Genomic DNA, 57,671 nt, shown 5'->3' on the forward strand with positions numbered 1-57,671 from the left:
GGAACGGCCCGTTCATAGCATCGGGCTAGCTGCTGAGCAGGGCCTCGACGAACGCGCCCGGCTCGAACGGCGCCAGATCGTCCGGCCCCTCACCGAGGCCGACCAGCTTCACCGGCACCCCGAGTTCCCGCTGCACCTGGAAGACGATGCCGCCCTTCGCGGTGCCGTCCAGTTTGGTCAGCACGATGCCGGTGACGTCGATGACCTCCGAGAACACGCGGGCCTGCATCAGCCCGTTCTGCCCGGTGGTGGCGTCGAGCACCAGCAACACCTCGTCGACCTTCGCCTGCTTCTCGACGACTCGCTTGACCTTGCCCAGCTCGTCCATCAGGCCGGTCTTGGTGTGCAGGCGGCCGGCGGTGTCGACCAGGACCGTGTCCACGCCCGCCTCGGTGCCGCGTTTGACGGCGTCGAAGGCGACCGCCGCCGGGTCCGCGCCTTCCTTGCCGCGCACGACCTCGGCGCCCACACGCTCGGCCCACGTCTGGAGCTGGTCCGCCGCGGCGGCGCGGAAGGTGTCGGCCGCGCCGAGCACCACGGTGCTGCCCTGCGCGACGAGCACGCGGGCGAGTTTGCCGGTGGTGGTGGTCTTGCCGGTGCCGTTGACCCCGGCGACCAGCACGACGGCGGGCTGCTTCTTCCCGTCGACGGTGTGCGGCAGCGCGCGGACGGCCCGCACGGCGTCGGTCGAGAGTGCGGCGGTCAGCACCTCCTGCAAGACCGCGCGTGCCTCCTCCGAGGTCCGCACGGCGCGGCGCTTCAGCTCGTCGCGAAGACGCTCGACGATCTCGGTGGTCGTCGCGGCGCCCAGGTCCGCCATGAGCAGCGTGTCCTCGACGTCCTGCCAAGAGTCCTCATCGAGGTCGCCGGCACCCAGCAGGCCCAGCAGGCTCTGCCCGAACACCGAGCGGGACTTGCCCAGCCTGCCGCGCAGCCGCTCCAGGCGTCCGGCGGCCGGGGCGATCTCCTCGGCGGGCGCGGGTGCCGCATCCTCAGGAGCCTCGGTGGGTTCGGGAAGTTCGACGTCGCGCACCGTGCGCTGCGCGGAATCCCGCGGCACCGCCGCGTCGTCGCCGACGGCGGGCTGGCCGTCGGTCTCCGGGCGATCCTCGACCGGGTGTTCCGGTTCCTCGGTCTTCTCCTCGCCGCCGGGGGCGAGCGCGATCCCGCCTGTCGCGGTATAACCGCCGCCCTTCGGCTTCTCGACGACGTCGGCAGCCTTGGACTCGTCCAGGCTGATCCGGCGGCGGCGCGCGATGAGCAGCCCGGCCACCAGAACGGCGACCAGGACCACGACGGCAACGACAACGATCCAGAACCAGGGGGTACTCGACACGGCGCCATCCTCGCATCCGTACCCCGCCGCGCTCAGACGCCCCACGGGAAGCAAGCCGATCTTGTCAAGCACCCACTGGATAGGACTCATTTCGGACAAGAAGAAACGGTCGCGCTTGCGCGGTCTCCGGAACGAGGGCTAGACCACTTCGAATGACGGTTCTCTCCGGCACTGGGGTCCGGATCATCGGGCTCATCTCCGGCACTTCGATCGACGGGATCGACGTGGCGGCAGCCGAACTGCGCGCCGACGGGGACACGGTGGTGCTCACCCCGTTCGGGCAGCTCGAAATCCCTTATCCCGAACCACTCCGCGAAGCCTTGCTCGCCGCCCTCCCGCCGAATCCCTGTGACGCCGAGCAGCTCACGAAACTCGACACCCTGGTGGGCCAGGCCTTCGCCGAGGCGGCCGCGCGTGGCGTCGAGGAGCTGGCGGGCGGCGAAGCGGACGTCGTCGCTTCGCTGGGCCAGACGGTGTTCCACTGGGTCGAAGACGGCACCGCGCGTGGCACGTTGCAACTGGGGAACCCGGCGTGGATCGCCGAACGCACCGGACTGCCGGTGGTGGCCGACCTCCGTGTCCGCGACGTCGCCGCCGGCGGGCACGGCGCCCCGCTCGCCAGCACGATGGACGCGTTGTGGCTACGGGAAATGGCCACGCTCGGCCCGGTCGCGGCACTGAACATCGGCGGGATCGCGAACATCACGGTCGTCCCCGCCGATGGTGCCGTCATGGCCTACGACACCGGCCCCGGCAACGCCCTCATGGACATCGCCGCGCACCGCGCCACCGGCCGTCGTGCCGACATCGACGGCGCGCTCGCCCTTCGCGGCACTGTCCGGCCCGACCTGCTGGCGAAGCTCCTGCTAGACCCGTACTACGCGGCCACGCCACCGAAGTCGACCGGCAAAGAGCTCTTCCACGGCGCGTACCTCGACGCGGCGCTCGACGGGCTCCCACCGGTCGGCGCGGAAGATCTCGTGGCGACGCTGACCGAACTGACCGCGGTGACGATCGCCGCGGAATGCCGCCGCCACGGCATCGCCACGCTGATCGTCTCCGGCGGCGGCGCCGACAACCCGGCGCTGATGGCCGCCCTCACCAGGAACCTGCCGGGCACGGCGCTGAAGACCAGCGACGACCACGGGCTGCCGCGCGCGGGCAAAGAGGCATACCTGACCATTCTGCTCGGCTGGCTGACGTGGTCCGGCGTCCCGGGGAACCTCCCGTCGGCGACCGGCGCCCGCGGCCACCGGTTGCTCGGCAGCATCACCCCGGGCGCGGACCCCCTGCGGCTCCCCGCCCCGCATACCTCAACCGTGACCCGGCTACGGGTAGCGGCGAAGACCGGCGAGCGATAGGAGATACGGATGCGCGCACTTGACCTCGCGATCATCGGGCTTTTTCTGGTCGGCATGCCCTTGCTGGGTGTCTGGATCGGCGGCAAACAGAAATCCGGCTCCGACTACTTCGTCGGTGAAGGCAAGATCTCCTGGTGGGTGGCCTGCCTTTCGGTCGTCTCCGCGGAGACGTCCACTCTCACCGTGCTCTCCGTGCCGACGGTGGCCTACATCGCCACCCCCGGCGACGGCGGGATGACCTACCTCGCACTCGCCATCGGCTACATCGCCGGCCGGATCGTGGTGTCGATGGTGCTGTTGCCGCGTTACGTGGCGGGCAACCTGGTCACCGCGTACGCCTTCCTCGGCAAGCGTTTCGGCAGCGGACTGCAGGGCACCGCGTCGGTGACCTTCCTGCTCACCCGCACGCTGGCCGACGGGATCCGGCTGTTCGCCACCGCGATCCCGATCAAGGTGGTGATGGCGGCCTACGGGCTGAACGTCTCGTACTGGACCATCGTGGTCGGACTCGGTATCGCGATGGTGCTCTACAGCTTCTTCGGCGGCGTCCGCGCGGTCGTCTGGGTCGACGCGATCCAGATGCTCTGGTACATCCTCGGCGCGGTCGTGGTGATCTGGGCGATCTCCGGCAGGCTGCCGGACGGCTGGTTCGGCAAGGCCGTCGACGCGAACAAGTTCCAGATCTTCGACTTCTCCTCGAACATGCTCACCGGGCAGTACGCGTTCTTCACCGCGCTGATCGGCGGCGCGGTGCTCTCGATGGCCTCGCACGGCTCCGACCAGCTGATCGTGCAGCGCCTTCAGTCCACCAACGACCTGCGTGCCGCGCGGAAGGCGCTGGTCGCCAGCGGTTTCGTGGTGTTCCTGCAGTTCGCGCTGTTCCTGTTCATCGGTGTGCTGCTGTGGGCGCTCTACAACGGCCTCAACCCGACCAAGCCGAAGCCGGAAGGCCTCGGGCTGGCCAACAAGGACGAACTGTTCGCCAACTTCATCGTGAACGACCTGCCGAGCGGCCTGTCCGGGTTCGTCATCGCCGGGATCCTCGCCGCCGCACTGAGTTCGTCGCTCGGCGCGCTGGCGTCGTCGACGGTGACCGACGTCTACGAACGGGTGATCGGCCGGGAACTCCCGGAAGCCGAACGGCTGAAGCACGGCCGGATCTGGACGATCGTCTGGGCGGGCGCGCTGATCCTGTGCGCGGGTTTCTTCGCCTCCTCCAACAAGACCTCGGCCGATCCGATCGTGGTGCAGGCGCTCGGCATCACCGGGTACACCTACGGCGCGCTGCTCGGCGCGTTCCTCCTCGGCCTGCTGTTCAAGCGGGCGAGGCAGGCGGACGCGATCGTGGCGTTCGTGTCGACGGTGATCGTGATGGCGTTCATCATCCTGGGCGTCAAGTTCAACAAACCGGACGGCAGCCTGATCGGCGTCGACTTCAGCAAGTCGTCCGGGAACACGGTGGCGCTGGCGTGGCCGTGGTACACGCTGTGCGGTGTGGTGATCACGCTCGTGGTGGGCGGGCTGCTTTCGCTGCGGCACGGGAGTGTGGACCCGCTGGCGGAGCCGGACGTGAAGGAGTCCACTCCGGCCTAGCCCCCTCCCGTAAATGTCATGAAAGGGTCGTTCAGGACATTTTTTGTCCTGAACGACCCTTTCATGACATCGGGGATCAGGCGGTGACCGGGTCCTCTTCGGAGGTCCGCAACCGCTGCGAGATCACCTTCGTGATGCCGTCGCCCTGCATCGAAACGCCGTACAGCGCGTCGGCGATCTCCATGGTCGGCTTCTGGTGGGTGATGATGATCAGCTGCGACGAGTCCCGCAGCTGCTCCAGCAGCCCGATCAGCCGTCGCATGTTGGTGTCGTCGAGCGCGGCCTCGACCTCGTCCATGACGTAGAAGGGCGAAGGCCGGGCGCGGAAGATCGCCACCAGCATGCCGACGGCGACAAGCGACTTCTCGCCACCGGACAGCAGCGAGAGCCGCTTGACCTTCTTGCCCGGCGGGCGCGCTTCGACGTCGACGCCGGTGGCGAGCAGGTCGTTGGGCTGGGTGAGCACCATGCGCCCCTCGCCACCCGGGAACAGCACACCGAACACGGTCTCGAACTCGCGCGCGACGTCCTCGTACGCCGACGCGAAGACCTCGAGGATCTTCTCGTCGACCTGCTTGATGACGGCTTCGAGGTCCTTGCGGGTGTCCTTGAGGTCTTCGAGCTGGGTCGAGAGGAACTTGTAGCGCTCCTCCAGCGCCGCGAACTCCTCCAGCGCCAACGGGTTGACCTTGCCCAGCAGGCTCAGGTCCTTCTCCGCGCGCTTCGCCCGGCGAGCCTGGGTGTCGCGGTCGAACGGCATGGGCGGCGGCGGGGTGACGTCCTCGCCGCGTTCCTTGGCCGCCTCGTACTCGGCCATCTCCCCCGCGCTCGGCGGCACGGGGACGTCCGGGCCGTACTCGGAGACGAGATCCTCGAGGCCGATGCCGAAGTCTTCGGCGATCTTGGTTTCGAGCTGTTCGAGCCGCAGCCGCTGCTCGGCGCGCAGCACCTCGTCGCGGTGGACGGCGTCGGTGAGCTTCTCCAGTTCACCGGTCAGCTCACGGACCTTGCTGCGGACCTGCGTCAGCGCGGTCTCCCGCGACTGCCGCTGCGCCTGCGCCTCGTCCCGCTCGTGCGCGGCGCGCTGCACGGAGACCTCGATGCGCTCCAACGCGATCTCGCCGCCGTTGACCACCGCGTTGGCGATCTCGGCGCCGCGTTTCCGCGCGGCCCTGGACTTTTCGGCCCGTTCGCGGGCCTGGCGCTCGGCGTGCGCGGCCCGGCGGAGCGATTCGGCCTTGCCCTGGATGCTCCGCGCCCGCTCCTCGGCGGTGCGCAGCGCGAGCCGGGACTCCATCTCCTCCTGGCGGACCGTGCCGAGGTCTTCGGCGGCCTGGTCTCGCTCGGCGGTGTCCGGATCCTCGTCGACTTCCTGCTCGGCGACGGCGGCCAGCCGCTCTTCGAGTTCGGCGAGCTGCTGCAGCGCCTGCTCGCGGCTCTGCTCGACCTTGGCACGCTGGTTGCTCAGGCGGTCCATTTCGGCCTGTGCGGCACGCGCGGCCTGCTGCAGCCTGTTCAGCCGCTCGGACGAGCGGGCCTTGCGGACCTTCGCGTCCCCGAGCGCGTCCTTGGCCCTGCTGACCTCTTCGCGCCGGGCGGCCTGGCCGGCGCGGGCACCTTCGAGCTCCGCGGCGGTGCGTTCCAGCGCGCGCTCGGCGGCGTTCAGCCGGTCACCCGCCTCGTCGACCGCGGCCTGCACCTCGATGACGCTTTCGCTGCGCGCGGAACCACCGACCGCCCAGCGCGCACCGAAGACATCGCCCTCGGGCGTGACCGTACTGACCTCGGGGTACACCTCGACGAGACGGCGCGCGGACTCCAGACCGTCCACAATGGCCACCCGGTCGAGCGCGTGCTCGACCGCGGAGCGCAGCGCGGGCGGCGCCGTGACCACTTCACGCGCCCAGCGCGCGCCCTCGGGCAACGACGGCCAGGCGCTGGTGTCCACAGTGGATTCCAGCCCGCCGAGCAGAATGCCGGCGCGGCCGGAATCGTTGTCCTTCAAGAACTTCAGTGCGGCGAGCGCGTCGGCGCCGCCGTTGACCGCGACCGCGTCGGCGACCGGGCCGAGCGCCGCGGCCAGCGCGACCTCGTGTCCGGCCTCGACGGTCAGCAGCGCGGCCACCGAACCGAGAAGACCCGGCAGCTCGTGCTGCGCGCCGAGCAGCGCGCCCGCGCCGTCCTTGCGCCGCAAGCCCATCGACAGCGCCTCGACGCGCGCCTTCTCCGACGCGATCTCGCGCTCGGCGGCCCGCTCGGCCTTGACCAGCTCCTCGACCCTGGCCTTGGCGGCGTTGTTGGCCTCCACCGCGCGGTCGTGGTGGGCCTGGAGGTCGAGGTCGTCGGACTCCTCGACACCACCTTCGGCCTTGGCCTCTTCGAGCTCTTCGACGGCGATCTCCGCGCGCTCGGCGGCCTCTTCGAGCGACACCGTGAGCCGGTCGATCTCGTCGGAGGTCGCGCCGTTCTTGCTGCGCAGCGCCTCGACCTGCCCGGTGAGCTTCGCGAGCCCTTCCCGGCGGTCGGCGATCGCGCGGACGGCGGCCATATGCGCGCGCTCGGCCGCCTGGACGAGGTGTTCGAGCTGCTCGCGCCGCTGAACGGTCTCCGAAAGCACCATCCGGGCTTCGGCGACGGCCTCGTTGAGCTCCTGCTCCCGCTCGGCGACCTGCTCGGCCTCGGCCAGCAGCTCGTCGGGGTCGCGGCCGGTGCTCGCCTGCTGCACGTCGGACGACAGATGCCGCTGACGCTCCAGCGCGAGCCGCACCGTGCCGCGCAGCCGCTCCGTCAACGCGGACAGCTTGTACCAAGTCTCCTGAGCCGCGGCCAGCTTCGGCGCGTCCTCGGCGAGCGACGCTTCGAGCTCGGCCTCCTCGGCGGCGACGATCTCCAGCGCCTGCTCGACCTCGGCGCGACGCTGGCGGGCGACGCGCTCGTCGGCCTCTTCCTTGGCGATGCCCGCGCGCTGGGTGACGAGGTCGTGGGCGAACAGCCGCAGCCGGGCGTCACGCAGTTCGGACTGCACCCACTGCGCCTTGCGGGCGATCTCGGCCTGCTTGCCCAGCGGTTTGAGCTGGCGGCGGAGCTCGGTGGTGAGGTCGCCGAGGCGGTCGAGGTTGCCCTGCATGTTCGCGAGCTTGCGCAGGGTCTGTTCCTTGCGCTTGCGGTGCTTGAGGACACCGGCCGCCTCTTCGATGAAGGCGCGGCGCTCCTCGGGCTTGGATTCGAGGATCGCCGAAAGCTGCCCCTGCCCGACGATGACGTGCATCTCACGGCCGATACCGGAGTCCGACAGAAGTTCCTGCACGTCCATCAGGCGGCAGCGGTCGCCGTTGATCTCGTATTCGCTCGCGCCGTCACGGAACATCCGGCGGGTGATGGAGACTTCGGAGTACTCGATGGGCAGCGCGCCGTCGGCGTTGTCGATGGTCAGGGTGACCTCGGCGCGCCCGAGCGGGGCACGGCCGGCGGTCCCGGCGAAGATGACGTCCTCCATCTTGCCGCCGCGAAGGTCCTTCGCGCCCTGGGTGCCCATGACCCAGCGGAGCGCGTCGAGGACGTTCGACTTGCCGGACCCGTTCGGTCCGACCACGCAGGTGATGCCCGGCTCGAAACGCAACGTCGTCGCCGAGGCGAAGGACTTGAAGCCCTTGAGCGTCAGGCTCTTCAGGTGCACGTCGTGCTGACCCCTCTGGCTGCGGGAACCGGTCGTTCAATCGGCCCAGGCTACCTGTGTGCTCACGGTGATCGTGGGACGCGGGGCCTCAGCGCTCCACGAACCCGCGGAGCCCGCCCTTCGCGGGCGACCAGCGTTCGACGACGTGGTCCACACTTCCGGGTGATTCCCCGGAGCGCAAAGCCGCCAAAAGCCGCTCACAGTGTTCACGATCACCCTCCGCCACCACCTCGACACGTCCGTCGGCCAGATTGCCCGCGCTGCCGACCAACCCCAGCTCAAGTGCCCTGCTGCGGGTCCACCAGCGGAAACCGACACCCTGCACCCGCCCGTGCACCCACGCGGTCAGCCTGATGTGCGTTACTTCTTCACTCACGACCCCTATCGTGCACCATGTGGATGAACGCGGAGGGTGAACACGACGTTCGCTGTAGTTCGCAGACGGTGAAGCGGCGGTGATAATCTCCGCGCCGGGTCCCCACTTCGGGCTACCTCGCCCGGGTAGCCGAACTCCCCGAAGCCCCCCATCCGAGGAGCCAGCACATGCCCCGTCCCGACGGGTCTGATTCGAGCGCACGCGTGTCCGTGGCACCGCCGCGCGGCGCCACCGGCAAGCTCAACCGCGCAGGCTACGCCGTACTCGGCGTCAGCGGCCTCGTGGTGGCCACGGCCTTCGCCGCGATCGCCGAACTCGCGGGTCCCGGCGTTTCCGCCACCGCGGGCGGTACCGGCATCCCCGGCGGCGGACAGGGTGTCGCCCCCGCCGGCGTCCAGCTGGTGCCGGGCAACGCCGTCCCCGGCGGCCCGATGACCGTCAGCGGTTCACCGACCCCCGGCGCGCCGTCCAGCTCGACGGCGCCGCCGACCACGGTGACGTCGGTCGGCCCGGACGGGAAGGAGACGACGAGCGTCGTCGCCCCGCCTCCGCCGCCTGTGACGCCCCCTGGCGGCGGACCGGGCCCGAACCCGAATCCTTCGCCGACGAAACTGCCGCCCACCTCGACGAAGTCCACCCCGCCCACAACGCCGCCGAGCACTCCGCCGGAGACCTCGACGGGGAGCCCGACGACCACGACCACCACGGGTGGCGGCTCCAGCACCAGCGGCGCCCCCAGCGAGTCGACTCCGGGCCGGTCCAGCACCTCCGGCACCGACACTTCGACGAGCAGCGCCCAGTAAGACTTTCGGTCCGTGAAGGCCTCCTTGCCTACCTTGAGGGTAGGGAAGGAGGCCCTCACTACTTCACGGCGTGGCGCTGGAGCGGCAGGCTCACGGCAAGGAGTTGCGAAAGCCACTTTCGCAACGTTGAAGGTTGCGAAAGTGGCTTTCGCAACGCGCCCCTCCCCAAGCGGATGTCATGAAAGGGTCGTTCAGGACGAAAAACGTCAGGAACGACCCTTTCATGACACTCGGGACCGAACGGCATCACATTTCGAAGCGGTACCCCATCCCGGGTTCCGTCAGCAGGTGCCGCGGCCGCGACGGTTCCGGCTCCAGCTTCCGCCGCAACTGCGCCAGGTACACCCGCAGGTAGTGCGACTCCGTCTCGTACGTCGGCCCCCACACCTCGTGCAGCAACTGCTTCTGCGCCACCAGACGGCCGCGGTTGCGCACCAGCAGTTCCAGCACACCCCATTCGGTCTTGGTGAGGTGCACCTCCTTGCCGTCCCGGCGCACCTTCTTCGCCGCGAGGTCGATCCGGAAGGATCCCGTGTCCACCACCGCGTCCGCACCGTCCACACTGGACGTCGCCGACCGGCGGACGGCGGCGCGGAGCCGCGCGAGCAGTTCGTCCATGCCGAAGGGTTTGGTGACGTAGTCGTCGGCGCCGGCGTCGAGGGCCTGCACCTTGTCGGCCGAATCGCCGCGCGCGGACAGCACGATGATCGGCACCGTCGTCCAGCCGCGCAGCCCGGCGATCACCTCGGTGCCGTCGAGGTCGGGCAGGCCGAGGTCGAGCACGACGACGTCGGGTTTGGTCTCGGCGACGGCCTTCAGCGCGGCCGTCCCGTCGTGCGCGGTGATCACCTTGTAGCCGCGGGCGGACAGGTTGATCCGCAGGGCTCGCACGATCTGCGGTTCGTCGTCGACGACCAGCACGGTCGCCGACGCGTTGTCTGCGCTCATCGCACTCGCTCCTCCTCTTCGTTCTCGAGGCCCTCGTCGTCGAAAGCGAGGAGGCTCTTTTCCGGATCCTGACCAACATATGCGGGCAGCGAGATGACGACGGTGAGCCCGCCGCCGGGCGTGTCCTCCGCCCGGATCCGCCCGCCCATCGCCTCGGTGAACCCCTTGGCGACCGACAGCCCCAGTCCCACGCCGGGCACGCTGTCCCGGTCTCCCCCGAGCCGCTGGAACGGCGCGAACGCCGAGTCCGCGGTGCCCTTCTTCAGCCCGCGCCCGTGGTCGATGATGCGCAGTTCGACGTGTTCGGAATGCGTGCTGGCGCGGGCCGAGACCGGCTCGCCGGACGCGCCGTGCCGCAAGGCGTTGTCGATCACGTTCGCCACCACCCGCTCCAGCAGGCCGGGGTCGGCGCACACCGACGGCAGCCGTGAGTCGATCGCGACCACGACCGAAGCCGAGTTGTCCACATTGGACAACGCGTGCGAGACGACCTCGTCGTAGCCCACCGGGCGCAGGTGCGGGCGCACGGCACCGGTGGCCAGCCGCGACGAGTCGAGCAGGTTGTCGATCAGTCCGGCCAGCCGGTCGGCCGATTCCTCGATCGCTTCGAGCAGTTCGTCGGTGTCCTCTTCGGACAGTGAGATGTCGGTGGCGCGCAGGCTGCCGATGGACGCCTTGATCGACGTCAGCGGGGTGCGGAGGTCGTGTCCCACGGCGGACAGCAACGCCGTGCGCAGTTCGGTCGCCTCGGCTTTGCGTTCGGCCCGGATGGCCGCCTTCGCCGTCCGCTGCTGCCGCAACGCCAGCAACGCCTGCCCTGCCACGGCTTCCAGCACTCCCCGGTCCGACGCGGGCAGCGCGCGCCCGCGCAGCGTCAGGTGGACGTCGGCGGTGACGGCGATGTCGGCGTCGGCCTGGTCCGGGTCCGCGCACGGATCCGTGCCGGCGTTCGCCACCCGCTTCCACTTCCCGTCCCGTTTTTCCAGCAGGGTCACCGAAGTCATCCCGAAGTTCTCGCGGACCTTCTCCAGCAGCCGCTCGATCGGGTTGGTGTGGGTGAGCACGGTCCGCGCGTACGACGCCAGCAGCGCCGCCTCGGTCCGCGCCCGCGCGGCCTGCGTCGCGCGCCGGGCCGCGGTGTCGACGACCGCCGCGACGAGGATCGCCACCAGCACCATCGCGACCAGCGTGATCACGTTGCGGGGCTCGTGGACGGTCAGGGTGTACAGCGGCGGGGTGAAGAAGAAGTTCAGCAACCCGGCCGAGACCACCGCCGCGAGCAGCGCGGGGCCGAGCCCGCCCGCGAGCGCGACCAGCACCGTCGCGAGGACGTAGTCGACGACGTCGGTGGAGAAGTCGAGGTGGTCGCGCAGCAGGACGCCGAGCAGCGTCGCCAACGCGGGCAGCACCAGCGACAGCACCCATCCGGTCAGGCGGCGGGATGGCGTCAAAGGGCTGCGGTTGAACCGGGCACGCAGCCGTCCGCCCGCTTGGGCGTGCGTGACCATGTGGACGTCGATCGGGCCGGACCGCTGGACCACGGCCGCGCCGATGCCTTCGTCGAACAGCCGCGCCACCCGTGACCGGCGCGAGGTCCCGACGACGAGCTGCGTGGCGTTCACCCCCTGCGCGAAGTCGAGCAGCGCCGTCGGCACGTCGTCGCCGACGACGGTGTGGAAGGTCGCGCCGACCTCTTCGGCCAGCTTCCGGTACTTGCCGACCGCCGTCGGCCCCATTCCGGCGAGCCCGTCGCCGCGCAGGATGTGCAGCACCTGCAGTTCGGCGCCCGCGCGGTTCGCGATACGGCTCGCGCGACGGATCAGCGTCTCGCTCTCCGGGCCGCCGGTGATGGACACGACCACCCGTTCGCGGGCTTCCCACGTGTCGGTGATCTTCTGCTCCGCCCGGTACCGCTGCAGCGCGACGTCGACCTGGTCGGCGACCCACAGCAGCGCGAGCTCCCGCAACGCCGTGAGGTTGCCGGGCCGGAAGTAGTTGCCCAGCGCCGCGTCGATCCGCTCGGCCGGGTACACGTTGCCGTGCGCCAGGCGCCGCCGAAGTGCCTCGGGCGTGATGTCGACCAGCTCCAGCTGTTCGGCCCGCCGCACGACCTCGTCGGGCACCGTCTCCTGCTGGGTGACGCCGGTGATCCGCTCGACGACGTCGTTGAGGCTCTGCAGATGCTGCACGTTGACCGTGGAGAGGACGTCGATCCCGGCGTCGAGCAGTTCGTCGATGTCCTGCCATCGCTTCTCGTTGCGCGACCCCGGCACGTTGGTGTGCGCGAGTTCGTCGACCACGGCGACCTCGGGCGCGCGGGCGAGCAGCGCGTCGAGGTCCATCTCCTCGAACTCGTGCTCCCGGTGCGCGGACCGGCGGCGCGGCACGGTCTCCAGACCCTCGACGAGCTCCGCGGTCTTCTTCCGCCCGTGTGTCTCGACCAGGCCGATGACCACGTCGGTGCCGCGGTCGAGGCGGCGGCGCGCCTCGCCGAGCATCGCGTAGGTCTTGCCGACGCCCGGGGCCGCGCCGAGGTAGATCCTCAGCTCACCCCGGCGCGGCTTGGTCGTGTTCTCGTCCACGTCTGTCAGTGTGCTCCTCCGGCCGCGTCGCGCACGGCCAAGTTGACCTTCAGCACATTGACGCCCGGCACACCGATCCCGGCACCGCTCGTGTTCTCCGCGACGAGCTGCCGGACCTTCTCCTCGGACAGGCCCGTGTTCCTCGCCACTCGCGGGATCTGCAGGTCGGCGTAGGCGACGCTGATCGCCGGGTCCATCCCCGATCCCGACGCCGTCACCGCGTCGGCGGGCACCTGCGACTCCTGGACACCTTCGCGGGCGGCGATGAGCTTCTTGCGTTCGCCGATCGCGGCGACCAGGTCCTCGTTGTACGGGCCCTTGTTCGACGGTCCGGACGACGACGGGTCGCCGGGGCCGAGGACGTCCTTCGAGCCCGCGGACGGGCGGTTGTGAAACCACGGGTCCTTAGCGGGGTCTGCCGCGACCGGGTCGACGCCGATCCGGGCCGAGCCGACGGCTTGCCCGTTCTGGGTGATGATCGAGCCCTCGGCGTTGCCTTCGAGGCCGGGGATGCGGGAGACCGCCCACACGCCGAGCGGGTAGACGACCCCCAGCAGGACGGTGAAGACGAGCAGGACACGCAGCCCGGCGAGGGTCTGCTTGAACAACGGTTTCACGAGGTCACCCGATTCCAGGGATGAGACGGACGAGCAGGTCGATCAGCCAGATCCCGAGGAACGGGCTGACGATCCCGCCGAGGCCGTAGACCAGCAGGTTCCGGCGCAGCAGCGTCGAGGCCGAGGACGGTTTGTACCGGACGCCGCGCAGGGCGAGCGGGATCAGCCCGACGATGATCAGGGCGTTGAAGATGACCGCCGACAGGATCGCCGACTTCGGCGTCGCCAGGTTCATGATGTTGAGCGCGCCGAGCTGGGCGAAGATGCCGGTGAACATCGCGGGCAGGATGGCGAAGTACTTCGCGAGGTCGTTGGCGACGCTGAAGGTGGTCAGCGCGCCGCGGGTGATCAGCAGCTGTTTGCCGATCTCCACGATCTCGATCAGCTTCGTCGGGTCGGAGTCGAGGTCCACCATGTTCCCCGCCTCCTTGGCGGCGGAGGTCCCGGTGTTCATCGCGACGCCGACGTCGGACTGCGCGAGCGCGGGGGCGTCGTTGGTGCCGTCGCCGGTCATCGCGACCAGCCGCCCGCCTTCCTGCTCCTTCTTGATCAGCGCCATCTTGTCTTCGGGCTTGGCCTCGGCGAGGTAGTCGTCGACGCCCGCGTCCTGCGCGATGGCCTTGGCGGTGAGCGGGTTGTCCCCGGTGATCATGACGGTCTTGATCCCCATCGAGCGGAGCTGGACGAACCGCTCCTTCATCCCGGGTTTGACCACATCGGACAGCCGGATCACACCGCGCACGAACGCCTTCGCGCCGTCGTACTCCGCGACCACCAGCGGGGTGCCACCCTGCTGGCTGATCTCGTCGACGACGCTTTCGGTCTCGTCCGGCATGTCGCCACCGCGCTCGCGGACCCACTCGCGCACCGCGGCGGTGGCGCCCTTGCGGACCTGACGTTCATGGATGTCGATGCCGCTCATCCGGGTCTGCGCGGTGAACTCGACGAAGTCCGCGAGCTTCTCCTCGGCGGACACGGTCTCCGCGAGCCCGTGCTCCCGCGCGACGAGTTCGACGATGCTGCGGCCTTCCGGCGTGCCGTCGGCGAGGCTGGACAGCCGGGCCGCCTTGGCGATGTCGTCCATTGTGGACTCGCCGACCGGGATCAGCTCGGTGGCCTTGCGGTTGCCGAAGGTGATCGTGCCGGTCTTGTCCAGCAGTAGCGTCGAGACGTCGCCGGCGGCCTCGACCGCGCGACCGCTCGTGGCGAGGACGTTGCGCTGTACCAGCCGGTCCATCCCCGCGATACCGATCGCGGACAGCAGCGCGCCGATCGTCGTCGGGATCAGGCAGACCAGCAACGCGGTCAGCACGATCACCGACTGCTGGCTGCCCGAGTAGCCCGCCATAGGCTGCAGCGCCACGACGGCGAGCAGGAAGATGATCGTGAGCGTGGAGAGCAGGATCGTCAGCGCGATCTCGTTCGGCGTCTTCTGCCGGGAAGCGCCCTCCACCAAGGCGATCATGCGGTCCACAAAGGACTCGCCGGGTTTGGTGGTGATCTTCACGACGACGCGGTCACTGAGCACCGTGGTGCCGCCGGTGACCGCGCACCGGTCACCGCCCGATTCGCGGATGACCGGGGCCGATTCGCCGGTGATGGCCGATTCGTCGACGGTCGCGATGCCCTCGACGACGTCGCCGTCACCCGGGATGACCTGTCCGGCCTCGACGACCACCAGGTCGCCGACACGCAGGTCGGTTCCCGGCACGGTCTCCTCGTCGCCGTCCTCGGTGAGACGGCGCGCGACGGTCTCCTTCTTGCTGCGGCGCAGGGTTTCCGCCTGCGCCTTGCCCCGGCCCTCCGCGACCGCCTCGGCGAGGTTCGCGAACAGGACGGTGAACCACAGCCAGATCGTGATGAGGATGGTGAACACGCTCGGGTCGGTGATCGCGAAGACCGTGGTCAGCGCCGAGCCGATCCACACCACGAACATGACCGGGTTGCCGAGCTGGTGCCTGGGGTTGAGCTTGCGCAACGCCTCCGGGAGCGAGGTCAGCAGCTGGCGCGGGCTGAAGATCCCCGCGCCGACCCGGCCGGTGTTTTCGACGTGGTGCTGGGAGATCTCCTCCGGGGTGCGTTCTTGAGTCATGGTCATGCGAGTGCCTCTGCTATGGGCCCGAGCGCGAGCGCCGGGATGAAGGTGAGGGCCGCGACGAGCACGATCGTGCCCGCGAGCATCGTGCCGAAGAGCGGCCCGGTGGTGGGCAGCGTGCCGGCGGTCTCCGGAACCTTCCGCTGGGAGGCGAGGGATCCGGCCAGGCACAGCACGGCGAGGATCGGGATGAACCGGCCGAGCAGCATCGCCACCGACAGCGAAGACTGGAACCAGTCGTTCGTCACGGTGAGCCCGCCGAACGCGCTGCCGTTGTTGTTGCCCGCCGAGGCGTAGGCGTAGAGGACTTCGGAAAGGCCGTGCGCGCCGGAGTTCGTCATGGCGGCCGGGGTGTCGGCCAGCATCAGCGCGACACCGGAGCCGAGCAGGACCACGGTCGGCATCGCCAGCATGGAGACGGCGGCGCAGGTGACCTCGCGTTTGCCGAGCTTCTTCCCCAGGTATTCCGGCGTCCGGCCGACCATCAGCCCGGCGAGGAACATCGCGATCACGGCCATCACGAGGATGCCGTACAGACCGGTGCCCACCCCGCCCGGCGAGATCTCGCCCAGCAGCATGTTGAGCAGCGCGCCTCCGCCGCCGAGCCCGCTGTAGCTGTCGTGCGCGCCGTTGACCGCGCCGGTCGACGTGCCGGTGGTGGCGTTGGCGAACAGCGAACTCAGGCCTATGCCGAACCGCTGTTCCTTGCCCTCCAGATTCGCCCCGGCGGCCAGCGACGCGGGGCCGCTCGCGTTGGCTTCGGACAGCCAGGTGACCGTGAGCATCGCGGTGAACAGCCCGGCCATCACCGAAAGCAGGACGTACCCCTGCCGCGTGTTGCCGACGAGTTTGCCGAACGTGCGGGTCAGCGACACCGGGATGACCAGGATCAGGAAGATCTCGATCAGGTTGGTCCAGGCGTTCGGGTTCTCGAAAGGGTGCGCGGAGTTGGCGTTGAAGATGCCGCCGCCGTTGGTGCCGAGTTCCTTGATGGCTTCCTGGCTCGCGGCGGGCGCGAGGGCGATCTTGCTCGTGCTGCCGTCCGGGTTGAGGACGTCGACGCCGCTCTTGAGGCTCTGGACGACGCCGAGCGCGATCAGCGCGATCGCCGCCACGAACGCGATCGGCAGCAGGATCCGGATCGTGCCGCGCGTCAGGTCCACCCAGAAGTTGCCGAGGCGGTCGGTCTTCGACCGGACGAAGCCGCGGACGACCGCGATGGCGACCGAAAGGCCGACGGCGGCGGACAGGAAGTTCTGCACGGTCAGGCCGGCCATCTGCACGAAGTGACCCATGGTCGCTTCGGGGCTGTAGGACTGCCAGTTCGTGTTCGTCACGAAGCTGACGGCGGTGTTGAAGGCGACCGCCGGCGAGACCGGCTCCTTGCCGAGGCTCCACGGCAGGATCGTCTGAAGCCGTTGAAGCAGGTACAAGAAGATGACGGAGACGAACGAGAAGCCGATCACGGCGGACGCGTAGGTCTTCCAGTGCTGTTCCGATCCGGGGTTCACCCGGAAGAGGCGGTACAGGCCGCGTTCGGCCTTGGTGTGCTTCTCGGTCGAGAAGACGCGCGCCATGTAATCGCCCAGTGGCCGGTGGACCACGGCGAGCGCGACGAGGAGAAGGCCGGCCTGCAGGAGGCCGGCCGAGGTGTCTGACATCAGAATTTCTCCGGCCTGACCAGTGCGATGAACAAATAGACGATCAGCCCCAGCGCCAGCAGTCCGCCGACGACGTTGGCCACGGCTCCCGTGCCGGTCACAGCTTTTCCAGACCGCGAAGGGTCAGGGCGAGAACCACGAATACGCCGATCAGGAGCACGGCGTAGAGCAAGTCGGCCACTAAGCACCTCTCAGGACAGGTCACCCCATCGGTGACCAGGACCCCGCAACACTGCGCCAGGTCACGGCGCTTCCGGCGCGGGACTGACGGCCTCTTGATGCCCCGATCGGGTGCCTTTACGACTTCTTGATGCCCGGTGACGTGCCCCACAGACCGTGACGCACTGCGGACGGAGCGTGCAATTCGGGCAGACAAGCCGCGCGAACCGTGTTACACCAGTGTTACGGATAGTTGTATGTGCTAACTAATCACCAGGAGGTAGCGATGTGCGGAATCGCCGGGTGGGTCTCCTATGACACGGATCTGACCCAGCGTCGCGAGGTCGTCGACGCGATGACCGGGACGATGGCGTGCCGCGGACCGGACGACTCGGGCACCTGGGTCCGGCCGAACGTGGCACTGGGTCACCGGCGGCTGGCGATCATCGACCTGCCGGGCGGCAGGCAGCCGATGGCCGAGGCCGGGCTGGCCGCGATGGTCTACAGCGGTGAGGCGTACAACTTCACCGAGCTGCGCGAGGAACTTCTCAAGCGTGGCCACAAGTTCGAGACCGACAGCGACACCGAGGTCGTGCTCCACGGCTACCTGGAGTGGGGCGACGAGGTCGTCGACCACCTCAACGGCATGTACGCCTTCGCGATCTGGGACGAGCGCGACGAGAAGCTCGTGATGATCCGCGACCGCATGGGCATCAAGCCGTTCTACTACTACCCGACCCCGGACGGCGTCCTCTTCGGTTCCGAGCCGAAGGCGATCCTGGCGAATCCCTTGGCACGCAAGGTGGTCGACACCGACGGCCTGCGCGAACTGATGGCCATGACCAAGACCCCCGGCTGGTCGCTGTGGAAGGGCATGCACGAGGTCGGCCCTGGCACGATCGTCACGGTCGACCGCTCCGGGATCCGCACGCGGACGTACTGGAAGCTCGACGCGAAGCAGCACACGGACGACCAGGAGACCACGGTCGAGCGGGTCCGCGAGCTGATGACGGACATCGTGCACCGGCAGCTGATCGCCGACGTGCCCCGCTGCGTCCTGCTCTCGGGCGGGCTCGACTCCAGCGCCGTCACCGGTCTCGCCGCGGCGCGGCTGGCCGAACAGGGCGAACGGCTGCGCACGTTCTCCGTCGATTTCCAGGGCCAGGAGGAGAACTTCAAACCGGACGAGGTGCGCGACACCCCGGACTCGCCCTTCATCCGCGACGTCGCGCAGCTGGTCGGCTCCGACCACAAGGACGTCGTGCTGAACCCGGCCGAGCTCAGCGATCCGGAGGTCCGCCGCAAGGTGCTGGCCGCGCGGGACATCCCGGCCGGGCTCGGGGACATGGACACGTCGCTGTACCTGCTGTTCAAGGCGATCCGCGCGGAGTCGACGGTGGCGCTGTCCGGTGAATCCGCCGACGAGGTCTTCGGCGGTTACCGGTGGTTCCACGACGAGGCCTCGGTGAACTCGGGGACGTTCCCCTGGCTCGCCTTCCGGATGGGGCTCACCAGTGAGCGGGGCGCCCTCCTGCGCGGCGAGGTCCAGGACAAGCTGGATCTGCCCGGTTACATCGCCGACCAGTACGCCACCGCCGTCGCCCAGGTCGAGCACCTCGACGGCGAAAGCGAGCAGGACCGCAAGATGCGCACGGTCTGCAACCTGCACCTGAGCCGGTTCGTGCGGATGCTGCTGGACCGCAAGGACCGGGCGTCGATGGCGGTCGGGCTCGAAGTGCGTGTGCCGTTCTGCGACCACCGCCTCGTCGAGTACGTCTACAACACGCCTTGGTCGCTGAAGACGTTCGACGGCAGGGAGAAGAGCCTGCTGCGGCACGCGACCGAACACGTGCTCCCGACGTCCGTGCGGGATCGGGTCAAGAGCCCGTATCCGTCCACTCAGGACCCCGGCTACGCGGCCGCGTTGCAGCAGCAGGCCAAGGAGGCCCTGACCGAACGGGACAACCCGGTGTTCGAGCTGGTCGACCGCGACTGGCTGCACCGGGTGTCCGAAGTGGACCCGGTGACGATGTCCTCGGCCCAGCGCTCCGGGATCGACCGGGCGCTGGACCTCTACCACTGGTTCGACCTGTACCGGCCCGAACTGCAGCTGGACTGAGGAAACCGGTCCGCCGCCGCACTCAGCGGCGGCGGACCGTGCCCCCTGCCGCGATACCCCCGAGCACCACGGTCGCGGCGAGCAGGATGCCCGCCTCGGTCCATTGGAACCGCCAGAACCGGCCGGCGGGCTGGTAGACGGTGAAGTCCCGGTAGCCCGCCGCTTCGACGCAAGCGTTCATCCCCTTGCCGCGAGGGCATTCGGGCACCTCGTCGAGCAGGCTCAGCTCCCGGCCGTCCGGCGCGACCCGGCCCGCCCGCACGATCAACCCGTCCTTTGTGGAGGGATCGACGCCGACCGTCCGGACCGGCTCGGCGTAGTGCGGCCGCAAGAGCATCAGGGTGATCGAGGCCGCGACGAACACCGCGGCCGTGATCGCGATGGCGGGCACGGTCTTGCGCACGATCACCCCGGCCGCGGCACCGAGGACGAACGCGAACAGCCACCACGCGGCGGGCGCGATGCCGACGGCACCGAAGTACGACGTCTCGTTCAGCGTCTCCGCCTTGCCGGGGAAGATCTCCAGCCACCGGCCGAACATCTGTCCCGAAGCGAGCCCGGCGAGCGCCGCGGCCACCGCGAGGACGCCGAACTTGGCGGCCAGCCAGCGGCCGCGGCTCACCGACTGCGTCCAGACGAGCTGATACGTGCCGCGTTCGTATTCCCTGGTGAGCAACGGCGCGCCCCAGAAGACACCGGCCAGCAACGGGACGAACGGCAGGATCACGATCAGCGGGTAGATCTTCTGGTAGAGGTCTTCCAGCCCCGCGTCGTACTCGCGGCAGGGCACGCCGCCGCCGTAGCAGTACGAGGCGATCTCGCCGCTCGCGGCGCCGAGGGCGGTTTGGCCGGACACGAGCAGGATCCCGCCGAGCACGGCCAGGAACCCCAGGGTGACGAGCAGCTGGGTGCGGTGCTGCCGCCAGGTGAGCCAAAGCAACTAGCTGTGCCTTTCTCTTGGTCTGATGTGCCGGGTTGCGAAAGCCACTCTCGCAACCTTCAACGTTGCGAAAGTGGCTTTCGCAACATGAACGCCGGGTCCCGGCCGCGACACCTGTGCCCTTCTAAGAGCGGCGCCGCACGGCGAAGGTCGCGGCGACGGCGAGCAGCAGCGAGAACCCCGTCAGGATCGCGGCTTCGGTCCACTGGAAGCGCCAGTACCAGTCCTGTGGCAGGACCTTGAGCGCGGTGATCTCCCCGGCGGCGTCCCTGATCATTTCCACGACCCGGCCGACGGGCTCCTTTCCGAGCGGGACGAGGTCGGGTTCCGCGTAGCCGTCACGAACGTTGCTCAGGCCGATCATCAGGCCGACGGCCACCGCGATGGTGACGGCGATGGCGGGCAGGGTCTTGCGGATGAGCGCGCCCGCGGCGGTGCCGAGCACGAACCCGAAGAGCCACCACGCGCCGGGTGCGACGCCGGTCATCGTGAACAGGACCGGGTTGTCGAACCGGCTGGTGAAAGCGGTGTCGCCGCGGTCGGCGGGGAAGGCCGCCACCCAGCGCTGCATCATCGCGCCGAACGCGAGCCCGCCGAGGGTGGCGAGAACGGCGAGGAACCCCAGCTTCACGCCGAGCCAGCGGAACCGCGAGATCGACTGGGTCCAGGCGAGTTTCGTCGTGCCGCGCTCGTATTCGGCCGCGACCAGCGGGGCGCCCCAGAACACGCCGATCGCCACCGGGACGACCTGGAGCCAGGAGAGATAGGTGTACAGATCCTTGAAGAGCTTCGCCGGATCCGGGCTGTCCGCGGCGGCGTTCCCGTTGACCAGCAACAGGATCCCGACGGCGACGAGCAGGCCCGCCGTGATCAGCAGCTGCATCCGGTGCTGGCGGTAGGTGACCCAGAACATCGTTCCCCCTTACGCCGAAGCCAGTGTCGGGCGAGGCAGGCTCGCGGATTCGGGGCGCCGCAGGTACGCCAGCACCAGTTCTTCGAGGTTCGCCGGCCGCTCGCTCCACTGTGGACCCAGCGGAACCGGTTCGGTGCGGGCGAAGACGGTCGCTTGCCTCCCCGCACGGGCCTCGTCCACGACGGTGACCCTCCTGGCCAGCGCGTCGGCCTCCTCCACCGGACCGGTGAGGGTGCGGTGCCCGGCGACGAGTTCGTCGATGTCGCCGCTGACCTGGACGCGGCCGCCGTTGAGGACGATCAGCCAGTCGCAGGTGTTCTCCAGATCGGAGACGACGTGGGACGAGAGCAGCACGGTCATGCCGGTTTCGGCGACCGCCTCCATCAGCCCGCGCATGACCTCGTGACGGGCCAGCGGGTCGAGGTTCGCGAGCGGCTCGTCGAGCACCAGCAGGTCCGGGCGTTTCGCGAGCGCGAGGGTGAGCGCGACCTGCGCGCGCTGCCCGCCGGACAGCTTGCCGACCTTGTGGTTCAAAGCGAGCCCGAGCGAATCGACGCGCTTGAGCGCGAACTCGTCGTCCCAGCCGGGGTTGAGGCGCCTGCCGAACTTGAGCATCTCGGCGATGCTGAAGCCCGGGTACAACGGCTTGTCCTGGGCGAGGAAGGCGGACGTTCCCTGGATCGAGACCGAGCCGAGGGTCGCGTCGAGCAGCCCGACGGCCAGGTGGATGAAGGTCGTCTTGCCGGCGCCGTTGGGCCCGACCAGCGCGACGACGCGTCCTTTCGGGACGGAGAGGGAGCAGTCGCGCAGCGCCCACTTGCGGCGATAGCGCTTGGCGAGGCCGGTCGCCTCGAGGACGGGTTTCTCAGTCACGCGGTTCGCTCCCCTCGAAAGCCGTCGACCACCACTGAGGTGAACAGCGCCTCGACGTCTTCCTGATCCAGCCCCGATTCCCGCGCGTCGCGGACCCAAGCCCCCAGGCTTTTCCGCAACCGCGTGCGCTCCGCGAACGAAGCGCCTCCGAGCGTCTTCTGAACGAAGGTGCCGAGGCCCGGCTTCCCTTCGACGAGCCCTTCGCGTTCCAGCTCGCGATAGGCCTTGAGGACGGTGTTGGGGTTGATCGCCAGCTCGGCGACCACCTCCTTCGCCGTCGGCAGCCGGTCCCCCGGCTCCAGCAACCCCAGGCGCAGGGCGTTCTTGACCTGCTGGACGAGCTGGACGTACGTCGCGACGCCCGAGCCCTTGTCCAGGTGGAAGGTGACCACTGGCAACACCCTTTCACTAATTAAGTAGTGAAAGGGTGCAGGCAGACGTCCTCGCCTGTCAAGTGATCACGTGGGAAAAGACGTGAAGGCCCCCTTGAGGGACTCTGGATCCCTCAAGGGGGCCTTCACGGAAAACCCCAGCCCCAGTCAAGAAGAAGTGCCAGTTCGACGACACGGGGGAAGACGTCGAGCTGGCACTACCCCCAACCCCCACCGCCGTCAGATGGCGGTGCCTGTGCAAGTTGAAGGTGCCCACCGTCGTACCGGAACCGAATGGGGGGGTCCTGCCCGTCTGGTTGGTTGGGCACGGTTCCGGCGACGGGTCCTCGGTGGACACCCGGCAAGGATCACGCCGTCCGGATGCAGGGCGCTTGCACTACGCTTGCAGGCTCTGACGAGGGTGAGCGGAGGTGGCCGGGTGGAGTTCCGCGTCCTCGGCGCCGTCGAGGCGTGGGCCGGTGGCGTTCCGGTCGATCTCGGCTCGCCCAAACAACGGCTCGTGCTGGCGGTCCTGCTGCTGGAGGCGGGCAAGCCGGTGCCGCGCGACCGGATCATCGACCTGCTCTGGCCCGAAGAACCGCCCGCCAGTGCGCGGAACACCGTGCAAGCGCTGGTGTCCAGGCTGCGTGCGGTGTTCCGCGGCGCGGGCGGGCCGGAGATCGTCTCCGAGGGGACCCGGTACCTGCTCAAGGTCGACGCGCGCCAGGTCGACCTGCACCGCTTCACCGAGCTGACGGCGCAAGCCCGCGACGCCGACGACGAGACGGCCGTGGAACTCCTGGACGAGGCCCTCGGCCTGTGGCGCGGCGAGGCGTTGTCCGACGTAGTGAGCGGCGAGGTCGCGCAACGGCTCCGCGGCGGCCTGCACGAGGCACGCTGGACCGCGTTGGAGGATCGCGCCGAAGCGCAGCTGCGCCTCGGCCGCGGCAGGCAGGTCCTCGCGGAGCTGACCGAACTGGTCGCCGCGCATCCGCTGCGGCAACGGTTCGTCGGGCAGCTCATGCTCGCGCTGCACCGCGAAGGCCGGACCGACGATGCCCTCGATGCCTTCCGTTCCCTGCGGGACCGGCTCGGTACCGAGCTGGGCCTCGATCCCTCTCCCGAGCTGCGACGGCTGGAAGCCGCCATCCTCGCCGCCGATCCCGCGCTCGAACCCGCGACCAGGTCCGAAGCGGTCCGCCCGGCCCAGCTGCCACACGACGTCCGGGGCTTCGCCGGACGGGCGGCCGAATTGGAGCGGCTCGACGAGGCGGCCCATGCGGGCGGAGGCACCGATATCTGGGTCATCAGCGGGACCGCCGGAGTGGGCAAGACCGCGCTCGCGGTCCGCTGGGCGCACCGCGTCCGCGACACGTTCCCCGACGGCCAGCTCTATCTCGACCTGCGCGGTTTCGATCCCGACCACGAACCGCTCACCCCGGCCGTCGCGCTCACCCAGCTCCTGCAGGCACTCGGCACCGCACCCAAGGCGATCCCGCCGGACATCGACACGCGGGCCGCGTTGCTCCGTTCCCTCCTCGCCGACCGGCGGGTGCTCCTGGTGCTGGACAACGTGCGCGACAGCGGGCAGGTGCTGCCGCTGCTGCCGCCGTCGGGCACCGTCCTGGTCACCAGCCGCCAACGGCTCGGCGACCTCATCGCCCGCACCGGCGCCCGCGCGCTCCCGCTGTCGGTGCTGCCCGCCGAGGACGCGCGGCATCTGCTGGAAGCCGTGCTCGGCAGCGAGACCGTCGCCGCCGAGGAAGGCGCGGCCGCGGAACTGGCCCGGCTGTGCGGGCATCTCCCGCTCGCCCTCCGGATCGCGGCGGCCAACCTCGGCGCCAGTGGCGAACCCGAGATCGCCGAACTCGCCCGCGAGCTGGCCGTCGGCGACCCGCTGGCGGAGCTGACCGTCGACGGCGCCGAGGAAAGTGCCGTGACCACGGCGTTCGGCGTCTCCTACCGTGCGCTTCCCGAGGAGCACCGCGAGCTGTTCCGCCGTCTCGCGCTCGTTCCCGGCCAGACGTTCACCGCCCCCGCTGCCCAAGCGCTGACCGGCGTCCCGCACTCGAAGGCGAATCAGCAGCTCAAGGCGCTCGCGGCGGCGCACCTGGTCGAGCGCTACACGCCGGGGCGCTACCGGTTCCACGATCTTCTCCGCAGTTTCGCGGCGGGCCGCACGCTGTCGGAGGACACGAAGGCCGAACGCGAGGCCGCGGAGAGGCGGCTCTTCGAGAGCTACCTGACCACGGCCGACGCCGCGGGCCGCGCCCTCATCCCGCATTTCCTGCGCCTGCCGCGCGAAGAACCGGCGGACGCACCGTTCGCCGACACCGACGAGGCGCTGGCTTGGCTCGACGCCGAGTGGCCGAACCTCGCCGCCGCCGTCGAGCACAGCGCCGAACACGGTCCGCCCGAGTTCTCGTGGCATCTCGCCGACGCGCTCCGCGCCTTCTTCCACCAGCGCGGTCATCACGCGGAATGGATCGACACCGCGTCGACGGCGCTCAAAGCCGCCCGCCGCAGCGGAGCCGGGCAGGCGCAAGCGGCGATGCACCTGAGCATCGCGCTCGCCTGCGTCAACAGCGGCCGCTACGACGAAGCGCGCGAACACCTCACCAGCGCCTTGCGCGGCGACCTCCTCGACGGCTGGGACGCCGGCCGCGCGGCCGTGCTCAACAACCTGAGCGCCGTGCACCAGCGTCTCGGCGACCCGCAGGAAGCGATCCGCTGCGGGCTGGAATCCCTGCGGCTGTGCGAAGAACTGAACATGCCCGCCGTCTCGATGGCGCTGGCGAACCTCGGTTTCCCGTACTGGCAGACGGGTCAGCTCGACGAAGCGCTCGCCAACTTCACCCGCGCGCTGGCGGTCTCCGAACGGGACGGCGCGCGGTTCAGTGTCGCGGTGCTGCTGGTCGACCTCGGCAACGTGCACCGTGACCTCGGCCTTCCCGACGACGCCTACGACTTCTACACCCGCGCGCTCGCGGCCAACCGCGAACTGGGCTACACCTACGGCGAGGCGACCGCGTTGTCCGGCAGGGCCGTGCTCGAAAGCAGACGCGACCCGAGCGAGCAGAACCGCACGGACGCGCTCGACGCCGTCGAACTCACCCGCAAGATCGGCGACCGGGGCACCGAGGCCTGGACGCTCGTCGGGCTCGGCGAAGTCTGCCTGCGGCTCGGCCTGCCCGAGGAGGCGGCCGAGCACTATCGGCTCGCGCTGTCCATCGCGCGGACGACCAGTTTCTTCTGGTGTGAGGCCGCCGCGCGGACCGGGCTCGCGGAAACCCTGCTGAAACTGGGAAAGCTCACGGAAGCCCAGACGCACGGTGAACTGGCCCTCGAACTCGCGGCGCGCTCCGGCTACCGGCTCGTCGAAGAACGCGCGAAGCTGATCCTGGACGAGCTCTAGCGAGGGGGCAGGGCAAACGTGTCGTGACGCCACGGCATGTCGCGAAAGCCACTTCCGCGACGCCTGACGTCCCGAAGGTGGCTTTCGCGACTCTGCCGCCGGGTGGTCGTGAGTGTTTCGGGTCGTCAGAGCCAAGGGTGTCTTGAGTACCTACGCGGAGGGCGGCTGCGGCTGATCCAACCTGCGTCAGTAGGCACTAGCGGAGTGGTGTGGGCTGAAGGCTCCCTTCACCGAGTCTGATGCGACGAAAGGCGCCTTCGCCCCCGGTCGGCTACGGGGAGCGGCGGTTCGGTCGCAGGTGCCGCCTCGTGAGTGTTTTGGGTCGTTAGAACGACCCGAAACACTCACGACCCGGCGTGCCCTGGTCCCGGACACTCCTCCCGGCAAGACACATTTGCCCTTCGGCGCTCTAGCTCTTCTTCCCGTAGGACTTCACGCTGCCGGCGATCGCCGCCGCGACCGCCGCGAGAACGCTGAAGACGATCATCAGCGCCATCGCGGTGCTGTCGCTGTCGTCGAAGCTGAAGAGCCACTTGACCTGGTTGCTGAAGGGCGTTCCCCAGACGAGCGGCATCCCCACGAACACGGCCACCACGTAGAACACGCAAAACCCGAACAGCGTCCACACGCCGGGAATCCTGCGAGCGAACGTGAATCCGGCCGTGACCACCAGCACGACAGCGGAGAGGGCGCCGCTGAGCATGTTCTGCACCGTGATGGCCGACAAGCCGCCGTTCGCCTCGGTGGCGACGAAGACGTTGTAGAGCGCGAACCAGACGAGCATGGCGGCGGCGAGCAACGCCAGGACACCGGCGATCACCGCGGCCGGGGCGTTGGCCCGCGGTTTGGGCATCGGCGGCTGACCGTACTGAGGAAAGCCGGGCCCCGGTGGATTCGGCTGCATCCGCTCTCCTCGCCCGTTCGGTCGCTGTCGTTCGCGATCACCCTAGCGAGCGGGGCGCTTCTGCGGTGACCGGTGGCAGGAAGTTGTCGGCGTCCGGAACGGATCTTCGTACATTCCCAAGTACATGAAGGGGTCCTTCATTGCGCTAGGCGCAAGGAAGGGGGCCTTCATGTACTTGGCAGCGTGCAGAGAAAGCGTGCTCAGACGCGGACCTCGTCCACCCGCACCGGACGGCGTTCACGGCGCGAGACCTCGCAGGCTTCGGCGATGTAGAACGCCTCCAGCGCGTCCGCGGCACCGCACGGGCTCGGCGCGCGACCGGCGGCGACGTCGAGGAAAGCCTTCAGTTCGCTGATGTACGCAGGGCGGAAGCGTTCCATGAACCCGGGGTACGCCGGGCCGGGCAACGGCTGGACGCCCGGTTCCACCGAGGTCAGCGGTGCTCGGTCGTCCAGGCCCACCACGACGTTGCCCGCCGAGCCGAGAACCTCCAGCCGGACGTCGTAGCCCGCACCGTTGTAGCGCGTCAGCGAAACCACCGCGAGCGTTCCGTCGTCCAGTGTCAGGGTCGCGGCAGCGGTGTCGACGTCACCGGCGTCGACGAAGAAGCGCTCGCCCTTGTTCGTCCCCACGGCGTAGACCTCGACGACCTCGCGGCCGCTCACGAACCGGACGACGTCGAAGTCGTGCACGCCGCAGTCGCGGAACAGGCCGCCGGAATGCGCGACGTACTCGGCGGGCGGGGGTGCCGGGTCGAGCGTGGTCGCGCGCAAGGTGTGCAGCCAGCCGAGCTCGCCCGAGGCCACCGCCGCCCGTGCGGCCGCGTAGCCCGCGTCGAACCGGCGCTGGAAACCGATCTGCACCGGGACGTCCGCACCGGAGATCTTGTCGATCACCGCGAGCGTTCCCGGGATGTCGGCGGCGACCGGTTTCTCGCAGAACACGGGGATCCCCGCGTCCACGGCCTTGAGGATCAGCTCCGGATGCGCGTCCGTCGCCGCGGCGATCACCAGACCGTCCAAAGAGGACGCGAACAGCGAAGGGATGTCCGCCGCCGCCTCGACGCCGAGTTTCGCCGCGGCGGCCTGGGCGCGGGCGGCATCGACGTCGGCGACGACCACGGACGAAACCTCGTCGAAGCTCTTCAAGGTCTCGGCGTGCGAAGTGCCGATCCGGCCGGTGCCGGCGAGTCCCAACCTCATGTGGTTACCTTTCTGGAGCGGCGGTGGTCGATCGGACCACCAGCGACGGGTGCAGCAGATGGCGGACCGGTTCGGCGCGTTCACCCCGGATCCGTTCGAGCAGTGCTTCGACGGCCAGCCTGCCCATCTCGGTGCGCGGCTGGTCCACAGTGGTCAGTGACAGATGGCGCAGCGCGGCGAGCGAGGTGTTGTCGTAGCCGACGACGGAGACGTCTTCCGGCACGCGCAGGCCTGCCTCTTCCAACGCGGAGATCGCACCGACGGCGTTGAAGTCGTTGCCCGCCACCAACGCGGTCGGCATTCCGCCTTCCGGTGGATCGCCGAGCAGTTCGTGCACGGCCTTCTCTCCGGCGGTGTCGGTGTGCTCGCTGCGCACGATTACCGGATTCAGCCGATGCCGCCGCATGGCCTGCAGGTACCCCCGGCGACGGGCGGCCGCGCCGGCGGCGAGCCCTCCGTCCAGATGGGCGATGCTTTTGTGTCCCAAGGAAACCAGGTGATCCACGGCGAGCGCGGACCCGGCCTCGCCGTCGTCGTTCACCGTGTCCACACCCGCCGCGCGCGACGTCCGCGACACCAGGACGACGGGGCTTTGCGCGGCCGCTTCCTCGATCGCCGACGCGGGGACCACCGGCGACAGCAGGATCACCCCGGCGGGCCGGAAGGACAGCAGGCTCTTCAGCGCGGCACGCTCCCGCGCGGGACTCCGGCCGCCGGTGTTGAGGATCAAATGGAACCCGGCCGCCTCGGCCGCCGCGTCGAGCCCTTCGACGACGTCGGCGAAGAACGCGTTGCGGAGATCGGAGACCATCACGCCGAGTACGGTCGATGTCCGGCTCGCCAGCGACCTGGCCATCGCATGCGGCTCGTACCCCAGTTCGTGCGCCGCGCACAGCACGCGTGTGCGCCGCTCGTCCGAGACGTTCGGCGCGTTCCGCATCACCAGCGACACGAGCGCACGGGACACCCCCGCTTTCGCGGCGACGTCCTCCATCGTCGGTCGCGCCATCTTCACGGTCTCCCTGCCCTTGACTTTACTGTGACGGACGCTACATGATTAGAGCGCTCTAATCAATAGAGCGCTCTAACCCCGATCCCCCGGAGGCCGCCGATGACCGTCACGACACCCCGGATCCGCGTCGCCGCCGCCCCGATTTCTTGGGGCGTCTGTGAAGTCCCCGGCTGGGGCCGCGTGCTCGACGCGGGGACCGTGCTGGGCGAGATGGCGGAGCTGGGCGTGCGCGCCACCGAGCTCGGCCCGCCCGGATACCTGCCGCGAGACCCGGCCGAATTGCGCGAACGGCTGAGCGGCCACCGGCTCGAACTGGTCGGCGGCTTCCTCGCCGTCGTCCTGCACGAGAATCCCGAAGCCGCGCTGGCGGAGGCCGAAGAATCCGCCGCGCTGTTCGCCGCCTGCGGCGGGACCATGCTCGTCGTCGCCGCCGCGACCGGCCTCGACGGTTACGACGATCGGCCGGAGCTGAGCGACACCGAATGGGCGACGCTCGTGGAAACCTCCGGCGGGATCGCGGAAATCGCCGCGCGGCACGGTCTCCGCACCGTGCTGCACCCGCATGTGGGGACGCATGTGGAGACCGAGCGGGAGGTCGAGCGTTTCCTCGCCGATTCCGATCTCCCGCTGTGCCTGGACACCGGGCATCTCCTGATCGGCGGGACCGATCCGGTGGCGCTGGCGAAACGCCATCCCGGACGGGTCGGGCATCTGCATCTCAAGGACGTGCGCGGGGAACTCGCCGAGGAGGTCCGCGCCGGAAGGCTTCCCTACGCCGAAGCGGTGGGCAAAGGTCTGTATGTCCCCTTGGGCGACGGGGACGTCGACATCGAAACGATGGTCAGGTTCGTCCACGAGGCGGGCTACGACGGGTGGTACGTGCTCGAACAGGACACCGCGCTGAGCGAGGGGAGCCCGGAGGATCTGCCGAAGCGGGATGTGGCCAGGAGCCTGGCGCATCTCGACGGAATCGTCAGCCGGCTCCCGGCTGCCAGGTAACGGAAGAAGCGAGGAGTGACGACGATGTCCCATCGCTTGAAGAAATGGCGGCGCAACAGTGCTTGCGAAGAGGAACCCAAACGGGAACCCGCTCTGTCAAAGCGATTCCGGTCGCGGGTTCCCAAGACGACACTGAAAAGGGCCTTGGTGGTCGTGGCGGGGCTGTTGCTCCTGTCCGCGTGCACCGGGCCGAAGGCCGAGGAGAAACCCGCGGCGGGCGCTGCCCCGGAGACGATCCAGCCCAGCGGGCCGCTGCGGGTCGCGGTCATCTCGCACGGCACCGCCGGTGACGCGTTCTGGAACGTGGTCAAGAACGGCGCCGAAGAGGCGGGCAGGCAGCTCGACGTCCAGGTCGAGTACAACTCGGACGGAGACCCCGGCAACCAGGCCAAGCTGATCGACAACGCGGTCGCCCAGCGCGTCGGCGGGCTCGTGGTCTCGATGGCGAATCCGGAGGCGCTCAAGACCTCGATCGAGAACGCGGTCCGCGCCGGGATCCCGGTCATCACCATCAACTCCGGCGAGGACAAGAGCGCGGCGTACGGCGCGCTCACCCACGTCGGGCAGAACGAGACCATCGCGGGCGAGGAGGCCGGGAAGAAGTTCCGGGAGCTCGGCAAGAAGAAGCTGCTCTGCGTCGTCCACGAAGCGGGCAACGTCGGGCAGGCACAACGCTGCGACGGCGCCAAGACCGGCTTCGCGGGCGACGTGCAGACCCTGCAGGTCGACATCAGCAACCCCACCGATGCCGAATCCCGGATCAGGGGCGCGGTACAGACCGACTCCTCCCTCGACGCCGTCCTGACGCTGAACTCGCAGGTCGCCGCCCGTGCGGTGAGCGCGATCAAGGCGGTCGGCTCGACGGCGCAGGTCGGCACGTTCGACCTCAACACCGACGTGGTCGGTGCGATCAAGTCGGGCGACGTCGTCTTCGCGGTCGATCAGCAGCAGTACGAACAGGGCTATCTCCCGGTGCAGTTCCTCAAGCTCTACCGGGACAACGCGAACGTCGTCGGCGGCGGGAAGCCGGTGCTCACCGGTCCCGACCTGGTCGACAAATCCACTGTGGACACCGTCGGCCGGTACGTGCAAAGGGGCACGCGATGACAACCACCACCCTCGACGAACGGCTCGCGAAACCGCGGCTGATGGACAGGCTGGTCGTCCGGCCCGAGATCGGCGCGCTGCTCGGCGCCGTCGTCGTCTTCCTGTTCTTCACCGTCGTCACCGACCAGTTCTTCAGCGGCAGCGGCGTGGCGACCTGGCTGGACGACGCCTCGACGCTCGGCATCATGGCGGTCGCGGTGTCCCTGCTGATGATCGGCGGCGAGTTCGATCTCTCCGCCGGGGTCATGACGGCGTCCACCGCGCTCGTCACCGCGACGCTGGCGACGCAGGCGGGCTGGAACGTCTGGCTCGCGCTGTTCGCCTCGCTGGTCTTCGCCCTCGCGGTCGGCGCGTTCAACGGCTGGCTGGTGATGCGCACCGGGTTGCCCAGTTTCATCGTCACCTTGGGCACCTTCCTGGCCCTGCAGGGGCTCAACCTCGGCGTCACCCGGCTGGTCACGGGCACCGTCCAGGTGTCCGGGATGCGTTCGACCGACGGCTACGAGTCCGCCGGCTTCGTCTTCGCGTCCACTGTGGACATCGGCGGGACGGCGTTCCAGATCTCGATCCTGTGGTGGATCGGGTTCGCCGTCCTGGCGGCTTGGCTGCTGGTCCGGACCCGTTTCGGCAACTGGATCTTCGCCGTCGGCGGCTCCGCGCAGAGTTCGCGCGCGGTCGGGGTGCCGGTGGTGCGCACCAAGATCATGCTGTTCATGACCACCGCGCTCGCCGCGTGGCTGGTGGGCTCGATCAACATCCTGCGGTTCGCGAGTGTCCAGGCGAACCAGGGCATCGGGCTGGAGTTCCAGTACATCATCGCGGCCGTGATCGGCGGCTGCCTGCTGACCGGCGGGTTCGGTTCGGCGATCGGCGCCGCGATCGGCGCGCTGATCTTCGGTATGGCCCGGCAGGGCATCGTGTTCGCCCGCTGGGACAGCGACTGGTTCATGCTGTTCCTCGGCGTGATGCTGCTGTCCGCGGTCCTGGTCAACAACGCCTTCCGGCGGCGAGCGGAAAGGGTCCGGCGATGAGTCGTCTCCTCGAAGTGAAGGACGTCGGCAAAACGTACGGCAGTGTGATCGCCTTGCGCGACGTCTCCACCGTGGTCAACGCGGGCGAGGTCACCTGCGTGCTCGGCGACAACGGCGCCGGGAAGTCCACGTTGATCAAGATCCTGGCCGGAGTCCACCAGCACGACAGGGGCGAGTTCCTGGTCGAGGGCGAGCCGGTCAAGTTCGCCTCGCCGCGTGAAGCGCTCGATCGCGGGATCGCGACGGTGTACCAGGACCTCGCGGTCGTCCCGCTGATGAGCGTGTGGCGGAACTTCTTCCTCGGTTCCGAGCCGACGGTCGGGTTCGGTCCGTTCCGCGCGCTGGACCGGAAGAAGGGCCGCGAGACGACCAAGAAGGCGTTGTCCGACATGGGCATCGACCTGCGCGACGTCGAGCAGCCGGTCGGCACGCTCTCCGGTGGCGAGCGGCAGTGCGTCGCCATCGCGCGGGCCGTGTACTTCGGGGCGAAGGTGCTGATCCTCGACGAGCCGACGGCCGCGCTGGGCGTCAAACAGGCGGGGGTCGTGCTCAAGTACGTCGCGCAGGCCCGTGACCGCGGGCTCGGCGTCGTACTGATCACGCACAACCCGCATCACGCGTATCCGGTGGCGGATCGTTTCCTGCTGCTCAAACGGGGTGCGTCGCTCGGCGCCTACGAGAAGTCCGAGATCGACCTGGCCGAACTGACCAGGCAGATGGCGGGCGGCGCGGAACTGGAAGCCCTCGAACACGAATTGCGAGCCGCGGAGTCCCCTTCATGACCGTTCTCGAAGCACTGACCGTCGGCCGGGTCGGGGTGGACCTCTACCCCGAACAGAGCGGCGTGCCGCTGGCCGGGGTCAGCACCTTCGCCAAATCGCTCGGCGGCACCGCGACCAACGTCGCGGTCGCCGCCGCGCGGCTCGGCCGCTCGACGTCGGTGCTGACGAAGGTCGGCCCGGACGGCTTCGGCGAGTACGTGCGGCAGGCGCTGCGGGAGTTCGGCGTCTCCCCCGAGCACGTCGGGACGTCGGAAGGGTTGCAGACGCCGGTGGTGTTCTGCTCGCTGGACCCGCCCGCGGATCCGCCGCTGCTGTTCTACCGGTCCCCGATCGCCCCGGATCTGACCATCGGCGAGCACGATGTGCCCTGGGACGTCGTGGAATCCGTTCCGCTGCTGTGGGTCACCGGGACGGGTGTCTCGGTCGAACCGGCGCGCTCCACCCAGCGCGAGATGCTCCTGCGGCGCGAACGCCGGTCGCATACCGTGCTGGATCTCGACTTCCGGCCGATGTTCTGGCCGGACACCGGGACGGCGCGCGAGGAGATCGGCTGGATGCTCGACCACGTCACGGTCGCGGTCGGCAACCGCGCCGAGGCGGAGGTCGCCGTGGGCACGGCGGATCCCGACGAGGCCGCGTCCCGGATGCTGGCCAGAGGTGTCGAGCTGGCGGTGATCAAGAAGGGCGCCGAAGGTGTGCTGGTGGCCACCGCCGAAGGCCGCTGGACCGTGCCGCCCCAGCGGGTCGAGGTCGTCTGCGGGCTCGGCGCCGGTGACGGTTTCGGCGGTGCGCTGATCCACGGCCTGCTCTCCGGCTGGGATCCGGTGCGCATCGCCACCTACGCCAACGCGGCGGGCGCGCTCGTCGCCTCGCGGCTCGCCTGCGCCGACGCCATGCCCACCGCCGACGAGATCGAGGAGTTGCTGTGAGCAAGCTGCACCGTCCACTCGGGACGCTTTCCGACGAGCGGGATCCGGTCCGGCTCACCCCGGACTCGGCGGGCTGGACCTACAGCGGGCTGCGGGTCCTCTCACTGGCCGCCGGGGAAACCAGGGTGCTGCGCACCGGCGAATACGAGGCGTTCGTCCTGCCGCTGGCGGGATCGTGCACGGTCCGGGTCGACGGGCAGGTCTTCGAGCTGGCGGGGCGGGACTCGGTGTTCACCCGGGTCACGGATTTCGCCTATGTGCCGCGCGACGCCGAAGTCGAGTTGTCGACAGCGGCGGGGATCGAGGTCGCGCTGCCGATGGCCCGCTGCGGCCGCCGTCTCGAACCGCGCTACGGACCGGCCGAGAACGTGCCGGTGGAGGTGCGCGGGGCCGGGCAGGCGACCAGGCAGGTCACCAACTTCGGCGTACCGGGCGTCTGGGACCACGCGGACAAGCTGAACGCCTGCGAGCTGATCACGCCGGGCGGCAACTGGTCGTCGTACCCGCCGCACAAGCACGACGAGGTGTCCGAATGCGAGGTCGTCAACGAGGAGATCTACTACTTCCGCATCGCCGGCCGCGACGGTGTGACCCCTTCCCGCGAAGGGTTCGGCCTGCACCGGACGTACACCGCCGACGGTGAACTCGACGAGGACGTCGCGGTCCGGGACGGGGACGTCTTCCTGATCCCGCGCGGCTATCACGGTCCTTGCGTCGCCGCGCCGGGCTATCCGATGTACTACCTGAACGTCCTGGCCGGGCCCGCCGACGAGCGGTCGATGGCGTTCTGCGACGACCCCGCGCACGGCTGGGTCCGTGACACGTGGAACGACCAGGAGCTCGACCCGCGCTGCCCGGTCACGAGCCACGAAGGGCGGGTCTCATGAAGCTGACCACGGCACAGGCCCTGGTGCGCTGGCTGCTCGCGCAGCGGTCGGAAACCCTGGACGGGCGGGAAGTCCCGTTGTTCCCCGGGGTGTTCGCGATCTTCGGGCACGGCAACGTCCTCGGCCTCGGCACCGCGCTGGAGGAGTACCGCGACGAGCTTCCCCTGTGGCGCGGGCAGACCGAGCAGGGCATGGCGCTCGCGGCGGTCGGCTACGCGAAGGCGACGCATCGGCGCCAGGTGGGCGTGGTGACGTCGTCGATCGGGCCCGGCGCGCTGAACATGGTCACCGCGGCCGGGGTCGCGCACGCGAACCGGCTGCCGGTCTTGCTGCTCCCCGGCGACACCTTCACCAGCCGCGCCCCGGATCCGGTGCTGCAGCAGGTGGAGCATTTCGGCGATCCGACGGCCACGGTCAACGACGCCTTCCGCGCGGTGAGCCGGTACTTCGACCGGATCACCCGGCCGGAGCAGCTGCTCTCGACCTTGCCGCAGGTCGCCAGGGTGCTGACCGATCCGGCGGACGCGGGGCCGGTGACGCTGGCGCTCCCGCAGGACGTCCAGGCCGAAACGTACGACTTCCCGGACGCGTTGTTCGCGCCGGTGACCCATCGCCCGCAGCGGCCACGGCCCGATCGCCGGGCACTCACCGAAGCGGCGGGCGAGCTGCGGGCGGCGCGGAAACCGTTGCTGGTGCTGGGCGGCGGTGTCCGGTATTCCGGCGCGGGCGAGCGGGCGCTGGCCTTCGCCGGACGGCATGGCATCCCGGTCACCGAGACCACGGCGGGGCGCACCCTCGTGCCGCACGGCCATCCGCTGTACGCCGGTCCGCTCGGCGTCACGGGCTCGACCTCGGCGAACGTGCTGGCCGCGGAGGCCGACGTCGTGCTGGCCGTCGGCACGCGTTTGCAGGACTTCACCACGGCGTCCTGGACGGTGTTCTCCCCCGACGTCCGGCTGATCACGCTGAACGCCGCCCGGTTCGACGCGGTCAAGCACGGCGCACTGGCCGTCGTGGGTGACGCCGACGCGGGTCTCGTGGATCTGTCGGCCCAGCTCGAAAACTGGCACGTCGATCCATTATGGACAGAGCGTGCCGCGGCGGAGCGAGGCCGCTGGGACGCGCATATCGACACCCTGCGCGCCGTTTCCGGCGAAGTGCCGACGTATGCCCAGGTCGTCGGCGCGGTCAACGATCTCTCCGAGCCGCACGACTACGTGATGACCGCGTCCGGCGGCATGCCGGGCGAACTCATCGGCGGCTGGCGCGGGTCGGGCTCGATCAGCATGGACGTCGAGTACGGGTTCTCCTGTATGGGTTACGAGCTCGCGGGTGCCTGGGGTGCGGCGATGGCGCATACCGAGGGCCTGGTCACCACGATGCTCGGCGACGGTTCGTACCTGATGCTGAACTCGGAACTGTTCTCGGCCGCCTTCGCCGGGCATCCTTTCGTGGCGGTGGTCTGCGACAACGACGGCTACGCGGTCATCGCACGGCTGCAGGAGGGGCAGGGCGGCAAGCCGTTCAACAACCTCCTCGGCGACTGCCGGAGCGCGCACGCCGATCCCCCTCGGGTCGACTTCGCGCGGCACGCGGAGTCGTTGGGGTGCGCCGTGTTCCCGGCGTCCACTGTGGACGATGTGCGGGCGGCCTACGCGAAGGCGCGGGAAGCCGCGGTGGCCGAAAAGCGACCGGCGGTGGTCGTGGTGCGGACCCGGCCGGACTCGTGGACCGAGGCCGGCGCGTGGTGGGAAGTCGGCGTTCCGGAGCACCTCTCGGGACGGGAGGGAATCGAACGCGGCAAGGCGACCCAGGTGCGCTACCTGCGCATTTAGTCCTCTAAATGCGGTCGGTGAAGCTGGCGAAGTAGCCGGCCGCCATGTCCTCGTCGCCGTGTCCGGCCTCGGACGCGCGGGCGAAACGGGCCCGCCCGGCCTCGACGGCGTCCATCCGGACACCCGCGCGGGCCGCGGCGGCCAGCACCAGCCGGGCGTCCTTCTCGGCGTTGTCGACCGAGAAGGCGGTGGTGTAGTCGCCGTTGAGGATCGCGGCGGATTTGGCCTGGAAGTAGCCGTTGTCCATCGGGCCGCCGGTGACGACGTCGACGAAGTGCCGCGGGTCGACACCGAGCCCTTCGGCCAGCGCCAGCGCCTCGCCGACGCCGTGGGTCAGCGCGATCACCCAGGTGTTCAGCACCAGTTTGAGCCTGCTCGCGGCGCCGGTGCGGCCGTCTTCGCCGACCCACAGCGTGCGCTTGCCGATCGCGTCGAACAGCGGCTGGACGGTCGCCCGTGTGTCGGCCGCGCCCGCCGCCAGCACGATCAACTGGCCCTGTTCGGCAGGCTGGCGGGTGCCCTGCACCGGTGCGTCGACGAAAACGAGCCCCTGCTCGTCGGCGTACTCGACCAGTTCCTCGACGGCGTCGCCGACGGTGCTGAGCTGCACCCAGATCGTGCCCGCGGCGGGGGCGGCCGCGCGGATGGCCTCCAGCACCGCCTGGCCGTCCGTGAGGACCGTGATCACGACACGCGCGCCGTCGACGGCTTCCGCGGCGCTCCCGGCGACCTCGACACCGTGATCGGCGAGGGCTTCGGCCTTGGCCGCGGTGCGGTTCCAGGCCCGGACCGCGAAGCCGACCTTGCTCAGATTGCGCGCGACCGGGGCACCGATGATTCCGGTGCCGAGCACCGCGACGGTCTCAGTCATGAGTTACCTGCTCCTTGCCGATAGTGGAATGCTCGTTAAAGAATCAGCGCGAAAGAAATCCGTGTGAGCGCGGGGGTTCTGTCACGAAACCTGGAACATCACAACGCCTGGATGGTGGTTTCGACTACTTGGGTGAGCGCCTGCCGGTCCGCGGTCTTGCCCAGGACCCGCAGGCCGTACATCGCGGCGAGGGTGAACCGTGCCAACGACCGCGGATCGCCGCCGATCTCACCCTGTTCCCAGGCGGCGGCGAACTCGGCGTGGAACGCGTTCTCCACGCGCTCGAAGTTGTGGCGGACGCGGGCGGTGACCTCGTCGTCGATGCCGCCGAGCTCGAGGGCGGCGTTGACCGCCAGGCAGCCGCGGTGCGCGGCGGACGAGTCCAGCTCGTCGTCGACGACGTCCATCAGGACACGTCTGATCCGCGCCCGGATGGTCCCCGGCGCGGCCAGCATCTCCTCGACCCTGGTCGCGGACGTCTCCTCGTAGCGCCGAAGCGCCTGGCTGAACAGCTGCTGCTTGCCCGAAAACGTGTTGTACAGGCTGCCCCGCCCGAGCCCGGTGCCGTCGACCAGGTCCTGGGCCGACGTGGCGGCGTATCCCTTGCGCCAGAACGTGCCGACCGCGGCGTCGAGCACCTCGGTGGGATCGAAACCCTTGGGGCGGGGCATGCCGTCCAGCATCCCACGTTCTGTAACGATCAGTCAAATACCGGTCAGTGCTCCGTCAGCAGGGAGCCGAAGCCGCGCACGCGATCGGCGACACCGTTCTGCCGCAGCGCGTGCCAGTACAGGACGACGTTGTTCGAGAGCACCGGTTTGCCGAGCCAGAACTCGGCGGCCGCCGCGAGCCGAGCCATGGCGACGTTGGTGCCGACCTGGACGATGGCCTCGACGTCGGCGTGGTCGACCTCCTTGACCGCGTCGCGGAGCGCGGTCTCGGAGACGTGCGAGATCTTGGCCGGGCTGGGCATGCCGAGACCGTGGACGCGCAGCAGGTCGTAGCCGTTGTCGCCGAAGAAGCGCCGCACCGGATCGTCGCCGACCGGCAGGTACGGCGTGATGACCGCGATCCGGCGGGCGCCGTACGTGGCGAGCGCGGCGTTGATCGCGTCCGGGCTCATCGTCACCGGCCGCCCGCCCGCGGCCTCCCGCATCGCGGCCAGGACGCGGCCATGTGCCTCCGGTCCCTCCCAATGGCTTTCCGGGGAGACCCCGATGATCACGCAGCCGGGGTCGCAGCCGACGACACCGCGGATCGCCGGCCGCGTCGACCGCCGGATCCCGTGCATGACGTGGTCGAACCCCGGTTCGTCGACCATCGGGTCGTCTTCGATCACCATCCGGCCGGTGTGGTTGGTGACGCCGTCGGGGCGCAGCGCGTCCAGTTCCGGCTGCGCCGAGGTGTTGGTGGACGGGACCACGACGCCGACCTTGAGGCGGGGACCGAGGGAGTCGGGCACTGACGTTCCTCCTTAGCTCAGCCGGGCACGGATCGCCGTCACCAGTTCGGCGACCCCGTTCTCCTTGAGGACGCTGTAGTGATCGCCTTCGAGCGTCACCACCTCCGGTGGCGTGGCCGAGTACCCGGAGCTGTTCTCGACGAACGAGTAGTCGTCGCCGTCGGCCTTGAACAGCGTCACCCGGGCCACGATCCGCCGCCGCGCGAGTTCACGGAAGGTGTAGTCGAACTCGTAGGTCTCCTCCACGATCCGGACGATCCGCCGGATCAGCTGCTCGCCGAGCGCGGGCAGCAGCTTCGCCACGAACGCCACGAAGCCGTCTTCGTCGCGAACCGTTTCCCGGCAGGCCACCGTTTCCGGCCCGGAGATCGACCCGAGGAAGACCGACAGCAGGATCGTCAGGTACGCCGGGTTCGCGTAGCTCGCCACCCGCTCGCCTCCGACCTCGGGATTGCCCGGGCAGATCAGCAGCAGGTCGGTCACCCGCTGCCCCTGCTGTTCCAGCTGCCACGCCGTTTCGAAGGCGACCCGCGCGCCGAACGAGTAACCCCACAGCGTGTACGGCCCCTCCGGCTGGACGCGCCGGATCTCGGCGACGTCGGCCTTCGCCATCTCCTCGACGGTGGCGTACGGCGTCTCGCCCGCGTTGATCCCGTGGGCCTGCACGCCGTAGAACGGCCGCCCCAGGCCGCTTTCCGAAGCCAGCGACCGCAGGTTCATCGGGTAGCCGCCCAGGCCGGGCCAGCAGAACACCGGGCGACCTTCGCCGGTCGCCAGCGGGACCAGCCGTGACGACGGCCCGGCGGAATCCTCGCCGATGCGGGCGGCGAGGTCGGCCAGCTTCGGGCATTCGAAGACGACCTGCAGCGGCAGCCGGGTGCCGTACTCGCGATTGATCCGGTTCACCAGGGAAACCGCGGTCAGCGAGTTGCCGCCCGCGGCGAAGAAGTCGTCGTGCGCCGAGACGTCGTCGTAGTTCAGCGCCTTGCCCCACACCCCGGCCAGCCACCGTTCGTGGCTCGTCGAAGGAGCGACATACGGCGCGCCCGTGCTCGCGGAACGGACGGCGTCGGTCTCCGCCAGCGCGTGCGCGTCGACCTTTCCGTTGGCGGTCAACGGCAACGCGTCGAGTACCAGAACCCGGTTCGGGATCATGTAGTCGGGCAGGGTGGTCGCGAGTTCGTCGCGGATGATCTCCGCCGGTCCCTTCATGTGCACGGCGTCTTCGCGCATGCCCTCGCTGCGCACCTGCTCCGGGCTCACCTTGCCGCCGACGAAGAAGTACGACGGACCCGGGGCGATCCCCTGCCCGGCGAGGATGTCGTCGATCCGCCGGGCCGCGGGCAGCGGGTGGCCGCTCTTCGAGCTGTAGCCCGACGACATGAAACCGAACCCCGAACCGTTGCGCTGCAGGCGATGCAGCTTCGCGCCGAGGACGATGTACGCCAGCCGCTCGTCGGCGGTGCGGCTCACCGCCGTGATGCCGAAGGCCGCGCGTGCGTACACCTGCTGGTTGATCGCGATCACGTGTTTGGCCTCGATGAGCTTGCCGGAGATCCGTTCGAAGTCCCCGCCGCGCCAGCGGTAGGTGCCGGCGGGGAGACCTCTGACGCGGCCCGGATGCGCTTGGACGAACAGCTCGACGTCGTCCCGCCTGGGCGCACCGTCGTCGGCGTGCAAGGAGAACGTGCCGAGGTAGTGGTCTTCGGCGGCGGCACCGGCCCGCGCGGCGACGGCGGGATCGGACGCCGCCGGGCTGATCGTGAGGCCGTATCCGGGCAGGATCTCCTCGAACACCGCGACCATGTGCCCCGTCTCGAACTCGAGGACCTCGCGGATGTTGTTCTTGTAGACCGGTTCGATGGCGCCGGTGCGGCCGATGAAGTGCACCGAGTGCCCGGCGCCCGTGCTCGCGCCGATCCGGACCAGCGTGTGGTCGACGGGGTGGTAGTAGTACAGCCCGGCGCCGAGTCCGTCGAGACCGCTGGTCTCCAGGTACAGCTGGGTCGCGTACAGCGCGCCCGGCGAGGCGTACGCGTACTTCGGCAGCAGCCGCTCGTCGCTGCGGAACCGGCCGAACCACCGCAGCAGCTCACCCAGTTCGGCGAACGTGAGTTCGCCGGGTTCGCGCGAACGCGTGCGGACCGGCTCCGGTGCCAGGAGTGCGGCGAGGTCGTCGCGGGTGACCTCGCCGCCCTCGTAGTAGCGGTAAGTCTTGCGGGCGAAGACTTCCCGCCGCTGCCGATCGGTTTCCCGCTTGCCCGGCAACGCGATCGCGGGACGATCGGCGAGGTCGCGGACACCGGGATTCGACAGCTGCGCCTTGACCTGCAGCTTGCTGGCCTTCGACTGGTGGTGCCCGCCATGGTTGCCCTGATCCATCACCGCGGCTTCGCGGGGATTCAGCTCCACACAGGCGACGAGCGCCTTCGAGCCGGTCCGCGCGTCGTCGGTCACCACCGCCGCGGCCCGGCGCACCCACGTGTGCTCCTCGATCGCCACCGCGATCTCGTCCAGCTCGACGCGGTAACCGCGCAGCTTGACCTGGTTGTCGGCACGGCCGACGAACTGCAGGGTGCCGTCCGGGTTCCACTGGACGAGGTCGCCGGTGCGGTACAGCCGTCCGGTCGGCACGAACGGGTTCGGCACGAACTTCTCGGCCGTCTGCTCCGGCCGGTTCAGGTAGCCCCGCGCGAGCTGCACGCCGCCGATGTACAGCTCTCCCGTCTCCCCGATGTCGACCGGGGACATGGCGGCGTCGAGCACGAAGCACTCGGTGTTGTCGGCCGGTACGCCGATCGGGACCGTTCCGGCGCTCTCGCCGATCGTGTCCGGGTCGACGACGTGGGCGGTCGCGTTGATCGTGCATTCGGTCGGCCCGTAGAGGTTGATCAGCCGTGCCGACGGCAGCTCACCGGCGAGATCCTTGGCCAGCCGCCGTGAAAGCGCCTCGCCTCCGGAGAACAGTTTGCGCAGCGTGGTGCAGGTCGCGAAGCGTTCGGTGTCGAGCAAGGCCTGCAGCAGCGTCGGGACGCACTGCAAGGTCGTGACGCCGTGCTTCACCACCGTGTCGATCAGCGCTTCGGGATCCCGGAAACTCCCCGGCGCGCTCATCACCACGCGGGCGCCGGCGGCGGGCGCGAGGATCTCCCATTGCGCGGCGTCGAAACTCATCGGCGTCTTCTGCAGCACCGTGATGTCCCGGCCGAGGTGACCGCAAGCCTGTAGCCAGCGCAGCTGCGACACGACACTGTGGTGCTCGATCATCACGCCCTTCGGTTTCCCGGTGCTGCCGGAGGTGTAGATGACGTACGCGAGCGAGTCCGGCCGGGGACCGCGCGGTACGCCGGCCGTTCCGGAGTCGGTCACCGAGACGATCCGCGTCCCGGCCGGCACCAGCCCGGCCAGGCGCCCGGCGAGGTGCGGCTGAGTGACGACGACGCCGGTACCGCTGTCTTCGAGCATGTACCGCAACCGGTCTTCCGGATATTCCGGGGACAACGGCAGATAGGCCGCCCCGGAAGCGAGAATTCCCCACGCGCCGGTCATCAGGTCGGCGGAGGGCTCGACGTGCAGGCCGACGGTGTCGTCCACGCCGATTCCCAGCCCGGTGAGATACGCGGCGAGTCCCACGCTCGTTTCTTCGAGTTCGTGAAAGGTCATTTCGCGCTCGCCGTCGACGACGGCGACCGCCTCGGGCCGTGTCTGCGCCCAATGCCCGAGCAGATCCGTGAGGCAGGCGCCGGAACGGACCCGATGCGGCGGTGCGAGGTTGTCGATCGGTGGCATGGCCATCCCCCAGTGCGAATTCCGTGGTTTTCGTTTCCCTTGCCAAAGGAGTGACGCGCTCTTCGCGAGATACCGGCCGATAAAGGAGAACGCCCGGCCGTTCCTTCTTCACCACCCTTTAGGGCGACCGCTCACTTTCCCGCTCTCGATTCCGCCACAATCGAACGCATGATTCCCACCTTCGTCTTCGTGCACGGTTCGGGAAGTTCGGCACACTCCTGGACGGCCGTTCAGCGGGAAATGGCGGCCAGGGGACATCGAACGCTCGCGATCGACCTTCCCGGCCGGGGCGCGGGATTCACCAGGGCCTATCACGAACAGGACCTCGAAGCGTTCGCGGCCGAGCCGTCGATGATGAGCGACGTGACCGCGGACGACTTCGTCCGGCAGGTCGTCGAGGCGGTCCAGCGGGTGCGTCATCACGGCCCCGTCTTCCTCGTCGCGCACAGTTTCGGCGGGCTCCCGGTGACCGCCGCCGCCAACGCGATCCCCGAACTGATCGACCGCGTCGTCTACATCGCCGCCCAGTGCCCGGTGGACCGCGCGCCCGGCGAGTACCCGGCGTCGCCCGCGTGGTCGTCGTCGGCGCTCTTCCCCGCGACGGCACCACTCCTCGTCGGCGACCCATCGCGGCAGGGATTCGTCCGGGTCAACTGGCGTGGCGCCGACCGCGCCCAGCGCGACGCGTTACGGCAGGCCATCGCCGCCGAACTCACCGAGGAGCAGTTCCTCCAGGTCGTGGTCACGAGCCAGCCGGACGAGGTGTTCTGGCTGACCGGGCAGGAATGGGATCTTCGCGCGGACAAGGACTCCTGGGGCCGGATCCCGCGCACCTTCGTCAGGCTGACCGAAGACCGCTCGATGCCGCTCGCCGCGCAGGACCTTTACATCGCCGAGGGCGACGCGCTCACCCCGGACAACCTGTTCGACGTCCACGACCTCGCAAGCAGCCACGCCGGATTCTTCCGGCGGCCCGCCGGCTTGGCCGCGATCCTCGACGGGCTCAGCGTCCGAGCAGGCGCCGGATCTCGGTGACGGCCGCGCGGCCCGCCCGGTTCGCGCCGACCGTGCTGGCGGACGGCCCGTAGCCGACCAGGTGCAGCCGCGGTTCGGCGACGACGCGGGTGCCGTCCATCCGGATCCCGCCCCCGGCGGCACGCAGGTGCAGCGGCGCCAGATGGTCGATCGCGGCACGGAATCCGGTGGCCCACAGGATGACGTCGGCGGGCTCGAAGGTGCCGTCCGCCCACTCCACGCCGTCCGGCGTGATCCGGTGGAACATCGGCCGGCGGTCGAGGACGCCCGCGTCCAGCCCCGCGCGTACTTCGGGGGTCACGGCCAGATCGGTCACGCTGACGACGCTCTCCGGCGGCAGGCCCTCTCGGACGCGACGGTCGACCTTCGCGACGGCCTCACGGCCCCAGTCCTCGCTGAACGGCTCTTCGCGCCACACCGGCGGGCGCCGGGTCACCCAGCGCGTCGAACGCGCGAACGGCGCGATCTCCAGCAGCAGCTGGACGGCCGACGAACCACCGCCGACCACGACGACCCGCTTCCCGCGGAAGACCTCGACGCCGGTGTAGTCGGCGGTGTGCAACTGGCGGCCGCGGAAGGTCTCCTGCCCGGGATAGTGCGGCCAGAACGGCCGGTCCCAGGTGCCGGTCGCGCTGATCACCGCCCGCGCGGCCCACGTTTCCGTCGCGCTCGCCACGACCAGCCGATCGTCCTCGGCACTCACCGACAGGACATCGACCGGACGATGGACCGGGAGGTCGTAGGTGCGTTCGAAGCGACCGAAGTACTCGGAGACAACCTCGGCGGCGGGCAGCTTCGGATCCGGGGTGCCGAAGGCCATCCCGGGGAGGTCATAGATGCCGTGGACCTTCTCCACGATCAGCGAAGGCCAGCGGTACTGCCACGCGCCGCCGGGCCGTTTGCCGTGGTCGAGCACGACGAAACCCGCCTCGTTGACGAATCCCGCGCGGCGCAGGTGATACGCCGCCGACAGACCGGCCTGACCCGCCCCGATCACCGCCACGTCGACTTCGTGATCCGCCTTCATACCGGGTTCAACGGCTCCCGGAAGCAGCTATTTCGTCCGCTGCGTCACAGCCCGCACGATGGCGACGATCAGGAGCACCCCGGCGACGGCCACCAGCACCGGAGCCGCCCGCTTGACCACGGATTCACCCGCGTACTCCATCAGGTCGATGGCTTCGCCCTCCGACACCGGCTTCACCGCCTTCAACGGCGGGTGCTCCTTCGGTTTCTCAGGCTCAGGCGTACCGAGCTTTCCGGACAGGCACTCCGCGAAAGAGTCGAGGATCTTGCCGCCGACCTCGGAGATCATCCCTCGCCCGAACTGCGCCGGCTTACCGGTGACCGCCAGATCGGTGGCGACGGCGCCATGGGTGACGCCGTCCTTCTCGGTCAGGGTGAGCGTCACCGTCGCCGACGCCGTGCCCGCTCCCCTGGCGTCTTTGCCCGCTGCCTTGATCACCACTTTCTTCGCGTCGGCGTCCTTCTCGACGAAGTGGCCGGTTCCCTTGTAGAGCAGGGAGATCGGCCCGAGCTTGACCTTCACCGTGCCTTTGAAGGCGTCCCCGTCGACCTCGGTGACGGTGGCGCCCGGCATGCACGGCGCCACCCGTTCCGGGTCGACGACGGCCTTCCAGACCTCGCCGACCGGCGAGGGAACGGTGAATTCGTGGTCGAGCCGCACGGGCCGACCTCCCTTCTGACTAGGAGCCCGCCGCGGCGAGTACCGCGCGGCCGGTCAGCACCCGCGCGAGGTGCTGCCGATATTCGACGTCGGAATTGCCGTCGGCCGTGGGGTTCGTCCCCTCGGCCGCGCGTTCGGCGGCACCGCGGATCGCCTCGGCGGTGGCCGCGCAGCCGACCAGCGCCTCCTCCACCCCGGCCGCCCGCACCGGCGTCGAGCCCATGTTGGTGAGCGCGACCCGCGCCTCCTCGATGGTGCCCGCCTCGGTGCGGACGCAGGCCGCGACCGCGACCATCGACCACGCCTGCGCGACCCGGTTGAACTTCTCGTAGTGGGCCTGCCAGCCGGTGTGCTTCGGCACCCGGACCTCGACCAGCAGTTCGTCCGCGGCGAGCGCGGTGGTGAACATGTCCTGGAAGAAGTCCGCCGCGGCCACCGTCCGCCGCCCGCCCGGCCCGGCGACGACGAGTTCGCAGCCGAGCGCGAGCACCGGTGCCAGCAGGTCACCGGCGGGATCGGCGTGCGCGATGGCGCCGCCGAACGTGCCGCGGTGGCGGATCTGCGGATCGGCCACCGTGTCGGTGGCGGCCTTGAGCAACGCGGCGTGTTCGGCGACCGTCGCGTCGCGCTGGACGTCGTAATGCGTGGTCATCGAGCCGATCACCAGCGCGTCGCCGTCTTCGCGGACGCCGCGCAGCTCGGCGATCTTCCCGAGGTCGACCAGCGTGGTCGGCGTGGCGAGCCGCATCCGCAGTACCGGCAGCAGGCTCTGCCCGCCGGCCAGCACCTTGGCGTCCTCACCTGCTTCGGCGAGCGCGCCGATCGCTTCGTCCACTGTGGACGGAGCGACGTAGTCGAACGGGGCCGGGATCACTGGGCACCTCCGGTGGCGTCGATCGAACCGAGACCGCCACCGGCTTCCGAGCCCAGCCCGCCCGCGGCGGCCGACCCGTGCTGGATGGCGTGCCAGACCCGCATCGGGGTCAACGGCATTTCGATGTCGTTCACCCCGAAATGCCGGACGGCGTCGACAACGGCGTTGACCACCGCCGGGGTCGAGGCGATCGTGCCCGCCTCCCCGACCCCCTTGGCGCCCAACGGATTCGTCGTCGACGGGGTCTCGGTGCGGTCGGTGGTGAAGCTGGGCAGATCCGCCGCCGACGGCAGCAGGTAGTCGGCGAACGTCCCCGTGGTCAGCGTGCCGCCTTCGTCGTGGACGGCCTCCTCGAACAACGCCTGCGCGATGCCCTGCGCGAGCCCGCCGTGCACCTGGCCTTCGACGATCAGCGGGTTCACTGCCACGCCGACGTCGTCGACGCAGACGTAGGAGCGCAACCGCACGCGTCCGGTCTCCGTGTCGACCTCGGCCGCGCAGAGATGCGTGCCGTGCGGGAAGGAGAAGTTCTCCGGATCGAACGTGTCCGACGAGTCCAGCGAGGGCTCGACGCCGTCGGGCAGGTTGTGCGCCGAGAACACGGCCCACGCGATGTCCTGGATGGACGTCGAGGAATCCGTGCCCTTGACCGAGAACTTGCCCGCCGAGAATTCGAGGTCGTCCTCGGAACACTCCATCAGATGCGCCGCGATCGGTTTGGCCTTGGCGAGCACCTTGTCCGCCGCCTTGACCACCGCGATGCCGCCGACCACCAGCGACCGGGAGCCGTAGGTGTCCATGCCCTTGTGCGAGGACTGGGTGTCGCCGTGGATGACCTCGATGTCCTCGAACGGAACGCCGAGTTTGTCGGCGACGATCTGGCTCCACGCCGTCTCGTGGCCCTGTCCGTGCGCGGAGGCGCCGGTGATGACCTCGATCTTGCCGGTGGGCAGCACCCGGATCTCCGCGTGCTCCCAGCCGCCCGCCGCGTAGTCCAGCGAGCCGAGCACCCGCGACGGTGCGAGCCCGCACATCTCGGTGAACGTCGAGATGCCGATGCCGAGCTGGACCGGGTCGCCCGATTCCCGCCGTTCCTTCTGCTCGCGGCGGAGACCGTCGTAGTCGAAGAGCTGCTTGGCCTTGGCGGTGGCGGCCTCGTAGTTGCCCGAGTCGTAGGTCAGCCCGGCCACCGTGGTGAACGGGAACTCCTCGTGCTTGATCCAGTTCTTCTCGCGGATCTCCATCGGGTCCATGCCCAGTTCGACGGCGAGTTCGTCCATCATCCGCTCGATCCCGAACGTGGCCTCCGGCCGCCCGGCGCCGCGATACGCGTCGGTGAGCGTGGTGTTGGTGAACACGTTGGTACAGGCGAAGTGGTACGCCGGGAACTTGTAGATCGCGTTGAACATGAACGCGCCGAGGATCGGCACGCCGGGGCCGACGAGGCCGAGGTACGCGCCCATGTCGGCGAGCAGTTCGACCTTCAGGCCGGTCACCGTTCCGTCGCGGTTCGCGGTGATGGTGAGGTCCTGGATCTGGTCGCGGCCGTGGTGCGCGGCGACCATCGTCTCCGACCGGGACTCGGTCCACTTGACGGGTTTGCCGAGCCGTTTGGCGATGAGCGTCGACATCATCTCTTCGGGCAGCACGGCGATCTTGCCGCCGAACCCGCCGCCGACGTCCGGCGCGATCACCCGCACCTTGTGCTCGGGCAGGCCGAGCGTGGCCGCGGTCATCGTCTTGAGGATGTGCGGGACCTGGGTGGCCGACCACATCACCAGCTGATTGCCCGTCGGGTCCACGACGCACGCCCGCGGTTCCATGAACGCCGGCACCAGGCGCTGCTGACGGAACCGCCGCTTGAGCACGACCTCGGAGTTCGAGATCGCGTCTTCGACGCTGGAACCCGTTCCCGCGTCGGCGGAATCGAAGACCCACACGGCGTTCTGGTTGGTGCCGAGCTCCTCGTGCACCAGCGGCGCGCCCTCGGCGATCGCGTTCTCCAGGCCGAGGACGACCGGCAGTTCGTCGTAGTCGACGTCGATCATTTCGAGCGCGTCGTGCGCTTCGGCCGATGTGCGGGCGACGACCACCGCGACACCCTCACCGGCGAAGTTCACCGTGTCCGAAGCGAGGATGGGCCTCCTCGGCGACTTCATGTCCGGTGTGACCGGCCACGCGCACGGCATGCCGATGGCGCCCTCGGGGTCGAGGTCCTTCCCGGTGAAGACCGCGACCACGCCGGGCGCGGATTTCGCTTCGGTGACGTCGATCGAGACGATCTTGGCGTGCGCGAACGGGCTGCGGAGCACGGCGAGGTGGAGCATGCCGGGCAGGGTCAGGTTGTCGGTCCAGCGGGTCCGGCCGGTGATGAGGCGCTCGTCCTCCTTGCGGCGGCGGGACTTGCCGACCTCCGGTTCGATCGTGGAGGTCATCACTCACCACCCGCGCCGACACGGGAGGCGGTGTCCGAAGCGAGCCGCTCGGCCTCGGGACCGGCGCCGGGCCGCATCTCGTGGGCGGCGTCGCGGACCGCGCGGACGATGTTCTGATAGCCCGTGCACCGGCACAGGTTGCCCTCGAGTCCTTCGCGGACGGCCTTCTCGTCCGGGTCGGGATTGTCGGCGAGCAGGTCGATCGACTGCATGATCATGCCGGGCGTGCAGAATCCGCACTGGAGCGCGTGATTCTCGTGGAAGGCCTTCTGCACCGGGTGGAGTTCGCCGTCGCGGGCGAGTCCCTCGATCGTGGTGACCTCGCAGCCGTCGGCCTGGACCGCGAGCACCGAACAGGATTTCACGCTGTGCCCGTCGAGATGGACGGTGCAGGCGCCGCAGTTGCTGGTGTCGCAACCGACCACGGTGCCTACCTTCCCGAGCCGTTCGCGCAGATGATGCACGAGGAGGGTGCGGGGCTCGACGTCGTCTGTGTAGCTGGTGCCGTCGACGGTGACGGTGATGCGCATCAGGCCTCCAAAAGCAAGAGAAACCCCGCGCTGGTCCGGGGTCGTTCGGGAGCGGCCGGTCATTCGGTTGTCACGGACCGACCCCGGAGCGACCGTGATCGGACTCACAGTCGAGCGTGCTACTCAGGGCCTGCCAGGGCAACCCCCACCAGGGGGTGACTCGCGCCTGAGTCCGCAGATGCGGTGCCAGCTAGGGAGAAACGGCGCAGATGCGGGAAAAGCGCGAGTGTCCATTCGGTACATGTGGTCGTGAGTGGCGTTTCGGGTTCTAAGCCGAAACGCCACTCACGACCACCGGTTTGGGTCCCTGAAGTACGTGAAGGCCCCCTTCACTACCTTCAGGGTAGGCAAGGAGGCCTTCACGGACCCGGCCCCCGATCAGCCACGGCCAAAGTCCGCACTTACGTGATCGAAGGCGGAACTCGCGTGATTGAAGCCGGAACTCGCGTGATCAGAGGCGGAACTCGCGAGTGCGGCATCCAATCACGCGAGTTACGTCCCTGTTCACGCGAGTCACGCCTCCAGTCACGCCGCGCCTGTGCCTGACCCGAATCGCCACTCACGACCACGCCGCCGGTGAGACCGCGTTCGCCCCGGTGATCACGGTGGCGACCCGGTCGCCCGGGATGTCGTGCACGGTCAGCGCGGCCAGGCCCGCCGCCCCCGCGGGTTCCGGCAGGACACCGAGGGTTTCCGCGCCCAGCCGCATGGCCGCCCGCAGATCGTCGTTCTCGACCAGCACGAAATCGTCCACGAGCGACCGCAGCCGCCGGATGGATTCGGGTTCCGGCGTGCGGATGGAGATTCCGCCGGCGAACGAGTCGGCCCGGTCGACGGTGATCGGCTCGCCCGCCAGCCAGCTCTTCGCCATGGCGGGCGCCGACGTGGTCCCGACGCCGACGATCCGGACATCCGGCGTATGGGCCTTGAGCCACAGCGCGACCCCGGCGATCAGGGCGCCGTCGCCGACCGGGAGCACGACCGTGTCGATCCCGTCCTCCCGCGCCAGTTCCACCCCGATCGTGCCCGCGCCTTCGGAGATGGCGGGCTCGCGGCCGTCCACCACGAAGACGCGATCGGGGGCTTCGGCGGCGAAGGCGGCCGCGGCGACCTTCGCCTCGCCTTCGACCCGGCGCACCCGCGCGCCCAGCGTCTTCATCCGCCGGAGTTTGACCGGCGAGACGTCGGCCGGGACGAACACCTCGGCCCGCAGACCGTGTTTCCGGGCGGCGAACGCGACGGCCTGCCCGAAGTTGCCGCTGGTCCCGCACACCATGGTGGTCCCCGGCTCCAGCCCGGCGGCGAAATAGTCCGCACCGCGGCCCTTGAAGCTGCGCAACGGGTTCAGCGTCTCGACCTTCACCAGCACGTGACGGCCGAGCTGCCCGTTCAGCTGTTCATCGCTGTACTGCGGGGTGTTCAGGAAGACGGGGTCGATCACCTTCGCCGCCTCGGCGACGTTCTCCAGCTGCAGGTCCATGACACTCAAGCTAGGCCGGGAGCCGATCACGCCGATTGTAAATTTTCCCGCCCACGTGCAAAAATCTTGCGTGCCTCTCGACGAGCTCGACCACCTGCTGCTCGACCTCGTCCAGGCGGACGCGGCCCGCCCCTTGCACGACCTGGGCGACGCCGTCGGCCTCTCCCCCAGCGCGGTCCAGCGGAGGCTGACCCGGCTGCGTGCCGAGGGGGTGATCCGCGCCGAGGTCGCCGTGCTCGATCCGGAGGCGCTCGGCGCGGGGATGACGTCGGTCATCCTGGTCGCGCTGACCGACGACGACGAGAAGAGCCACACGGCCTTCCGCGAGCGCATGCTGGCCGAACCCCGCGTCCAGCACTGCTACAGCATCGTCGGGCAGTGGGACTACGTCGTCGTGCTGCTCACCCCGGATCTCAAGGCGAGCCGGTACCTGGCAAGGAAACTGTTCGACAAGCACGTCAAACGGTTCGAAACCCTGCCCGCCTTCGAGGTGGTCAAGTCGAGTCAGGCGGTCCCGGTGCCCGGGTTCAGCCGTGGATCCGGCCGCTGAGCTCGGCGAGCCGCGATCCCGAGCCGCTCCAGCGCAGGGCGATGATCTCCGCCGCGATCGACACCGCGGTCTCCTCCGGGGTCCGCGCGCCGAGATCGAGCCCGATCGGCGAAGACAGCCGTTCGAGTTCCGCCTCGGTGACCCCGGCTTCGCGCAGGCGGGCGAAGCGGTCGTCGTGGGTCTTGCGCGAGCCCATCGCGCCGACGTAACCGACGTCGAGGCGCAACGCGACCTCCAGCAGCGGCACGTCGAACTTCGGGTCGTGGGTGAGCACGGCGATCGCGGTGCGGCCGTCGACCCGGCCGGCTTCGGCTTCCGCCTTGAGATAGCGATGCGGCCAGTCGACGACGACCTCGTGCGCGTCGGGGAAACGGCTCTTCGTCGCGAACACGGGCCGCGCGTCGCAGACCGTGACCTGGTAGCCGAGATACGCGCCCATCTTCGCCATCGCGGCCGCGAAGTCGATCGCGCCGAAGACCAGCAGGCGCGCGGGCGGCTCGAAGGAGTTGACGAAGACCGTCATACCCTCGCCGCGGCGCTGCCCGTCCGGCCCGTAGTGCAGCGTGCCGGTGCGGCCGCCGGCGAGCATGCCGCGCGCGTCGTCGGCCACGGCGTCGTCCATCCGTGACGAACCGAGCGAACCGGCGACGCGATCCGGCCAGACGATCAGATGCTCACCGACCATGCCCTCGCGTTCGTGCTCGATCACCGTGACCACGGCGACCGGCTGTCCACTGTGGACCGATTCGACGACGTCGCCCAGCTCCGGCATCGAGTCGCGGTCGATGTGCTGGACGTAGATGTCGATGATCCCGCCACAGGTCAGCCCGACGGCGAACGCATCGTCGTCTGAGACGCCGTAGCGCTGCAACACGGGCGTGCGTTCGGCGACCACCTGCTGCGCGAGCTCGTAGACGGCGCCTTCGACGCAGCCGCCGGAGACACTGCCGGTGACCGTGCCGTCCGGGGCGACGAGCATCGCCGCGCCGGGGCTCCGCGGCGCCGACGAGAACGTCGCCACCACCGTGCCGACCCCCACCGTCTCGCCTGCCGCCCAGCGGCGGTGCAGTTCGTCCAGTACGTCACGCATCGGCGATCTCCACGAGAAGTCGTTCCAAGGTGGCCAAGCTGTGCCCGGCGAGCAGCCGATCGAGGTACGGGAGCGCGGCCACGATGCCGGACTGCACGGGAGCGTAACCCGCCCGCCCCGCGTGCGGATTCACCCAGAATACGACGTGCGCGAGCCGCCGCAGCCTGGCGAGCTGCTCGCCGAGCAGGGCGGTGTCGCCCCGTTCCCAGCCGTCGGAGAACACGGTGACCACGGATCGCCTGGCCACGCCGCGTTGTCCCCACCGGTCGAGGAACGCCCGCAGGGTCTCGCCGAGCCGGGTCCCGCCCGCGAAATCGGGGACCGCGGCGGCCGCGGCGAGCATCGCGTGCTCGGGATCGCGCAGCCGCAGCTGGCGGGAGACCCTGGTGAGCCGGGTGCCCAGCGTGAACACCTCGACCCGGCCGGGAGCACGCCGGGCGACGACGTGCGCGAACCGCAAGAGCGCGTCGGCGTACGGCCCCATCGAGCCGGAAACGTCGATCAGGAGGACGAGACGGCGCGGTTTGGTACTTCGCCGCCGATACGCCAGGCGTACGGGTTCGCCGCCGCCGGCCAGCATCGCCCGGAGAGTGCGCGACGGGTCGAGAGTTCCCCGCCGGGCGGCGCGGCGGCGCGGTGACGACCGCGGCGGGAGCGCCGGACGCAGTTTCGCGAGCAGTTCCCGCAGGTGAGCGCGTTCGGTGACGCTCAGCTCGGCGAGGTCCCGGTGGCGCAGGATCTCTTCCGCGCTCGCCGCCACGCGGAGCTCGTCGGGTTCCGCGCCGGATTCGCCCTGGCCCGCCTGGGCGAGCGTCGCGATCCTGGCGCGCTTCGGAGCCGCCTCGCGGCCTCGTCGCGGTGGCGCGGTCTTCTGGTCGGCGAACCAGCCGTCGAACGCGGCGTCGTAGCGCGGGAGGTCGTCGGGATCCGCGCAGAGCGTCAGCCGTCCGGCCCAGTACAGCTGTTCGGGATCGGTGAGGTCGATCGCGCTGACGGCCTCGAGATACGCCTGGGTTCGGTGTGCTTCGCACGGCAACCCTGCTTCGCGCAATGCCTCCGCGAAGCCGACGAAGCCCGCCAGTGGATCGCTCACCCCTCCATTGTGCCTCGGCGGGCGAAGGCCGGGGTCTTCTCACGAAGGGGACCGATGCCACCCAGGAACGCGCCAACGGCCGTGAGCATCGGGAACCGGTCCGAGATCCGGAGGAGCAGGGGGATGGTCCGCTCGTTCAGCCTTCCGTCGAGGGCGGGCTCGATGAGCATCTTGTGCTCCCCCAGCTGCTGCAGCTGGATCAGGGTGACGGCGAAGTTCCGGCGGCGCTGGACCCGGCTCAGATGGCGGGCGGTCAGCGTGCCGCTCAGCAGTGGGGCGGCGAGGATCCGCGCGGCCGCCACCGCGTCCTGAATCGCGACGTTGACGCCCATCCCGCCGGCGGGCGACATCGCGTGCGCGGCGTCGCCGATGCAGAGCACCCGATCGGAATACCAGTGCGGGAGCTTGGACATCCGGACGTTCAGCAGTTTGACGTCGTCCCAATCGCGGATCTCGGCGAGTTCGCGCTCTCCCCAGCCGAACAGGCCGCCGATACGTTCGCGGAACTTCTCGATGCCCTCGGCACGCAGCGCCTCGTCCTGCCCCTTCCTGATCAGGTACGACGTCTGGTAGTAGTCGCCGCGGTCCATCGTCATCCCGGCGAGGCCGTCCGCGAAACAGCCGAACACCTCGGCCGCCTCACCCGTCTCCTCGAATTTGGGCACACGGACCCACCACACGTCCATCGGCACTTCGTACTCGTCCGGCACGAGCCCCGCTTCCGCGCGCACCAGGGAATCCCGGCCGTCGCAGCCGACCACCAGCGTCGCGGCCAAATCCCTTTCCACGCCCTCGGAATCGCGGTAACGCACCCCGCCGCCCTCGCGCAGGCCGGTCACCTCCGCGCCCATCCGGAGGGTGAACGTCGGTTCGACGGCCGCCGCTTCGGCGAGCAGGTTCAGGAAATCCCATTGCGGGACCATCTCGATGTACTTGTGCGGCCCGGGAACTCGGCTGAAATCGGCGGCGACGATCGACGCGTCGCCGAACACCATCCGCATCTTTTCCAGCCGTTTCGACGGGAGTTCCGCGAACCGGTCGCCGAGGCCGAGTTCGTCGAGCAGCATCAACGTCGGCGGATGCACCGTGTCACCGCGGAAATCGCGGAAGAAGTCCTTGTGTTTTTCGAGAACGGTGACCTCGACCCCGGCCCGCGCCAACAGGAGTCCGAGCACCATCCCCGCCGGACCGCCCCCCACCACACAACACTGTGTACGTTCCATATCCGAGTTGTAGCGCGCGGAATGGGCCGTCGCCACGTATTCGGCTTCGAAGAGGACCTAGGTCCCGCCGCGAATCCTCGCTACGGTGACGCCATGTCCGCACCTCGTACCGTGCTCGCCGTTCTGCTCGCCTGCGTCCTGGGTGCCGTCGCCGCCCCCGCCGCCTCGGCCGCTTCCCCCGTCCCTGTCGTCTTCGACGGTGATTCCGACTTCGCGGACATCGCGACCCTCGCTTATCTGTGCCAGGCACACGAACAGCGCCGGATCGACCTGCGAGCGGTCACCGTCACCAACAACGGCGCCGGGACACCCGGGCGCGCGCTGACGCACGTGCGGACGGCGCTCGCGAAATGCGGTCTGTCCGGAATCCCGGTCGCCGACGGCTCCGACACCGGCGTGAACCCGATGCCCGCCGATGGCCGTGCCTGGACCGAAAGCATCCTCACCGGCGCGCTCGGGGACGCCGGGGTGCCGGACCGCCCGTCGAAGATCCGGGCGTCGACCCTGCTCGCGGCGACGGTGCTCAAGTCGGCGAAGCCCGTGGTGGTGATCGCGACCGGCCCGCTCACCAATGTCGCGAAGGCGATGGACGTTCCCGGTGTGGCGCAGCGGATTTCGCGGCTCGCGGTGATGGGCGGCGCCTTCGACGTCCCCGGCAACCTGTTCGGCCCCGGCGCGGAAAAGTTCGACGGCACTCAAGAGGTCAACATGTGGCTCGACCCCGCGTCGGCGGACAAGGTGTTCGCCGGGCTCCGCCGGGTCGACATCGTCCCGCTCGACGCCACGAACGACGTCCCCATCACACCGTCCTATGTGGAGCGCCTCGGTCGTGAAGGCCGGACGCCGGAAGCGAAACTGGTGCACGCGATCGTCACGCAGCCCGACCTCGCGCCGTACATCGAGGACGGTTCGGCGTTCTGGTGGGACACGCTCGCCTCGTCCGAGGTGCTCGACGCCGTGAGCCCGGTGAAGCTGCGGAAGGCGAAGGTCGACGTGCGGCAGGACGGCGCCGCGGCGGGCCGCACCTATGTGACACCGAAGGGCACTTCGCAGAACGTCGGCTACGACGCGGACCCGGTCGCCTGGGAGAACGGATTCCTGAAGATGTTGAACGGCTGAGCCGTGTCCTTGCCGGACACCGCCTAGACCTTGAGCCCCGCGATGAGGACCTCGACCATCTTGCGCGCGTTGTAGCGCGGATCGTTTTCGGCGCCGATACAGAGGTTTCCGACGCCGCGCATGACTTCGAGCGCCTGCAGATCGGAACGGATCTCACCGGCCTCCGCCGCCGCGCCGAGCAAGCGGGCGCACACCGGCAGGAGGGTGTCGAGGAAGTAGGCGTGCAGCGTCTCGAACCCGGCGTTGTCCGACTGCAGTACCGCGGCCAGTCCGTGTTTGGTGACCAGGAAATCGACGAAGAGGTCGATCCAGCGCCGCAACGCCTCGTACGGGGAATCGCTCGACGCCAGCAGTTCCGGCCCGGCTTCGGCGCACGCGTCGACCTGGTGCCGGTAGACGGCGATGATGAGGTCGGCCCTGGTCGGGAAATGCCGGTAGATCGTGCCCATCCCGACGCCCGCCTTGGCCGCGATGTCGCGGACCGGCGCCTCGACACCCGACGTGACGAAGACGGCGGCCGCGGCGTCGAGCAAGGTCTTCTCGTTGCGCCGGGCGTCCGCGCGCTTGCCTTTGGTGCCCTCTTCACTCATCACACCACTCCTCCACCACCGGGCTTGCCAAACGGAACAGTGCTCCGTATCGTTAGCGGAGCAACGTTCCGCTTGCTTATCTTGCCATGGAGGACCCCGTCATGCAGTACCGCACCTTGGGCAGGACCGGTGTCCAGGTCAGCACTCTCGCGCTGGGCGCGATGAACTTCGGCGCGATCGGGCGCACCACCCAGGACGAGGCCACGGCCATCGTCGACGCCGCGCTGGAGGGCGGCGTCAATCTCATCGACACCGCCGACATGTACAGCGCCGGCGAGTCGGAAAAGATGGTCGGGAAGGCCATCGCCGGCCGTCGCGAAGACATCGTGCTCGCCACGAAGGCGAGCATGCCGATGGGCGAAGAGCGAAACCACCAGGGCGCTTCACGCCGCTGGCTGGTCACCGAGCTGGACAACAGCCTGCGCCGCCTCGACGTCGACCACGTCGATCTCTACCAGGTCCACCGCTGGGACCCGAAGACCAGCGACGAGGAAACCCTTTCCGCGCTCACGGATCTGCAGCGCGCGGGGAAGATCCGCTACTTCGGCTCGTCGACGTTCCCCGCGTATCGCATCGTGCAGGCCCAGTGGGCCGCCCGGGAGCACCGGCTGAGCCGGTACGTCACCGAACAGCCGAGCTACTCGATCCTGCAGCGCGGCATCGAAACGCATGTGCTGCCGGTGACCGAGGAGTACGGGATGGGTGTGCTGGCCTGGAGCCCGCTGGCCTCCGGCTGGCTGTCCGGGGCGGTCCGGGAGGGCCGCGAGATCAGCACGAACCGTTCGGCCGTGCTGCCGCAGCGTTTCGACCTGACCCGGCAGGTCAACCGGACCCGGCTGGAGGCCGTCGAACGACTGGCCAAGGTCGCCGACCAGGCGGGACTGAGCCTGATCCAGCTCGCGCTCGGCTTCGTCGTCGCGCATCCGGGGGTGACGAGCGCGATCATCGGGCCACGCACGCTGGAGCACCTCCAGTCACAGCTCGCCGCCGCGGACACGGTGCTGCCGTCCGACGTCCTCGACGCGATCGACGAGATCGTCGCCCCGGGCACCGACCTCGCCCCCGAGGAGAAGCACGACACCCCGCCCGCGCTGCTCGACGCGTCGCTGCGGCGCCGCTGACGCCTCAGGCCAGCAGGCTGTCCAGTTTGGCCCGGACCCTGTCCAGGTCTTCGCTGTACTTGAGGACCGAACCGAGCGTCCGGGCGGCGGCCGCGGCGTCCAATTCGGACATCCCGAGCGCGAGGAGCGCTTGAGCCCAGTCCAGGGATTCCGCCACCCCGGGCGGTTTCAGCAACTCCATCGCGCGGAGCCGCTG

General features: G+C 69.4%; 47 protein-coding genes (1 of these 47 cut by a window edge). 15 read left to right on the top strand and 32 right to left on the bottom strand.

Annotated elements, in window-relative coordinates:
• Window positions 1-25 precede the first annotated feature (25 nt).
• Window positions 26-1,336: a signal recognition particle-docking protein FtsY gene (ftsY, locus tag AVR91_RS09300; protein WP_063273736.1), complete on the bottom strand. Its 1,311-nt coding sequence runs from the start codon at window positions 1,334-1,336 to the stop codon at window positions 26-28.
• Window positions 1,337-1,488: 152 nt separating this feature from the next.
• On the opposite strand from ftsY, the gene AVR91_RS09305 reads away from it, so the two are divergent.
• Together AVR91_RS09305 and AVR91_RS09310 are read left to right on the top strand one after the other, a co-directional pair.
• A complete protein-coding gene (locus AVR91_RS09305; RefSeq protein ID WP_211282680.1) occupies window positions 1,489-2,697 on the top strand; it encodes an anhydro-N-acetylmuramic acid kinase in 1,209 nt (402 codons plus the stop codon).
• A 9-nt stretch (window positions 2,698-2,706) separates the two neighbouring features.
• Window positions 2,707-4,290: a sodium:solute symporter gene (locus AVR91_RS09310; RefSeq protein WP_063273735.1), complete on the top strand. Its 1,584-nt coding sequence runs from the start codon at window positions 2,707-2,709 to the stop codon at window positions 4,288-4,290.
• Between the two features lie 76 nt (window positions 4,291-4,366).
• On the opposite strand, the gene smc is transcribed toward AVR91_RS09310, so the two are convergent.
• From smc to kdpF, 9 genes are all read right to left on the bottom strand, one after another.
• A complete protein-coding gene (gene smc, locus AVR91_RS09315) occupies window positions 4,367-7,966 on the bottom strand; it encodes a chromosome segregation protein SMC (RefSeq protein WP_063273352.1) in 3,600 nt (1,199 codons plus the stop codon).
• Between the two features lie 88 nt (window positions 7,967-8,054).
• Window positions 8,055-8,342, bottom strand: coding sequence for an acylphosphatase (locus tag AVR91_RS09320; RefSeq protein WP_043848306.1), 288 nt, complete (start codon window positions 8,340-8,342; stop codon window positions 8,055-8,057).
• 253 nt (window positions 8,343-8,595) lie between these two features.
• On the bottom strand, window positions 8,596-9,123 hold the full coding sequence (locus tag AVR91_RS09325; RefSeq protein WP_228709164.1) for a hypothetical protein: 528 nt from the start codon (window positions 9,121-9,123) through the stop codon (window positions 8,596-8,598).
• Between the two features lie 268 nt (window positions 9,124-9,391).
• Window positions 9,392-10,093: a response regulator gene (locus AVR91_RS09330; protein ID WP_037342241.1), complete on the bottom strand. Its 702-nt coding sequence runs from the start codon at window positions 10,091-10,093 to the stop codon at window positions 9,392-9,394.
• Window positions 10,090-12,675: a sensor histidine kinase gene (locus AVR91_RS09335; protein WP_063823128.1), complete on the bottom strand. Its 2,586-nt coding sequence runs from the start codon at window positions 12,673-12,675 to the stop codon at window positions 10,090-10,092. The genes AVR91_RS09330 and AVR91_RS09335 overlap by 4 nt, the downstream gene beginning before the upstream one ends.
• Before the next feature lie 5 nt (window positions 12,676-12,680).
• Window positions 12,681-13,292, bottom strand: a complete 612-nt coding sequence (locus AVR91_RS09340) for a potassium-transporting ATPase subunit C (RefSeq protein WP_063273353.1) — start codon at window positions 13,290-13,292, stop codon at window positions 12,681-12,683.
• A 4-nt stretch (window positions 13,293-13,296) separates the two neighbouring features.
• A complete protein-coding gene (gene kdpB, locus AVR91_RS09345; protein ID WP_063273354.1) occupies window positions 13,297-15,390 on the bottom strand; it encodes a potassium-transporting ATPase subunit KdpB in 2,094 nt (697 codons plus the stop codon).
• Window positions 15,387-17,048, bottom strand: a complete 1,662-nt coding sequence (gene kdpA, locus AVR91_RS09350; protein WP_063273355.1) for a potassium-transporting ATPase subunit KdpA — start codon at window positions 17,046-17,048, stop codon at window positions 15,387-15,389. The genes kdpB and kdpA overlap by 4 nt, the downstream gene beginning before the upstream one ends.
• On the bottom strand, window positions 17,048-17,149 hold the full coding sequence (kdpF, locus tag AVR91_RS09355) for a K(+)-transporting ATPase subunit F (RefSeq protein ID WP_007031325.1): 102 nt from the start codon (window positions 17,147-17,149) through the stop codon (window positions 17,048-17,050). Before kdpF ends, kdpA begins: the two co-directional genes overlap by 1 nt.
• A 344-nt stretch (window positions 17,150-17,493) precedes the next feature.
• Here kdpF and asnB point away from each other — a divergent pair, with 344 nt between their 5' ends.
• Window positions 17,494-19,326: an asparagine synthase (glutamine-hydrolyzing) gene (gene asnB / locus AVR91_RS09360; RefSeq protein WP_063273356.1), complete on the top strand. Its 1,833-nt coding sequence runs from the start codon at window positions 17,494-17,496 to the stop codon at window positions 19,324-19,326.
• 22 nt (window positions 19,327-19,348) lie between these two features.
• Here the strand turns inward: asnB and AVR91_RS09365 are convergent, their stop codons facing one another.
• From AVR91_RS09365 to AVR91_RS09380, 4 genes are all read right to left on the bottom strand, one after another.
• On the bottom strand, window positions 19,349-20,266 hold the full coding sequence (locus AVR91_RS09365) for an ABC transporter permease subunit (protein ID WP_063273357.1): 918 nt from the start codon (window positions 20,264-20,266) through the stop codon (window positions 19,349-19,351).
• A 124-nt stretch (window positions 20,267-20,390) separates the two neighbouring features.
• Window positions 20,391-21,179, bottom strand: coding sequence for a transmembrane transport protein (locus AVR91_RS09370; RefSeq protein WP_063273358.1), 789 nt, complete (start codon window positions 21,177-21,179; stop codon window positions 20,391-20,393).
• A gap of 9 nt (window positions 21,180-21,188) precedes the next feature.
• Window positions 21,189-22,052: an ABC transporter ATP-binding protein gene (locus AVR91_RS09375; RefSeq protein ID WP_063273359.1), complete on the bottom strand. Its 864-nt coding sequence runs from the start codon at window positions 22,050-22,052 to the stop codon at window positions 21,189-21,191.
• The gene (locus AVR91_RS09380) at window positions 22,049-22,444 is read right to left on the bottom strand and encodes a GntR family transcriptional regulator (RefSeq protein ID WP_016336295.1); all 396 of its coding nucleotides are present in this window, start codon (window positions 22,442-22,444) and stop codon (window positions 22,049-22,051) included. Before AVR91_RS09380 ends, AVR91_RS09375 begins: the two co-directional genes overlap by 4 nt.
• Before the next feature lie 418 nt (window positions 22,445-22,862).
• Between AVR91_RS09380 and AVR91_RS09385 the strand changes: the two genes are divergently transcribed.
• On the top strand, window positions 22,863-25,838 hold the full coding sequence (locus tag AVR91_RS09385; RefSeq protein WP_063273360.1) for an AfsR/SARP family transcriptional regulator: 2,976 nt from the start codon (window positions 22,863-22,865) through the stop codon (window positions 25,836-25,838).
• A gap of 409 nt (window positions 25,839-26,247) precedes the next feature.
• Here AVR91_RS09385 and AVR91_RS09390 read toward each other — a convergent pair whose 3' ends face one another.
• The 3 genes from AVR91_RS09390 to AVR91_RS09400 form a co-directional block, all read right to left on the bottom strand.
• A complete protein-coding gene (locus tag AVR91_RS09390; RefSeq protein ID WP_083737485.1) occupies window positions 26,248-26,691 on the bottom strand; it encodes a hypothetical protein in 444 nt (147 codons plus the stop codon).
• A gap of 251 nt (window positions 26,692-26,942) precedes the next feature.
• Window positions 26,943-27,944 carry a Gfo/Idh/MocA family protein gene (locus tag AVR91_RS09395; RefSeq protein ID WP_063273362.1) on the bottom strand — a complete coding sequence of 334 codons (1,002 nt, stop codon included), beginning with the start codon at window positions 27,942-27,944 and terminating at the stop codon, window positions 26,943-26,945.
• Between the two features lie 4 nt (window positions 27,945-27,948).
• On the bottom strand, window positions 27,949-28,953 hold the full coding sequence (locus AVR91_RS09400; RefSeq protein ID WP_063273372.1) for a LacI family DNA-binding transcriptional regulator: 1,005 nt from the start codon (window positions 28,951-28,953) through the stop codon (window positions 27,949-27,951).
• 102 nt (window positions 28,954-29,055) lie between these two features.
• Here AVR91_RS09400 and AVR91_RS09405 point away from each other — a divergent pair, with 102 nt between their 5' ends.
• From AVR91_RS09405 to iolD, 7 genes are all read left to right on the top strand, one after another.
• The gene (locus AVR91_RS09405; protein ID WP_063273363.1) at window positions 29,056-29,955 is read left to right on the top strand and encodes a sugar phosphate isomerase/epimerase family protein; all 900 of its coding nucleotides are present in this window, start codon (window positions 29,056-29,058) and stop codon (window positions 29,953-29,955) included.
• Between the two features lie 132 nt (window positions 29,956-30,087).
• Window positions 30,088-31,062, top strand: coding sequence for a sugar ABC transporter substrate-binding protein (locus AVR91_RS09410; RefSeq protein WP_143253955.1), 975 nt, complete (start codon window positions 30,088-30,090; stop codon window positions 31,060-31,062).
• Complete coding sequence (locus tag AVR91_RS09415; protein ID WP_063273364.1) at window positions 31,059-32,093, top strand: ABC transporter permease; 1,035 nt, start codon at window positions 31,059-31,061, stop codon at window positions 32,091-32,093. Before AVR91_RS09410 ends, AVR91_RS09415 begins: the two co-directional genes overlap by 4 nt.
• Window positions 32,090-32,875, top strand: coding sequence for an ATP-binding cassette domain-containing protein (locus tag AVR91_RS09420; protein WP_037342220.1), 786 nt, complete (start codon window positions 32,090-32,092; stop codon window positions 32,873-32,875). Before AVR91_RS09415 ends, AVR91_RS09420 begins: the two co-directional genes overlap by 4 nt.
• The gene (gene iolC, locus AVR91_RS09425; protein WP_063273365.1) at window positions 32,872-33,804 is read left to right on the top strand and encodes a 5-dehydro-2-deoxygluconokinase; all 933 of its coding nucleotides are present in this window, start codon (window positions 32,872-32,874) and stop codon (window positions 33,802-33,804) included. Before AVR91_RS09420 ends, iolC begins: the two co-directional genes overlap by 4 nt.
• Window positions 33,801-34,691 carry a 5-deoxy-glucuronate isomerase gene (gene iolB, locus AVR91_RS09430; RefSeq protein ID WP_063273366.1) on the top strand — a complete coding sequence of 297 codons (891 nt, stop codon included), beginning with the start codon at window positions 33,801-33,803 and terminating at the stop codon, window positions 34,689-34,691. Before iolC ends, iolB begins: the two co-directional genes overlap by 4 nt.
• On the top strand, window positions 34,688-36,526 hold the full coding sequence (gene iolD / locus AVR91_RS09435; protein WP_143253944.1) for a 3D-(3,5/4)-trihydroxycyclohexane-1,2-dione acylhydrolase (decyclizing): 1,839 nt from the start codon (window positions 34,688-34,690) through the stop codon (window positions 36,524-36,526). The genes iolB and iolD overlap by 4 nt, the downstream gene beginning before the upstream one ends.
• Window positions 36,527-36,530: 4 nt before the next feature.
• On the opposite strand, the gene AVR91_RS09440 is transcribed toward iolD, so the two are convergent.
• From AVR91_RS09440 to AVR91_RS09455, 4 genes are all read right to left on the bottom strand, one after another.
• Window positions 36,531-37,397 carry an NAD(P)-dependent oxidoreductase gene (locus AVR91_RS09440; protein WP_063273367.1) on the bottom strand — a complete coding sequence of 289 codons (867 nt, stop codon included), beginning with the start codon at window positions 37,395-37,397 and terminating at the stop codon, window positions 36,531-36,533.
• Window positions 37,398-37,495: 98 nt separating this feature from the next.
• Complete coding sequence (locus AVR91_RS09445) at window positions 37,496-38,068, bottom strand: TetR/AcrR family transcriptional regulator (protein WP_063273375.1); 573 nt, start codon at window positions 38,066-38,068, stop codon at window positions 37,496-37,498.
• A 44-nt stretch (window positions 38,069-38,112) separates the two neighbouring features.
• A complete protein-coding gene (locus tag AVR91_RS09450) occupies window positions 38,113-38,859 on the bottom strand; it encodes a maleate cis-trans isomerase family protein (RefSeq protein ID WP_063273368.1) in 747 nt (248 codons plus the stop codon).
• A gap of 12 nt (window positions 38,860-38,871) precedes the next feature.
• Window positions 38,872-42,648, bottom strand: coding sequence for a non-ribosomal peptide synthetase family protein (locus AVR91_RS09455; RefSeq protein WP_228709166.1), 3,777 nt, complete (start codon window positions 42,646-42,648; stop codon window positions 38,872-38,874).
• A gap of 168 nt (window positions 42,649-42,816) precedes the next feature.
• Between AVR91_RS09455 and AVR91_RS09460 the strand changes: the two genes are divergently transcribed.
• A complete protein-coding gene (locus AVR91_RS09460; protein WP_063274933.1) occupies window positions 42,817-43,683 on the top strand; it encodes an alpha/beta hydrolase in 867 nt (288 codons plus the stop codon).
• On the opposite strand, the gene AVR91_RS09465 is transcribed toward AVR91_RS09460, so the two are convergent.
• The 6 genes from AVR91_RS09465 to AVR91_RS09490 form a co-directional block, all read right to left on the bottom strand.
• Window positions 43,652-44,710: an NAD(P)-binding domain-containing protein gene (locus AVR91_RS09465; RefSeq protein ID WP_063274934.1), complete on the bottom strand. Its 1,059-nt coding sequence runs from the start codon at window positions 44,708-44,710 to the stop codon at window positions 43,652-43,654. The genes AVR91_RS09460 and AVR91_RS09465 overlap by 32 nt on opposite strands.
• A 27-nt stretch (window positions 44,711-44,737) precedes the next feature.
• Window positions 44,738-45,370 carry an SRPBCC domain-containing protein gene (locus AVR91_RS09470; RefSeq protein WP_063274935.1) on the bottom strand — a complete coding sequence of 211 codons (633 nt, stop codon included), beginning with the start codon at window positions 45,368-45,370 and terminating at the stop codon, window positions 44,738-44,740.
• A 19-nt stretch (window positions 45,371-45,389) separates the two neighbouring features.
• Window positions 45,390-46,244, bottom strand: a complete 855-nt coding sequence (locus AVR91_RS09475; RefSeq protein WP_063274936.1) for an FAD binding domain-containing protein — start codon at window positions 46,242-46,244, stop codon at window positions 45,390-45,392.
• Entirely contained in the window at window positions 46,241-48,679 is a 2,439-nt protein-coding gene (locus AVR91_RS09480) for a xanthine dehydrogenase family protein molybdopterin-binding subunit (protein ID WP_063274937.1), read from the bottom strand. The genes AVR91_RS09475 and AVR91_RS09480 overlap by 4 nt, the downstream gene beginning before the upstream one ends.
• Entirely contained in the window at window positions 48,679-49,209 is a 531-nt protein-coding gene (locus AVR91_RS09485) for a (2Fe-2S)-binding protein (protein ID WP_016336316.1), read from the bottom strand. Before AVR91_RS09485 ends, AVR91_RS09480 begins: the two co-directional genes overlap by 1 nt.
• Before the next feature lie 559 nt (window positions 49,210-49,768).
• Window positions 49,769-50,689 carry a threonine ammonia-lyase gene (locus tag AVR91_RS09490; RefSeq protein WP_063274938.1) on the bottom strand — a complete coding sequence of 307 codons (921 nt, stop codon included), beginning with the start codon at window positions 50,687-50,689 and terminating at the stop codon, window positions 49,769-49,771.
• 70 nt (window positions 50,690-50,759) lie between these two features.
• On the opposite strand from AVR91_RS09490, the gene AVR91_RS09495 reads away from it, so the two are divergent.
• Window positions 50,760-51,239: an Lrp/AsnC family transcriptional regulator gene (locus AVR91_RS09495; RefSeq protein ID WP_063274939.1), complete on the top strand. Its 480-nt coding sequence runs from the start codon at window positions 50,760-50,762 to the stop codon at window positions 51,237-51,239.
• On the opposite strand, the gene AVR91_RS09500 is transcribed toward AVR91_RS09495, so the two are convergent.
• The 3 genes from AVR91_RS09500 to AVR91_RS09510 are packed head-to-tail and all read right to left on the bottom strand — an operon-like array spanning window position 51,217 to window position 54,645.
• Window positions 51,217-52,329, bottom strand: a complete 1,113-nt coding sequence (locus tag AVR91_RS09500; protein ID WP_063274940.1) for an XdhC family protein — start codon at window positions 52,327-52,329, stop codon at window positions 51,217-51,219. The genes AVR91_RS09495 and AVR91_RS09500 overlap by 23 nt on opposite strands.
• Window positions 52,322-53,422 carry a vWA domain-containing protein gene (locus AVR91_RS09505; RefSeq protein ID WP_063274941.1) on the bottom strand — a complete coding sequence of 367 codons (1,101 nt, stop codon included), beginning with the start codon at window positions 53,420-53,422 and terminating at the stop codon, window positions 52,322-52,324. Before AVR91_RS09505 ends, AVR91_RS09500 begins: the two co-directional genes overlap by 8 nt.
• Entirely contained in the window at window positions 53,419-54,645 is a 1,227-nt protein-coding gene (locus AVR91_RS09510) for an FAD-dependent oxidoreductase (RefSeq protein ID WP_076857309.1), read from the bottom strand. The genes AVR91_RS09505 and AVR91_RS09510 overlap by 4 nt, the downstream gene beginning before the upstream one ends.
• Window positions 54,646-54,738: 93 nt before the next feature.
• On the opposite strand from AVR91_RS09510, the gene AVR91_RS09515 reads away from it, so the two are divergent.
• Complete coding sequence (locus AVR91_RS09515) at window positions 54,739-55,764, top strand: nucleoside hydrolase (protein WP_063274942.1); 1,026 nt, start codon at window positions 54,739-54,741, stop codon at window positions 55,762-55,764.
• 23 nt (window positions 55,765-55,787) lie between these two features.
• Here AVR91_RS09515 and AVR91_RS09520 read toward each other — a convergent pair whose 3' ends face one another.
• Window positions 55,788-56,354, bottom strand: a complete 567-nt coding sequence (locus AVR91_RS09520; RefSeq protein WP_063274943.1) for a TetR/AcrR family transcriptional regulator — start codon at window positions 56,352-56,354, stop codon at window positions 55,788-55,790.
• A 101-nt stretch (window positions 56,355-56,455) separates the two neighbouring features.
• Here AVR91_RS09520 and AVR91_RS09525 point away from each other — a divergent pair, with 101 nt between their 5' ends.
• Window positions 56,456-57,475: an aldo/keto reductase gene (locus AVR91_RS09525; RefSeq protein WP_063274986.1), complete on the top strand. Its 1,020-nt coding sequence runs from the start codon at window positions 56,456-56,458 to the stop codon at window positions 57,473-57,475.
• A gap of 4 nt (window positions 57,476-57,479) precedes the next feature.
• Here AVR91_RS09525 and AVR91_RS09530 read toward each other — a convergent pair whose 3' ends face one another.
• A protein-coding gene (locus AVR91_RS09530) for an AAA family ATPase (protein ID WP_063274944.1) crosses the window boundary here: on the bottom strand, window positions 57,480-57,671 show its 3' portion. The gene runs 681 nt beyond the window's last position; 192 of the gene's 873 nt are visible here — the last part of the coding sequence; the start codon falls outside the window, past its right edge; it ends in the stop codon at window positions 57,480-57,482.

The organism is Amycolatopsis keratiniphila subsp. keratiniphila (assembly GCF_001620365.2).
Classification (GTDB): domain Bacteria; phylum Actinomycetota; class Actinomycetes; order Mycobacteriales; family Pseudonocardiaceae; genus Amycolatopsis; species Amycolatopsis keratiniphila.

Coding starts and splice junctions, on each gene's coding strand:
- AVR91_RS09305 (WP_211282680.1), top strand. CDS start 1,489: ATGACGGTTCTCTCCGGCACTGGGGTCCGGATCATCGGGCTCATCTCC.
- AVR91_RS09310 (WP_063273735.1), top strand. CDS start 2,707: ATGCGCGCACTTGACCTCGCGATCATCGGGCTTTTTCTGGTCGGCATG.
- AVR91_RS09330 (WP_037342241.1), bottom strand. CDS start 10,093: ATGAGCGCAGACAACGCGTCGGCGACCGTGCTGGTCGTCGACGACGAA.
- kdpB (WP_063273354.1), bottom strand. CDS start 15,390: ATGACCATGACTCAAGAACGCACCCCGGAGGAGATCTCCCAGCACCAC.
- kdpA (WP_063273355.1), bottom strand. CDS start 17,048: ATGTCAGACACCTCGGCCGGCCTCCTGCAGGCCGGCCTTCTCCTCGTC.
- asnB (WP_063273356.1), top strand. CDS start 17,494: ATGTGCGGAATCGCCGGGTGGGTCTCCTATGACACGGATCTGACCCAG.
- AVR91_RS09370 (WP_063273358.1), bottom strand. CDS start 21,179: ATGTTCTGGGTCACCTACCGCCAGCACCGGATGCAGCTGCTGATCACG.
- AVR91_RS09390 (WP_083737485.1), bottom strand. CDS start 26,691: ATGCCCAAACCGCGGGCCAACGCCCCGGCCGCGGTGATCGCCGGTGTC.
- AVR91_RS09395 (WP_063273362.1), bottom strand. CDS start 27,944: ATGAGGTTGGGACTCGCCGGCACCGGCCGGATCGGCACTTCGCACGCC.
- AVR91_RS09400 (WP_063273372.1), bottom strand. CDS start 28,953: ATGGCGCGACCGACGATGGAGGACGTCGCCGCGAAAGCGGGGGTGTCC.
- AVR91_RS09405 (WP_063273363.1), top strand. CDS start 29,056: ATGACCGTCACGACACCCCGGATCCGCGTCGCCGCCGCCCCGATTTCT.
- AVR91_RS09415 (WP_063273364.1), top strand. CDS start 31,059: ATGACAACCACCACCCTCGACGAACGGCTCGCGAAACCGCGGCTGATG.
- AVR91_RS09420 (WP_037342220.1), top strand. CDS start 32,090: ATGAGTCGTCTCCTCGAAGTGAAGGACGTCGGCAAAACGTACGGCAGT.
- iolC (WP_063273365.1), top strand. CDS start 32,872: ATGACCGTTCTCGAAGCACTGACCGTCGGCCGGGTCGGGGTGGACCTC.
- iolD (WP_143253944.1), top strand. CDS start 34,688: ATGAAGCTGACCACGGCACAGGCCCTGGTGCGCTGGCTGCTCGCGCAG.
- AVR91_RS09440 (WP_063273367.1), bottom strand. CDS start 37,397: ATGACTGAGACCGTCGCGGTGCTCGGCACCGGAATCATCGGTGCCCCG.
- AVR91_RS09445 (WP_063273375.1), bottom strand. CDS start 38,068: ATGCCCCGCCCCAAGGGTTTCGATCCCACCGAGGTGCTCGACGCCGCG.
- AVR91_RS09455 (WP_228709166.1), bottom strand. CDS start 42,648: ATGCCACCGATCGACAACCTCGCACCGCCGCATCGGGTCCGTTCCGGC.
- AVR91_RS09460 (WP_063274933.1), top strand. CDS start 42,817: ATGATTCCCACCTTCGTCTTCGTGCACGGTTCGGGAAGTTCGGCACAC.
- AVR91_RS09465 (WP_063274934.1), bottom strand. CDS start 44,710: ATGAAGGCGGATCACGAAGTCGACGTGGCGGTGATCGGGGCGGGTCAG.
- AVR91_RS09480 (WP_063274937.1), bottom strand. CDS start 48,679: ATGACCTCCACGATCGAACCGGAGGTCGGCAAGTCCCGCCGCCGCAAG.
- AVR91_RS09485 (WP_016336316.1), bottom strand. CDS start 49,209: ATGCGCATCACCGTCACCGTCGACGGCACCAGCTACACAGACGACGTC.
- AVR91_RS09490 (WP_063274938.1), bottom strand. CDS start 50,689: ATGGACCTGCAGCTGGAGAACGTCGCCGAGGCGGCGAAGGTGATCGAC.
- AVR91_RS09500 (WP_063274940.1), bottom strand. CDS start 52,329: ATGCGTGACGTACTGGACGAACTGCACCGCCGCTGGGCGGCAGGCGAG.
- AVR91_RS09510 (WP_076857309.1), bottom strand. CDS start 54,645: ATGGAACGTACACAGTGTTGTGTGGTGGGGGGCGGTCCGGCGGGGATG.
- AVR91_RS09515 (WP_063274942.1), top strand. CDS start 54,739: ATGTCCGCACCTCGTACCGTGCTCGCCGTTCTGCTCGCCTGCGTCCTG.
- AVR91_RS09520 (WP_063274943.1), bottom strand. CDS start 56,354: ATGAGTGAAGAGGGCACCAAAGGCAAGCGCGCGGACGCCCGGCGCAAC.
- AVR91_RS09525 (WP_063274986.1), top strand. CDS start 56,456: ATGCAGTACCGCACCTTGGGCAGGACCGGTGTCCAGGTCAGCACTCTC.